Consider the following 57,439-nt stretch of genomic DNA (forward strand, 5'->3'; position numbering starts at 1 on the left):
TACGGCGTTGACATGGACGTCACCGAGCATCCGGTGCTGGGGATACCGCTTGCCTATGTCTGCTGATCGCCTGTCCTCTTTAGAGCATAATCCGACCGGAGTGAAACGAGGACGAATAAGATTATGCTTCAAAAATAAAATGTTAGAGCGCCGATCTGATTCAATCAGATCGAAAAGCGCTCTAGAAGGCGCGCTGACCCGCCGCCGCCTGTTGGCGCTTTCGGCGGCGCTTGCCCTGCCGGTTCCGGCGGCGCGGGCAGCAAGCCCTCAGCGCATTGCCTGCCTGGATTACGGCCTTGCCTCGACACTTTTGCCGCTCGGCCTCGTGCCGGACAGCGTCACCTCGCTGGCGGACTGGAACCGCTGGGTGATCGAGCCCGCCATGCCGAAGGAGGTGATTGACCTCGGCTCCTCCTGGGAAATCAACATGGAGGCGCTGGTCGCCCGCAAGCCGGATCTCATCCTCACCACGGTTTATAATGACGCGCTGCTGCCGCGGCTGGAAAAGCTTGCGCCGGTCTTCCGCGCCACCGTCTACTCCGATGAGGGCGGCGATATCCTGCCCAAGGCCTATGCGACCACCCGGGCGCTGGCCGCCCGGGTGGAGCGGCAGGCCGAGGCGGAGGCATTTCTGACCCGCGCCGATGCGTTTTTCGATGCCTGCCGGGAACGGCTGGCTCGCAGGCGCGCGCCGCCCGTCGCCATGGTCAGCTTCATGGATGCCCGGCATATGCGCATCTATTGCGCGCCGGGGCTCTATCACAATGTGCTCATGCGGCTGGGCCTTGAAAATGCCTGGAAGGCCACCGGCAATTTCTGGGGCTTCGAGACGCTCGGTATCGAAAATCTCGCCAAAATCCGCAATCCGGACACGCGGCTCCTGATCTTCTATCCGCCCGATCCCGATATCATGCCGAAACTTTCGGCAAGCCCGCTCTGGCAGGCGCTGCCCTTCAGCCAGCCTGGGCGTTTCGCCATCCTGCCGGGGGCGCTGATGTTCGGCCTCGTCAACGAGGCGCTGCGCTTTGCCCGGATCATCACCGATTATCTGGAGCAAACGGCATGACCGCTCTTGCCTCCCACCGCCTGCCGGTTCTGGTCACACTGCTCCTGGCCGCGCTCGGTCTTGTTCTCGCAGGCATGCTGATCGGCCCGCAATGGCCGCTTCTCTTTCAATCCGGCGGCTATGATATCGACCGCATGGTGCTGGTCTACTCCACCCTGCCGCGCATGGCGACGGCGCTGATCTCAGGGGCGGCGCTTGCTCTTTCCGGCGCGCTGTTCCAGCAGGTGCTGCGCAATCCGCTGGCCTCGCCCACCACGCTCGGCATTTCCGCAGGCGCCAATCTCGCCATCGTCATCGCCATGCTGTGGTTTCCAGCACTTCTGGGGCTGGGCCGCGATCTGGTGGCGCTGATCGGCAGCGGGCTTGCGGCTGGGCTGGTGTTTTTGCTGGGTGCGCGGCGGTCGTTTTCGCCGTTTTCGCTGGTCATGGCCGGGCTGATCATCAGCCTGTGGTGCGGGGCGCTCTCTGCCGTGCTGATGCTGCTGCATGAGCGCTATCTGGTCAGCCTGTTCATCTGGGGCGCCGGCTCGCTGTCGCAGCAGAGCTTTGCCATTCCGCTGGCGCTATTGCCGAAGGTGGGGCTGGTGGCGCTGCTGGCGGCGCTGATCCTGCGGCCGCTGACGGTGATCGACCTCGGCGAGGCGGGAGCGAAAGGCGTGGGGCTCAACACCACGACGCTGCGGTTTTGCGCCGTCACGCTCGCCGTGGCGCTGGCGGCCTTTGTCACCAGCGCGGTGGGGGTGATCGGCTTCATCGGCCTCGTTTCGCCAACGCTGGCGCGTCTGGCGGGCGCAAGGCGGCCTGCCGCGCTTCTCATCTGGGCAAGCCTGATCGGGGCCTTCCTGCTGTTCTTTGCCGATTGCGCGCTGATGCTGCTGGCCGGTTCCTTCAGCGATCTTCTGCCGACCGGGGCGGTGACGGCGGTGTTCGGCTCGCCGCTGCTGCTGCTTCTCCTGCCGCGCCTGAAGGTGCGCCACCGGGTGATGACGCAGACACCGCGCCACCGCGCCGGGTGGCGCTGGAGCAGGCGCGGGCTGATTTTTGCGCTGATGTTGCTCATGCTTCTCATTGGCGTGGCGCTCTTTGTTGGGCGGCTGGGGCAGGGGGAATGGGCGCTGCTGACGCCGGATCTCTGGCAGGACATCCTGCCGCTGCGCCTTCCGCGCTCGTTGGCGGGTTTTGCGGCTGGCGCCATGCTGGCTGTGGCGGGTGTCATCCTGCAACGGCTCACCGGCAATGAAATGGCAAGCCCGGAAGTGCTGGGCATCAGCGCCGGGGCAACCTTCGGCGTCACGCTTGGCCTGTTCTTCTTCACCGCGCTCAGCCTGCCCTTGCAGATCGGCTTTGCGGCGGCGGGGGCCTTTGCCATCCTGGGGCTGATCTTCCTCTTCGCCATCCGCTCCGGCCTTGCCCCGGAACGGGTGCTGCTGGCGGGTATTGCGCTCAGCGCCATGGTGGATGCCGTGGTGGGTGTGCTGGGCGCCACCGGCGATCCCCGCGCCATATTCCTGATGCGCTGGATGAGTGGTTCCACCTATATGGTGGATCTGCCGCAGGCGCTGACGGTGGCCGCTGCCGCCTGCCTGCTGGTGCTGGCGGCGCTGGCCAGCCGCCGCTGGCTGGATCTTCTGCCGCTCGGCCCGGAAGCCGCCCGCGCCCTTGGCGTTCCGCTCAAACCGGCCCGGTTGCTGCTCCTGATGCTGGCGGGTCTTCTCAGCGCCGTGGCAACGCTGAGCGTCGGGCCCTTGAGCTTCGTGGGGCTGATGGCCCCGCATCTGGCGCGCGAGGCCGGGCTCACCCGTGCCGTTGCGCACATGGCGGGCGCTGCCCTGATCGGCGGCGTGCTGATGATGATGTCTGACTGGGCCGGGCGCATGATCGTCTACCCTTACGAAATCCCCGCCGGCATCGTCTCCGCCCTGATCGGCGCACCCTTCCTGATCCTGCTGATGCGGAGGAGATAAAGCATTTTCAGGAAAAGTGGGCACCGGTTTTCCGTCCGAAAATGCGTGAAAACAAAGCATTTTCAGGAAAAGTGGGCACCGGTTTTCCGTTCGGAAATGCGTAAAAATAAAGAATGAGGGCCTTTTGGGCTACCTCACCCCCGAGGCGAACAACGCCCCTCCGGCACGGGGCAGATCGCGCCGCAGCCGCCGACACCCGGCACGGCATAGCGCAGGCAACAGATGCGGCGATGGCCGAGATAGGCGCCGTCTGCGTCGTGATCGATGCGGATGGCCTTGTGAAAGGGATTTTTCCGCCCGTCCGGGAAATGGCTGGGCGTAATCATCGCCGCCATGCCTTCAGCATCAAGAGTGGACGCACCCTGACGGCCGATCTCATGGATCATCCAGGTGAGATAGGCTGCGGCATTGTTCCACAGCACCTTCGGTGAAAGCCCGCTTTCGCGGGCGATGACGGGAATGAGCAGATCGAGATGATCGCCAAGGGCGGTCTGCATCGCGGCATGCATATCCGCCTGAGGCTCCACATGGCCGGCATGCGGCAGGAGAAAACCGCGCGGGAGGCCGGTTTCGGGATCGATCAGCAGCGAAAGCTCCGTCAGTGCCAGCGGCAGGATGCGCCGCAGTTCCAGCCAGCAAAGGGCCGGTGCAATCACCAGCCCGCTGACATAAAACAATGACCAGTAGGAGATCAGCGCCCGGCGATCTGTGCCGGGCGGAAAGGTGGCGGCAAAGCGCTGCATCAGCCCTTGCAGCACGGCGGGATCGGTCAGTGACGCACAGGGCAGCACGTCCAGATCCTGCGGTCTCTGTAGCAGAAACTGGCTGCCCGCATAGGGGTAGCGGTTTTGCGTCTCGCGGGCGATCAGCGCACCGAGATCGGCAAAGGCGGGCTCATTCAAGCCCGCCTCCTCATGTTTCTGATGCGAGGTTTCCGCCGCCATTCCTCACCAGCTCACTTTCACGGTGCCCAGCACCGTGCGCCGGTCGCCGTAATAGCAGGTGCCGAAATAGCAGGTGGTGGCATATTCCCGGTCGAACAGGTTCTTGGCATTGAGCGCCAGCGTCACATGTTCGGTGGCCTTGTAGGTCACGGCGGCATCGAACACCGTATAACCGCCCACCTTCACCGTGTTGGCGGCATCGCCAAAGCTGCTGCCGATATAGCGCACGCCGCCGCCAATGTTCAGGTCGCCGCGCTGGCCGTTGCCGGGAATGGTATAATCCAGCCAGGCGGAGGCGATATGGTCCGGCACGCGTTCGGGCCGGTTTCCGGCATTGCCGGAGGTGCCGTCTTCCTTGATCTTGCCATCCCAGTAGGAATAGGCGAGCGTCGCGTTCCAGCGATCGTCCAGCGCCATCTTGGCTTCCAGTTCCACGCCGCGCACGCCCACCTTGCCGATCTGCCGTTGCAGCACCGGCGTGACATTGGCCGGAACATTGGTCTGCGTCAGATCGAAGAGCGCCATGGTGAACAGCGCATCGAAGCTGTCCGGCTTGTATTTCATGCCGATTTCATATTGCTCGCCCTGCTGCGACTTCAGGCTGCCGCCGACGCTGTAGCCATTGGCCGTCGGCGTCACCAGCGGCTGGAAGGAGGTGGAGTAATTGGCATAGGCGGCCAGTTCCGGCGTGATCTTGTAGCTCAGGCCGATGCGCTTGGTGAAGGCTTCCGCCGTGTTGTTGTCGCTGGTGCCGGTCAGCAGGTAGTCGGCTTTGGTGTTCACATAATCATAGCGCCCACCGGCGGTGATCATCCAGCGATCGTCAATGGTCCATTGTTCCTGGGCATAGACGCCAAGAGCCGCCTGCTTCACCCGCCAATAGATCCAGGGCGAGGCATTGATGCAGGAGAGACCGCAATAGCTGGGGTTATAGATATCGATGCCCTTGGCCGTGCCGAAATCGATATCTTCGGCCGTATCGTCATAGGCGAAATCGGTGCCGATCAGCGTCTTCGTCTCGTGAATGCCGCTGGAATAATCGTATTCCAGCTGGTTATCGATGGCGAAACGGTCCGCCTTGCCCTTCACGGCAAAGGCCGAGCGGTCGGCGCTGGCATCGGTGGTGGCGCCATAGACCTGCTGGTAATCCAGGTCGACATGGGAATAGCGCGCCGTCTGGCGGAAGGTCAGACCATTGTCGAATTCATGGGAGAAAAGATAGCCAATATCCTTCTGGGTGGTGTTGAACTTGTTGTAATCGGGCTCGCCCAGGAAGGTGCCGATATCGAGGTTCACGCCCTGCGGAATGCCGGTGGCGGGAGAGGTCTTGCGCTTGTTGTAATCGGTCAGCAGCGTGAACGAGGTGGAAGCATCCGGGCTGATGGTCAGCGCCGGGGCCACATAGACGCGGTTGTCATTGGAATAGTCGCGGCCGAGATCCGCATTCTGCCACTTGGCGGTGACGCGGTAGCTGAACACGCCGTCCGGGTCGATCGGCCCGCCGAAATCGGTGCCGGTTTCGACGTGATGATCGCCGAGCGTGGTATAGACCTCCGCATGCGGCGTATCCTGCGGGCGCTTGGTAATGGCGTTGATCAGCCCGCCGGGGCTGTTCAGGCCGAACAGGCTGGAGGTGGAGCCTTTGAGCACCTCCACCCGCTCCAGCCCGTAAGGCTCGACGCGGGCCGCCGTATACCAGGCCGGAATACGGGCATTCAGCCCGTCGCGATAGGTGCCGAGCGTGGTGGAATCGAAGCCGCGGATGCGGAAATAATCATAGCGGTCATCGGAGCCGAACTCATCCGTCAGCACCCCCGCCGTGTAGGAAACCGCTTCCTGCAGATCGGTCACCTTGCGCTTTTCCAACTCCTTCACCGTCACCACCGAAACGGCGGAGGGAATATCGATGATCGGCGTATCGGTCTTGGTGCCGGTCAGCGTCTCCTTGGCGACAATGCTGTCATCGGGGCCGACGGGCCTGCTGGTCTTGCCGGTCACGACAATGGTCGGAAGATCGGTGACCCCATCTTCGGCAAGCGCCGGAAGGGTCAACAGGGGAAGGCCAAAACCTGCAAGACCGGCCAGCAAAGCCGTGTGGCTGACCGATGCCCTAACCTTTAGACTCTTCTTCTGCGGTGCAATTCCTGTGCTCCGCATGTCCCTTCCGTCCGTCATATGCATTCCCCTCATGTCCTGATCGCGGCAATCCCGTCTGCCGCGACGCAATCGAGGGGGACCATATTAACATGTGTAAAAGAGTCAACTTTAAACTTGAGTTTTTCCCTGTAGTTTTAAGGGGTGGTTGTGATCTGCTCCAGATAGCGGTCCTGGCCGGCAATATGGTCGGCAATATACCGCGCATCGTGCCAGACGCCCCAGATGAAGCTGGAGGCCCGGCCGGAAAGCCAGGGCAGGCCGAGGAAATAGAGGCCTCTTTCGCTGGAAACGCCGCGCTGATGCCGGGGCTTTCCCGCCTCGTCGAAGGCGTCGACCCGCAGCCAGCGATGATCGAAGGTAAAGCCTGTGGCCCAGATGATGGTGGTGATCCCCGCCTCCGCGAGGTGGAGGTCGTGCGGGGTGTTGGTCAGGCCGTCGAGGAGAGGGCCGATCTCCCGGGCTTGCGGTTCCTCCGGCAGGTCAAGACCGTTACGGGTGACAAAGGCATCGGCTTCGTCCAGCAAGGCGAGATAGCTTTGATCCCCCCGCTTGAGGTTCTCTTCAAGGTCCGAAGCCAGCAGAATCCTGCCATCCGCATAGCCGCGCACCGTGCCCAGCAGCCTCATGCCGCGTGCCGCCATGCGGCGAAAATCCACGGTCTCACCGCCGCGCGCGCCGCTGACGGCCATCGTCACATGCTGCTTGCCCGGTGTTTCAGCCTGTACGTCCCATTTGCCGAGCACGCCGAGCCACCAGGCGCAATCGAGACCGCGATACCGGCGCGGCGGGCGGCCATGCGGGCTGATGGAGAGATGGACGTCGCGTCCCGCCCGCAGCAGTTCATCGGCAATCTGCGCGCCGGAAGAGCCGGAGCCCACCACGAGCACCGCGCCCTCCGGCAGTTGCTGCGGATTGCGATAGGCGCTGGAATGAAGCTCGGTAATGCCGTTCAAGGGCGGAAGAAGGGCCGGAATGCTGGGTACCCGAAAAGGACCCGTGGCCACCACCACATTGCGCGCCGTCATGATCCCGTCCGAGGTTTCCATGCGAAAACCGGGACGGCCCGGAAGCCGCTCGGCGCCCGTCACCTCCACGCCGCACCGCACCGGCGCCTCATGCCGGCGCGCATAGGCTTCGAAATAATCCGCCACGCCCTCCTTGCCGACAAAGGACTGCGGATCACAAGGAAAGGCGAGGTCCGGAAAGCGATCATGCCAGGCCGGACCATTGGCCACCAGCGAATCCCAGCGCGCCGTGCGCCAGCTTTCCGCAATCCGCCCCTTCTCCAGAACCAGATGCGGAACCCGATGGCGGCTGAGATGCGCGCTCATGGCAATCCCGGCCTGTCCCGCGCCAACAATCAACGTGTGCACATCTTCAGTGGCCATCATCGATCCTTTCCCGGAATCACAAGTTCAGGGGCAAAAGATAGTCGGGAATGCGATGCAAAGGCGAGGGCGCGCGGCGTGGTGCCGATCTGGTAAAAATCCGGGACGGCACATAGCAGTCGTAGGCTGCATGTCGTATTTCAGAAAACTTCCTGGAAAATGGTAGCGGGAGGCGGACTTGAACCGCCGACCTTGGGGTTATGAATCCCACGCTCTAACCACCTGAGCTATCCCGCCACACGGCACATAAAGGCTTGCGGTCGAAAGCCGTCCGATGTGATGGGCGGCTTATAAGGCTTGGCTTGGCGCAAAGTCAAGCGGGCAGTGCCAAAAAAGCCGTAAGACTGGCAAGTCTTTGTGAGGCTTTGGTTTTCAGGCAGCGGCGGGGCTGGCGAGCAGGGCTTTCAACGCCGCTTCCGCATCCGATTGCCGCTCCGAGCGGTCGATGAAGCCGCCGCCATAGACGCGGGCGTCTGCGCCGGGGGCGGAATAGAGCACGCAGGCCTGGCCAGAGGCAATGCCTGCCTCGCCAAGATCGAGATCGACATAAACGCCGTTTTCATCGGCATGCAGGGTCGCCGGGGCAGGCGGTCTGGTGGAGCGCACCTTGGCGAAGCAGGCAAAGCCCTCCCTTGCCTCGTCTTGCAGCGGGCGGTCTCCCAGCCAGTTGATGTCGCGCAGATAGACGCGGTGGGTTTCCAGTGCCTCGCGCGGCCCGACGATGACGCGGCGCGAGCGGGCATCGAGATAGATGACGTAAAGCGGTTCGCCGGTGGCGACGCCAAGCCCCTTGCGCTGGCCGATCGTGTAGTGAAGGATGCCGTCATGCTGGCCGAGCACCCGGCCATCGAGATGCACGATCTCGCCCGCCAGCGCCGAATTCGGCTTCAGCTTGGTGATGATATCGGCATATTTGCCCTGCGGCACGAAACAGATGTCCTGGCTGTCGGCCTTCTGCGCCACGACCAGGCCCATTTCCTCGGCGAGCCTGCGGGTTTCGGCCTTGGACATCTCTCCCAGTGGAAAGCGCAGATAATCGATCTGCTCCTGCGTGGTGGCAAAGAGGAAATAGCTCTGGTCGCGCTCGCTGTCGATCGGACGGAACAGCGCCCGATGGCCGGGATTTCCCGGCAGGGCCATGGATTTCGAGCGGATATAGTGGCCGGTCGCCAGCGCATCGGCCCCCAGTTCGCGGGCGGTCACCAGAAGATCGGCGAATTTGACCGTCTGGTTGCAGGCTACGCAGGGAATGGGCGTTTCGCCTGCAATATAGCTTTCCATGAAAGGATTGATGACCGTATCGCGGAAGCGCTGCTCATAATCCAGCACGTAATGGGGAATGCCAAGCGTTTCGCACACCCGGCGCGCATCGTCGATATCCTGGCCCGCGCAGCAGGAACCTGCCCGGTGTACGGCGGCGCCATGGTCGTAAAGCTGCAGCGTGATGCCGAGAACGTCATAACCTTCCCGCTTCAGAAGGCCCGCCACAACGGAACTGTCGACGCCGCCCGACATGGCAACGACAACGCGCGTATCTTCCGGCTTCTTGTCAAAATCCAGCGTATTCACGAAGACGATCTCTTTATTGATGCATTCCGGCACGCGGCGTCGTGATGTGTCCGGCCATGCCAAGCGTGTCGCCGGGTTGCAGCGGCTTCTTGCTTGAGGATATAGAAAGGAAAGCCCTTGCATGCAAGGCCGCTTGCTGCGCCTTACAGTGTCCGCAGTTCTTCGCGGTGGCGTTGCATCAGCAAAAAGCGGGCGTAATCGCCGTCATAACTTGCCCGGCGCGCCGGATTGGGCGCAATGATGCGGCCTCTTGGCCCCATGGCCTGACCGGCCGCGGCAAGGCTTGCATAAATGTCGCCTGCGGTGGCGGCGTTCATGGCGGTGCCGATCAGGACGGCATCCGTTTCCTCGGCCACCACCAGTTCGCAGCCCGTGGCGTCGGCGTAAAGCTCCACCAGCAAGGGGTTTTTCACATGGCCGCCGGTCAGATGCAGCCGGGGCAGGGGTGTCTTGCCGCCGGTCATCACCTCCAGAATCTGGCGAATACCGAGGGCAATGCCCACACAGGCCCGCCAATAAAGGCGGCACAGGCCGTCAAAGGAGGCATCCAGCGTCAGCCCGCTCACCACGCCGGTCAGCGTCGGATCGGCAAAGGGTGAGCGATTGCCGTGAAAATCCGGCAGCACGTTCAGCTTGGCGGCAAACGCGGGTCCTTCCTCGGCTCTCAGTGCCTGAATGCGGTCAATCACCCGGCGGTGCAGCGCCGTCACCGGCTCACCGCCTTCGGCATGGATGCGCAGGAGATGGTTGAGGAGCGCGCCGGTGGCGGATTGCCCGGCCTCCACCAGCCAGAGATCGGGAAAGATTGCCTCATAATACGGCCCCCAGAGGCTGTGACCGAAAACCGGTTCGCGCCCCAGCGCAATCAGGCAACTGGAGGTTCCGGCAATCAGCGCCACCTGCGCCTCGTCGCGGGCGCCAAGATCCGCCGCGCCCAGCACGCCCAGCGCCCCGGCATAGGCATCCACCATGCCGGCGGCCACCTTGACGGCAGTGGAAAGGCCAAGCTCGGCGGCCACCGCCTCGCTCAACGTGCCGACGGCGGCCCCGACGGCATGGGCCTCTTCCGGCAGGCCGCCCTTTTCCGGCAGGTCGGCAAGCCCGGCAAGGGCCAGAAAATCGCGTTGCCAGCCGGGTTTGGCATGACCGAAAAACGTCCATTTCGAAGTGAGCGTGCAGAGCGAGCGGGCGGTGGAGCCGGTGGCCCGCCAGGTGAGAAAATCCGCCAGATCGAAGAATTGTCCGCCTTCGGCCCACAGGTCCGGCCTGTGCGTCTTCAGCCACATCAGCTTGGGAATTTCCGCCTCCGGCGACATGACCTTGCCGGTATGCCGGAGCACGGGATGGTCAAGTGCTGAACAGCGCTGCGCCTCTGCCTTGGCGCGATGATCGAGCCAGGCGATGGTATCGAAGCGGCGGTTCCCTTCCGTCCGCAGCGCAAGCTGCGATCCGTCCCGGCGACGCAGGACAAGCGAGCAGGTGGCATCGAAGCCGATGGCGCCGATCCTTGCCGCCTCAAGGCGGGACCCTTCAAGCGCTGCCCGGATGGCGGTGACACAGGCGGCCCAGATATCCTCGGAATCATGCTCGCCCAGATCGTCGCGCGGGCGCGCGAGAATAATCGGATGCTCCGCCCGGAAGAGCAGCACACCTTCGGGCGACACCACGCCCGCCCGCGCGCTGCCGGTTCCGACATCCACCGCAATCACATGATCCTGCATGCCGATCTGTTTCCGTCCCTGAAACGATTGATTCTTTGTTTGCCGCATTTCCAGAGGGAAAACCGCAACTGCACTTTTCCTGGAAATGCTCTCAGTTTTGTTTTTTACGCATTTCCGGACGGAAAACCGCGACTACACTTTTCCTGGAAATGCTCTCTCGTCTTCCGCATGATCGAAACCGCTTTATCAGACAAATTGAAGCAAGTCGGTCATGACGTCAAATTTGGCGTCCGGAGAGAGCACGTCAATGGTCTGATGATGGCGCTCGCCAACGGCATGGCTGCCGCCGCAAAAGGCAAGCGCCCGCATGCCCGCCGCCTTTGCCGCCATGATCCCGGCGGGACTATCCTCCACCACCACGCAATGCGCCGGCTCCACCCCCATTTGCGCGGCGGCATGCAGGAAAAGGTCCGGCGCGGGCTTGCCGTTCTTCACCATGGTGGCGCTGAAGATATGCGGCTCGAAGCGGTGGAGAAGCCCGGTGACGGAGAGGGAGAGCTGAATGCGTTCGGGGTTGGAGGAGGAGGCGACGCAACGGGCAATGCCTTCAGCCTCCAGCGCGTCCAGCGCGCTGGAAAGACCTTCGATTGCCTTCAGGTCCTGGCGAAATCGCTGAAACAGATCCTCGCGCATTCCGGTGAGAAAACCCTCATCGATGGAAAGTGAAAACTGCTCTTTCGCCGTTTCCACCACGGTCGCCATGCTGCGGCCGAGGAAGTTTTCATAGACATAGGCATCGTCGATCCCGACACCCGCCTTGCGGAAGGCGGCCACCAGTACCTCGACGGAAATCGGCTCGCTGTCCACCAGCACGCCGTCGCAATCGAAAATCACCAGCTGTGTCGCCGGTCGGTGCATGGCCGCCCCTTTGTTCAGAGCGTTTCCGTGTTTCATGGAAACGCTCAAACTCTCTGTTTTGACGCATTCCCGGACGGAAAACCGCTACACACTTTTCCTGGGAATGCTGTTTTTTGGTTCACGCATTCCCGGACGGAAAACCGCTACGCACTTTTCCTGGGAATGCTTATTTCCCCAACGCCCCATCAAGATAGCGTTGCAATGTTTCCGCCGTGCCATGGGTGCGAAGCGAGGTCAAGGCCTCGGTAAAGCGCTGCCGGAACAGCGGGTTTTGCCCGACCGCCCCGAAAATATCGTCCAGACCGAGGAAGACCAGCGGATCGTTGCGGCTGGCGAGCGCCGTCTTTTGCAGGCGCTCAGCGCTGGCGTCGTTGAAGACGATAGCCTTGCCGCTGTCGGACGTGCCTTCGAAATAGCGGCACCACAGCGCCGAAACCAGCGCCAGCCCCTTGACGTCCAGCCCCTTGGCCAGACGGTCCGCCGTAGACGGCAGGATGAATTTCGGCTGCCGGTTGGACCCGTCCTGGGCGAGACGCGGGATGGTGTCGCCAATCTTCGGGTTGGAAAAACGCGCTTCGATCAGCGTCGCATAGTCCTGCAGGCTGGTATTAGGCACCGGCGGCACCACGGGAATGATTTCCTCATGGGTCAGCTTGGCCAGGAAGGCGCGGATCAGCGGGTTTTCCATGGCCTCATGCACGAAGTGAATGTCCATCAGCGAGGCCGGATAGGCAATCGCCGCATGGCCACCATTGAGGATGCGTAGCTTCATCAGCTCATAGGGCGCGACATCCGGCACGAAGGTCACACCGACCTCTTCGAAGGCCGGACGGCCCAGCGGAAACTTGTCTTCCAGCACCCATTGCTTGAACTCTTCGCAAAAGACCGGCCATTGATCCTCGATGCCATAGGTGTCGCGGGTGATCGCCACCTCGCGCTCGCCGGTGGCGGGGGTGATCCGGTCCACCATGGCATTGGGGAAGGCGACGTTTTCGTGGATCCAGTGGGCAAAATCCGGGTCCGAGAGCTTTGCAAGCCCGGTCACGGTTGCTTCCGTCACCTCGCCATTGCCGGGAATATTGTCGCAGCACATCACGGTAAAGGGCGGATGGCCCGCCGCGCGACGACGCTTCAGCCCGGCGATGATCAGGCCGAACACGGTTTTCGGCTGGTCGGGATGGCTCGCATCCGCCATAATGGCCGGATGTTTGGGATCGAACTTGCCGGTGGCGGGATCGATGAAATAGCCGCCTTCGGTAATGGTGAGCGAGACGATGCGGGTTGCCGGATCGGCAAGTTTGGCGATGATGGCCCCAAACTCGGGGGCAGCGATGAAGTCCACCATCGGACCGGTAACGGTGGCGGCACTTTTTGCCACATCCTGCTCCACCACCGTGGTCAGGTAATCCTGCGCGGCTAGCTTTTCCTTCATCTTCGCGTCAGAGGGCAGCACGCCCGCGCCGATGATCGCGAAATCGAGGTTTTTGCCCTGATTGAACAGCTCATGCAGGTAGATGGCCTGATGGGCGCGATGAAAATTGCCCACGCCGAAATGCAGGATGCCGGGGGTGAGGCTTTCGCGCGTGTAAGCGGGAATGGCCGCCTGGGCGGCAGCGTCTTTCAGGGTGGCAAGCGATAATTTGACGGTCATGGGATTCTGTCCTGAAATGGAATAATGCTGTCAGCTCATCCAGTTGCCGCCATCGACATTGTATGTCTGGGCGACGATGTAATCGGCGTCGGGCGAGGCGAGGAAAATCGCCATGCCGGTGAGATCTTGGGCTGTGCCCATGCGGCCATAGGGCACGGCTTCGCCCACCAGCTTTTTCTTCTCGCCGAGGGGACGGTTTTCATAGCGGGCAAACAGCGCATCGACGCCGTCCCAATGCTCGCCATCCACCACGCCGGGGGCAATGGCGTTGACATTGATGCCGTGCTTGATCAGGTCGAGACCGGCTGATTGGGTGAGCGAAATGATCGCCGCTTTGGTGGCGCAGTAGACCGCCACCAGCGCTTCTCCCCGGCGGCCCGCCTGGCTCGCCATATTGATGATCTTGCCGCCCTTGCCGCGCGCGATCATCGCCTTGGCTGCCGCTTGAAGCATGAAGAGCGAGCCCGCGACATTGATGGAAAACAGTGTATCATAGCTCTGGCGGGTGATCTCGACGATGGGTGCGAGATCGAAAAGTGCTGCATTGTTGATCAGGATATCGATGCCGCCGGTCTTTTCCTCAACGGCGCGGATGGCGGCGTCGATGCTGTCCTGCTTCGTCACGTCGAGATGCACGGCATAGGCCTGCGGGCCGATCTCCCGCGCCGTCTCCTCAGCCCGTTCCAGATTGATGTCGGCGATGGCGACGGTTGCGCCTTCGCGCACATAGGCTTCCGCGAAAGCGCGGCCAATGCCCCGCGCCGATCCGGTGATCAGCGCCGATTTGCCCTGAAGACGACCCGTCATGCTGCCATTCCCTTGTCATTGAAGCGGTGGATGCGGCTTGCATCCGGGGTGATGAAAACAGTTTCGCCATGGCGAACCGGAAAATCGCCCCCGGCGCGCGCCGTGATCGGGCCGATCCCCTCGACATCGGCATGCAGGAAGGTGTCGGAGCCCAGATGTTCGGCAATCGTCACCTTGCCCTTCCAGGCGCCTTCCGTGGTGGAAAGCGTCACATGTTCCGGGCGGATGCCGATGGTGTGCGCCCCATGCTGCTGGGCGACGGAGCCGGAAATCAGGTTCATTTTCGGGGAGCCGATAAAGCCCGCGACGAACAGGTTGGCCGGATTGCGGTATAGCTCCAGCGGCGAGCCGACCTGCTCGATATTGCCGCGATTGAGCACGACGATCTTGTCGGCCATAGTCATGGCTTCCACCTGGTCATGGGTGACATAGATGGAGGTTGCGCCAAGCTTCTGGTGCAGTTCGGAGATTTCCAGCCGCATGTTGACGCGCAGCGCCGCATCGAGGTTGGAGAGCGGCTCATCGAACAGGAAGCAGCGCGGCGAGCGCACGATGGCCCGGCCAATGGCGACACGCTGGCGCTGGCCGCCCGAGAGCTGACGCGGCTTGCGGTCGAGATAATCAGTCAGGTTCAGGATGCGGGCGGCATCCGTCACCTTGCGGTCGATCTCGGCCTTGTCCATGCCCGCCATTTTCAGCGGAAAGCCGATATTGGAGCGCACACTCATATGCGGATAAAGCGCATAGGACTGAAACACCATGGCAAGGCCGCGCTCGGAGGGTTTCTTGTCGGTGGCATCCGCCCCGTCGATCAGGATCTTGCCGCCGGAAATATCCTCCAGCCCGGCGATCAGCCTGAGCAGGGTGGACTTGCCGCAGCCGGACGGACCGACAAAGACGACGAATTCGCCATTGTTGATCTCGAGATTGATATTCGGAATGACCTTGGCTTCGCCGAAAGTCTTCGAAACATTTTGCAGGGTAATGCTGCCCATGGGTTACATTCCTTATATCTACTTCACAGCGCCGAAGGTCAGGCCACGCACCAGTTGCTTCTGGCTGAACCAGCCGAGAATGACGATGGGGGCGATCGCCATGGTCGAGGCAGCGGAGAGCTTGGCGTAGAACAGGCCTTCGGGGCTGGAATAGGAGGCGATGAAGGTGGTGAGCGGTGCCGCATTCGATGTGGTGAGGTTGAGCGTCCAGAAAGCCTCGTTCCACGCCAGGATGATGTTGAGCAGCAGGGTGGAGGCAATGCCGGGCACCGCCATGGGGGTGAGCACATAGATCACCTCCTTCATCAGCGATGCGCCGTCCATGCGTGCGGCTTCCAGGATTTCGCCCGGTATTTCCTTGAAATAGGTGTAGAGCATCCAGACGATGATCGGCAGGTTGATCAGCGTCAGCACGATGACCAGGCCGATGCGGGTATCGAGCAGGCCGCTGTCGCGAAACAGCAGGTAGATCGGGATCAGCGCCCCCACCGGCGGCATCATCTTGGTGGACAGCATCCACATCAGCACATCCTTGGTGCGCTTGGTCGGCGAAAACGCCATGGCCCAGGCGGCGGGAATGGCAATGAGAAGGCCGAGCAGCGTCGAGCCGAAGGAAATCACCACCGAATTGAAGAAGTGGCTGAAATAATCCGAGCGACCCTGCACCTCGACATAGTTTTCCGTCGTCCAGTGGAAGAACAGGAAGACCGGCGGCGAGGCAATGGCATCGCCTTCCGATTTGAAGCTTGTGAGGAAGGTCCACAGGATCGGGAAGAACATCAGGAAGCCGATGGTCCAGGCAATCACCGTGAAGGTCAGCTTTCGTTGGGTGGATACGGCACGGGCCATGATCACGCCTCCAGATTCTTGCCGATCATCCGCACCAGGAAGATCGCGACGATATTGGCCAGAACCACCGCGACGATACCGCCGGCGGATGCGCCGCCCACATCGAATTGCAGCAGGGCCTGGGTGTAGACGAGATAGGTGATGTTGGTGCTGTCCGTGCCCGGACCGCCATTGGTGGTGACGAGGATTTCCGCAAAGACCGACAGCAGGAAGATCGTCTCGATCAGGATCACCACGGTAATCGCCCGCGCCATATGCGGCAGCACGATATAGATGAATTTCGAGATCGCCCCGGCACCGTCCATTTCGGCGGCTTCCTTCTGTTCCTCATCGAGCGACTGAAGCGCGGTGAGCAGAATGAGCGTTGCAAAGGGCAGCCATTGCCAGGCCACGATGACGATGATGGAAAAAAGCGGCATCACCGCCAGCCAATCAACGGGGTCGGCCCCGAACAGGCGGAAAATCCACGCGAAAATCCCGTTCACCGGGTTCATCAGCATGTTTTTCCACACCAGTGCGGCCACCGTCGGCATGATGAAGAAGGGGGCTATCACCAGCACGCGCACAAGGCCCTGGCCGAACATCGGCTGGTCCAGCAGCAGCGCCAGCAAAATGCCGCCGATCACGGAAATGGCCAGCACGCCGCCCACCAGCAGCAGGGTATTGGTGAGTGCTGCGAAAAACGCCGGATCGGTGAGGAAGAACTGGTAATTCATCAGCCCGGCGAATTCTTCCGTGCCGGGCATCAGCAGATTGTAGCGCAGCAGCGAGAAATAGATCGTCATTCCGAGCGGCACGATCATCCAGGCAAAGAGCAGGATGACCGACGGGGCCATCATCAGCCGGGCCGAGGAGTGGGTATGGGTCGTCGCCATGGGGTCCCGCCTCTTGAGTGTCTGTCTTTGAAAATGAGGACGGCAAAGAGGTGAGCCTCGTGTGAGAGGCTCACCGCAAAGCAGATGCTTACTTCTTCGGATAGCCCGCCTTCTTCATCTCACGCTCGGTGAGCTGCTGGGCGCTCTTCAGCGCCTGATCGACGGTCACCTGACCTGCAAGGGCGGCGGAGAACTGCTGGCCCACAGCCGTGCCGATGCCCTGGAATTCCGGGATCGCCACATATTGCACGCCCTCATAGGGCACGGGCTTGACGGTCGGATGCTTCGGGTCGGCAGAGTTGATGCTGTCGATGGTCATCTTGGCGAAGGGGGCAGCCTTCTGGTAATCCGCATTGGCGTAAAGCGAGGTGCGGGTGCCCGGAGGCACGTTGGCCCAGCCATCCTTCTCGGCCACCAGCTTCAGATAGTCCTTGGAGGTTGCCCAGGCGATGAACTTCTCGGCGGCTTCCACCTTCTTGGAACCGGCGGGAATGGCGAGGTTCCAGGACCACAGCCAGTTGCCGCGCTTGCCAAGGCCGTTATCGGGGGCGAGCGCAAAGCCCACCTTGTCGGCCACCTTGGATTCCTTCGGATTGGTCACGAAGGAAGCCGCAACGGTCGCATCGATCCACATGCCGCACTTGCCGGTCTGGAACAGAGCGAGGTTTTCGTTGAAGCCGTTGGAGGAAGCGCCGGGCGGGCCTGCGTCCTTCATGAGCTTGACGTAGAAGTCCAGCGCCTTCTTCCATTCCGGCTGGTCGAATTGCGGCTTCCAGTTTTCATCGAACCAGCGCGCGCCGAAGGAATTGGCGGTGGCCGTCAGGAAGGCCATGTTCTCGCCCCAGCCTGCCTTGCCGCGCAGGCAGATGCCGTAGGTCTCGGAAGACTTGTCGGTGATCTTGCGGGCCGCATCGGCAATGAAGTCCCAGGTCGGCGCGTCGGGCATTTTCAGCCCGGCCTTGTCGAACAGGTCCTTGCGATACATCACCATCGAGCTTTCGCCGTAGAAGGGCGCGGCATAAAGCTTGCCATCCACGGAGAGGCCGGAGCGGATCGGCGGCAGAAGGTCGGCAGCGTCGTAATCCTTGTCCGCGGTCAGCTTGTCGAGCGGCGCGAGCCAGCCCTGCTTGCCCCAGATCGGCGCTTCGTAAATGCCGATGGTCATCACGTCATACTGGCCGCCCTTGGTGGCAACGTCGGTCGTGACCTTCTGGCGCAGGACGTTTTCTTCCAGCGTCACCCATTTCACGTCGATGCCGGGGTTTTTCTTGGTGAAGTCATCCGTCAGCTTTTGCATGCGGATCATGTCACCATTGTTCACCGTGGCAATGGTGAGGGTTTCTGCGGACGCCACGCCGGAAAGCGCCAGCACCGAGGCGGCGCCGAGCAAAAGGGTCTTCAATGTCATCATCTTCCTCCCAGAAGATTGTCATCCCGGAGAAGGCCATGTCCCCCAGCCCGGAATGCGGTTCGTGATAACCGTTGATGGCAACATCTTGCGCCATCAATGAGCATTCGCTTTGCTCATGGGCAATTACTCACCATGTGCCGCAACTTGTCAACGCAGATTCGTCGCTGCACTGCGCAAAACCCTGAAATTCGAGTGGGAAAAGAGCATTTTCAGGAAAAGTGGAATCCGATTTTCCGTCCGGAAATGCGTTAAAACAAAGAGTTGGAGCATTTCAGTGTTTTCAGAAAACCCTGAAATGCTCCCAAAAAGGCCGCGGCGGGATGGCGGCGGCCCGTGCGGGAAAACAGCGGTGCAGGAGAGTTAGAGCGCTTTTCGATCTGATAGAATCAGATCGGCGCTCTAACATTTTATGTGTGAAGCAAAATTTTATCGATCCTCGTTTCACTCCGGTCGAATTATGCTCTAGGCGGGTAAAATGTCTGTTGTTGCTTCTGTTTGTTCGAAATAGCGGCGCAGGGTTCTCATATCGCGCCTGGTGATGCGGATAAGACCCAGTGCTTCCAGTGCGGTCAGCTCCCGCAACACCAGCGCATGTTCCACACCGAGCAGGCGGGAAAAACTGCGGCTGTCATGGGCAATGCCCAGCGCCGAGGCGGCCAGAATGCCCGCCTGCAGGCCGGAGAGCCGGGCATCGCGTGTCGCGATCTGCCCGGCCAGATCCATGAAATCGTCTGCTTCGACGGCAATGGCGCTCACGCCGCCTGCCGCCTGTTGCGGAAGGAGACCATGATGGATTTCGAGGTGGGGGTATCGCTTTCCGTCCCGGCGCTGCCCAGGGGCACCAGCACGTTCAGCTCCGGATAATATCCGGCAATCGAGCCGCGCGGAATATCATAGGGCACGAAGCGGAAGCTTTTCGCCACGCGCTCCACGCCGTCATCATATTCGCTCACCACATCGACGCGGTCGCCGGCGCTCGCATTCAGCGCCTTCAGGTCTTCCGGGTGAATGAAGATCACCTGCCGCTCGCCATAAACGCCGCGATAGCGGTCATCGAGACCGTAAACCGTGGTGTTATACTGATCGTGCGAGCGGAAGGTTTGCAGGGCAAAGCGGTTTTCGCCCCTGGCGGCGCGCTGATGCACGGTCTCGCTGGGAAGCGTGCCGGTGTAGAAGCTCGCCTTGCCCTTCGGCGTGTTCCATTCGCGATGCGCTGCACTGTTGCGCAGATGAAAACCGCGCGGCTTGCGCAGGCGGGTGTTGAAATCCTCAAAACCCGGAATGGTCGCTTCGATATGGCGGCGGATCAGGTCGTAATCCTCCGCCAGTTCCTGCCAATTGACGTTTGCGTTGCCGACGGTTGCTTCGGCAATGCCCGCAAGAATCGCCACTTCCGACTTCAGATGCGGCGAGGCAGGCCGGTTGATGCCTGCCGAGCCATGCACCATGCTCATGGAATCCTCGACGCTGATCAGTTGCGACTGGCCCTTGGAGTTCAGGTCCATTTCCGTGCGGCCAAGGCAGGGCAGGATATAGGACACTTCGCCCGGCATCAGATGCGAATGGTTGGGCTTGGTGGCGATGTTCACCGTCAGCTTCATCCGGCCCATGGCCTCAGCGACCAGCCTGCTGTCAGGCGTGGCGCGGGCGAAATTGCCGCCAAGCGCAATGAAGGCTTCCGCCGTGCCATCCAGCATGGCGCCGATGGCGGCCAGAACATTGTGGCCTTCTTCACGCGGCATTGCTACGCCGAAATGCTGCTCCAGCGCATCGAGAAAAGCGGCGGGCGGCTTTTCGTTGATGCCCACCGTGCGGTCGCCCTGCACGTTGGAGTGGCCGCGCACCGGGCAAAGCCCGGCCCCTGGCCTGCCGATATTGCCGCGCAGGAACATGAAGCTGGCGATTTCGCGAATGGTCGGCACGGAATGGATATGCTGGGTTACGCCCATGGCCCAGGTGCAGATCACCCGCTCGGCCTTCAGGTAAACCTGCGCCGCCTCTTCAATCTCAGCCCGCGTCAAGCCGGACTGGTCCTCGATCGCTTCCCAGCTCGTGGCATCGACAGCGGCGCGGTAGGCGTCGAAATCGGCGCAATGCTCGGCGAGGAAGGCGCGGTCCAGAAGGGAGGGAAGGCCAGCGGCAAGGGCGGCATCGTCAGCGGCGAAGACGGCCTTGCTCATGCCGCGCACGGCGGCCATATCGCCGCCCAGACGCGGCTGGAAATAGCGGCTGGCAATGGAGGTGGAGCCGCCATGCAGCATTTCCAGCTTGTCCTGCGGATCGGAAAATCGTTCCAGACCCTTTTCCCGCACCGGATTGAACACTACGATTTCGGCGCCGCGCAGCGAAGCCCGGCGCAGATCGCCCAGCATGCGCGGGTGGTTGGTGCCCGGGTTCTGGCCGATCACGAAAATCGCATCCGCCTTTTCGAAATCCTCCAAGAGCACCGTGCCCTTGCCGACGCCAATGGCCTGACGCAGGGCAACGCCGCTTGCCTCATGGCACATGTTGGAGCAGTCCGGGAAATTATTGGTGCCGTAAAGCCGCACGAACAATTGGTAGAGATAGGCCGCCTCATTGCTGGCGCGGCCGGAAGTGTAGAATTCGGCGCGGTTGGGACTGTCGAGGCTTTTCAGGATGGCGCCGATCTCGGCAAAGGCCTCCTCCCAGCGCACTGGCAGGTATCGGTCGCTTGCCCGGTCATAGCGCATGGGGTGGGTGAGACGCCCGTTCAATTCCAATTCGTAATCGGAAAGCTGTTTCAACGCCGAAACGGTGTGCGCTGCAAAAAATGCAGGTGTCGCGCGTTTTTCCGTCGCTTCCCAGGACACGGCCTTGACGCCGTTTTCACAGAATTCGAAGGAAGAACCGTGTTCAGGATCGCCCCAGGCGCAGCCAGGGCAGTCAAAACCGTCCGGCTGGTTGGCTTTCAACAATGTGCGGGCGCCCGAAAGAGGCGCGCCACTTTCCAGAAGCCGCTTGCCGCAGCTTTTCAACGCACCCCAGCCACCGGCCGCAGCGGATTTTTTTCCAATGAAATTCGTCGTCATGGGGCGTGTATTGGCGCAAAACTGACGAAGATCAATCCGGTTGGCGGAATGGTCCGATAGGAAATTTCTATCATTTCGCCGCATGGGCAGGCAAACTATTGCGGATCTGAAATTTTTTCTTTTCGTTTCAGCATCTTGCCCCGCATAATGCGCTGCAACACTTCATTCATCCTGAAGCAGGAATTGTGCGGCGTCTTCATCGGTGATCAGGGCGTTGATCCGCCCGCCCCGGACGGCGGCAAGGATGGCGGCATGCTTGCGCCGTCCGCGTGCCATACCGATCACGCTTGAGGTTTCGCGGGAGGGAATTTCGATACTGGCGACCCGCTGGTTGACCGGATGGTCGAGCAATTGCCCTTGCGCATCGAAGACCCAGCCACAGATTTCGCCGGTGGCGCCGACGGCCAGAAGCTCGCGCATCTCGGGCTCCTTCAGGAAGCCATCCTGCAGCAGCGGCGCGCTCATGGTCATTTCGCCGATACCGACGAAGGTCACATCGGATTTGCGGCCGATCTCGATGGTGGGCGCCACCAGCGGCTGGCGGTGCAGGAGGTCGCGCTCCTCGCGCGAGGAGACGATGACCGGCAGCGGCATGGGAAAATGCGGCGCCTTCACCGCATCGGCCATGGAGAAGATGACGTTGAAATAGGCCGCCGAGCCATCCGGACTGATATTGCCGGTGAGCGAGACGATGCGGTGCTGCGGGCATTCCATCGGGGAAAGCTGGTCCACCACGGCGCGCAGCGTGCGCCCGGTGCCCATGGCCACGGTCAGCGGCTCGGGCCGTTTCAGCCAGCGCTCCAGTTCCGCCGCGCCCGCCTCGGCAATGCCGGTGGTGGCCGCTTCCGCGCCGGGGTCGCTGGGCACGATCTCCACATGTTTCAGATTGAATTTCTGTTTGACCGCTTCCGCCAGTTCCAGGCACACGGCAATGGGGTGGTCGATGCGCACCTTCACCAGTTTTTCCGCCACCGCCAGCGAAACAAGACGCTGGGCGCTCTGGCGGGAAATGTTCATGGCGCTGGCAATCTCGTCCTGGGTGCGCCCTGCCACATAATAGAGCCAGCCCGCCCGGGCAGCATCATCCAGCCTGGAATTGGAAACCGTCTTGCGCGCCATGTCGAACCTCCACCACCTTCGACCTAAACAGGATTTTCAAAGGATGACCACCGCTTTTTGACTAAAATCCAAGCAAAATAAAGGGCAACCTGCTTTCAGCCCCGCAAGATGCGCAATGCCTGACCGTTCGTGTCTTTTTAAGATTTAAGCCTTTGCGCAATCCGTCGGGAGGGCTATCAACAGCCCTGCCGTTCGTCTTCGATGGAGTAGCCCATGCCCGTTCCCGTCAATGCCTTCAAGCAGGCGCTCTCGCAACCCGGCCCCATATTGCAGGGCTTATGGGTGGCGCTGGCCAGTCCGCATGTGGCCGAACTCTGCGCGGGGGCGGGATTTGACTGGATCCTGATCGATGCCGAACATGGGCCGAACGATATTCCGCTGGTGGCGCAGCAATTGGCTGTGACCCAGCATCTGCCCGCGCAGCGGATCGTGCGTCTGCCAGCGGGTGAAAGCTGGCTGATCAAGCAGGCACTGGATATCGGCGCTCAAACCCTGCTCATTCCCATGGTCGATACGCCGGAACAGGCGCTTGCCGCGGCACGGGCCTGCCGCTACCCGCCGGACGGCACGCGCGGCATGGGGGCGGGGCTTGGGCGGGCTTCGAATTTCGGGCGCGTCGGCGATTATGTGGCGACCGCCAATGATCAGGTCTGCCTGATCGTGCAGATCGAAAGCCGCCTTGCCATGGAAAACCTTGAGGCCATTGCCGAAACGCCGGGTGTCGATGCGCTGCTGATCGGCCCCGCCGACCTTGCCGGTGATCTCGGCTTTCCCGGCCGCGCCAATGTGCCGGAGGTCTATGCGGCGGTGGAGGAGATTTTCGCCCGCCTCAAAGCCCTCGGCAAGCCTGCCGGCATCATGTCCACCGATCCGGCGATGATCGCGCTGTCCAGCCGTGCCGGTGCCCGTTTCATCGCCACGGAAAGCGATACGGGTCTTCTCGCAAGGGCCGCCGCTGCCCATCTTTCCCGCGTAAAGGGTGAGACGGATGATGCCGAGACCATGACTTATTGAGGAGTGATGCCATGCCTGCGACAGAACCGCGTCTGGAGGAAAGCTGGAAGGCCGTTGTCGGCCAGGAATTCGGCCAGCCTTACATGCAGCATCTCAAGCAGTTTCTGCTGGCGGAGAAGGAGGAGGGCAAGCACATCTTTCCCAAGGGCTCGGAATATTTCCGGGCGCTGGACCTCACGCCCATCGATCAGGTGCGCGTCGTCATTCTGGGTCAGGATCCCTATCACGGTGCGGGGCAGGCCCATGGCCTGTGCTTTTCCGTGCGGCCCGGCGTGCGCATTCCGCCCTCGCTCGTCAATATCTACAAGGAGTTGAAGGAGGATCTCGGCATTCCGCCAGCGCCCCATGGCTTTCTGGAACATTGGGCACGACAGGGGGTTCTGCTCCTCAACAGCGTCTTGACGGTCGAGGAGGGCCGGGCCGGGTCGCATCAGGGCCAGGGTTGGGAGACCTTTACCGACCGCGTCATCCATGCGGTGGCTGAAACACGCGAGCATGTGGTGTTCATGCTCTGGGGGGCCTATGCCCAGAAAAAGGCGAGCTTCGTCGATCCGAAGCGGCATCTGGTGTTGAAAGCCCCGCATCCTTCGCCGCTCTCCGCCCATAACGGTTTCTTCGGCTGCCGGCATTTTTCCAAGGCAAACGCCTATCTTGAGTCTCAAGGACTTGACCCTATCGACTGGAGGTTGCCAGTTTTGGAAGGTTAACCTTTCCTCTCGTAGACCTCCCAAATTTAGTAGATTTTCATTTCCACGGAACTTGTCATTATGGCGCGCGCGTGGGGGCTGCGAGAGTAAGGGGGGTGCATATCAGAGTGTTTCCAGGAAAAGTGGAATCCGGTTTTCCGTCCGGAAACACGTCAAAACACTCTAACGGCGAAGACTGGCCGGTCTGGAAGGCGCTCGCCGAGCCAGATCCGGGTCTCACGGTTGCGCCTGAGCGCCTCTTTGCCGACCTGCTGGTGATTGGCGAGTCTCTTGCCGGGCTTTCGGCTGCCCTGCATGCTGCTCGTCTGGGGCTGGATGTCGTGCTGCTGGAGACTGCTGCGCCCGGTGCTCCGGCTCTTGCCATTCCCGATGCCTTCGTGCACTCGCCCCACTGGCCTGAGCGCGGTCATGGAGAACTGAACCTTGTGCAACCGGATGCGCCGGGCGAATTGTTTGCCTTTCTTGCCCGTGAAGATATTGAGGCCGCGCCCCGTCGCGGTGGGGTGATCCACGCCGTTTCCGGCCAGGAACAACTGGCCGTGACCGGAGAACAGGTGCGCCGCTGGCGCGCAGCCGGGGCCAATATACGGCTGCTGAACGATGCCGATATCGTCTTTCTCACCGGGGCCTGGGGCTGGACGGGCGGCTGGCTGGAAGAGGATGGCGGCACGCTCGATCCGGTCAGTCTACAGGCCGGGCTCAGGCATCTTTGCCATCAGGCAGGCGTTCGTTTTCATCTCCTGCCGGTTCTCTCGGCGCTCGAAAGCCGGGAAGGAGGGCTACAGGCTTCCCATGCCGCAGGCCGGATCGATGCCGCTTTCATGCTGCTTGCCGATAGTCGTTTGTCTCCGGCACTGGTGCCGGAACTGGCAAAAAGCCTGGTTCCTGCCCGGCTGGATGAACTGGCCAGCCTGCCGCTTTCCAGGGAGTTGCAGGGAGAAATCCTGCCCTTTGGCCATGCGGCGGTGGATGAAATTGGCGCCTTTCACTTTCTCAAAGGTCCGGGCGGTCATCTCATGGCCTCGGCGCTCTATCGCGGACGGCGCGCCCGGCAGCAGAAAACCAGCCTGGAACAGCGGCTCTATGCAGCGTCGCCGCTGCTGAAGACAGGCGATATTCTCTATCGCCGCGTCAGCCGTTTGCTCGCCACCGCCGACGGCGTTCCGCGGCTCTATCAGCCTCGGGAGCGCTTCTTCGCCCTGGCTGGCTGGGAAGAAGCCGGAGCAGCCTTGAGCTTCAGACTCGGCAGGCGGCTGGCCGAAGCCTTTGCCGGAACCGGCAATCTGGATCTGCCCGTCGATTTGCTGCGGCCTGTGAGCCTGTGGCGTCGCTGGCGGCTGCCTTGGTTTGGATGAGCGGAAGCGGGATATGCATGTCAAAAAAAGCCCGCCCGATGAGATCATCGGGCGGGCTTCGATGTATCACGGCTGGGTTTGATCAGCCGCCGTTCTGTGTGCCGCCAAGGGCGACCCATTCCTTGATGACGTTTTCGAAGATCGGCTTGCCGGTTGCGCCCTTGTCCAGCGTGATCAGCGCCCGGCGGCCATTGCGGTAGGTCACCGGAATATCGATCCAGTCGCGGCTGCGCAGCAGGTCGACATTGCGGGCCACGACTTCGGCGAAATCGTTGAAGGCGATCATGAAGGTATCGTCGGTGATCTTGGCCGGGACGGCGACGATCGGATCGCCGCGATCCTGCTCGTTGCGCTTCATGGTCACGCGCTGGACGCTGTCGATGCTGCCGCCGTCGAACTTGTCGCCGGTGGAAAACACCACTTCCAGCAGGTGGCTGGCCGGCAGCGAACTGTCGGTATTGCGCTTGAAGGTGATCAGTGCTGTCAGGCTGCGGTCCGGAATGGTCAGCTTGCCCTGGATCACCGGTTCGGCGCGGCCATTGTCACCGGTTTCCTTCACCTCGGACCAAAGGATATAGCCCTGAATGGTCGTAGGCGTGGTCTGGCCGAGGCGCTCTTCATAAAGATAGGCTTTCTGCCCGTTTTCCGGCACCACGAAGGGCGTGCCCGCCGCCGCGCCTTGCGCCGGGGCCTGGGCAGGCGTACCGGCGGGGGCCGCCACATTCTGCTGCGAGACGGAGCGGCCTTCACCCGTGGCCGGGGTGGCGGTGGAGGCGCCTTCATCCACCTCCTTGCCGTCCGGCGTCAGCCGCTGGGTGAATTTGCGCGGATTGCCGTCACCGGCAGCCGCATTTGCAGGCTGCTGCTGCCCCGTGCTGGCCGGGGTCGATGCCGGTGTCGTGGTGCTGTTGCCGGAAGAACTGCGGTTGGTGAAACTCGCCAGCATCGCATCCAGGCTGGCGCGGTTCATCCAGGCGGCATAACCGCCACCGGCGGCCAGCAGCACCAGCACCAGAATGATGACATAGGGCATGATCCCGCGGCTCTTGCTGCGGGAGGTCTTCTTGCCGCTCTTGGCAAGAACCGCCGCCATTTCCTCCGGGCTATGGGTCGGCTTGCGGGTTGTCTTGGTTTTCTTGGGCGCGGGCGCCGGTGCTTCGGCAACCGGCGGCGGCGTGAAATCCGAAATCCAGGCCGGATCGTCTGCCTTGCGCGCGTCTTCGCCGGAGACTTCGCCGAAGCTCACCTGCTGATCGGCCTTCTCCCAATGCAGGAGATCATCCGGCGTATGCTGCGGCGGCTCCCGGCGATTGCCGGCATTTTCGCGCACGAAGGCGTCAAAATCGTTGAGCGCGGAGGCTTCATCGAAGGCGGGCGGCGTGGCCTGCGGAATGGAGACGGGGCGGCTGGCGGCCTCATGCGAAACCGCCTGGGCCGGGCGGGGCGCATGCGCTGCCACCTCGTCCAGATGTTCGTCCAGCCAGGCATCGGTGCTGTTGCGGCGCGCCGTCTCGGCGGCGGCTGCAGGCGGTGTCAACGGTGCACCCCAGCCCGGGGGTTCGTCGTGTACCGGCGTGAAGGCCGGGTGCGGCTCGGGCTCTACCGGCTGCTGCGGCGCATCGTGATGCGCCACCGGCTCCGGCGTTGCCTCTTCCCAGCGCACCGGTTCCTCGTGGTGATGCGGTTCCTCGTGATAGACGGGTTCCGCCACCGGTGCAGGCGGTTCGTGATAGGGTTCCGGCTCGTGGTCATAGGCCGGGGGCTCGGGCTGATGCGGCTCGGGCTCGTGATAGGCCTCCGGCTCTTGATGGGGCTCGGGCCGGTAAGGTTCCGGGTCGTGGACCTCGGCATGATCAGGCTGCGGCGGCTGGTAGGGCTCTGCCTCCCGCTCCGGCGCATAGGCCGGCTCGTCCAGGGGCGGCAGGGCCTCGGCATATTCCGATTCCACGTCGACGATGGCGGCTTCGAGCTTTTCGAGCTGGCGGCGCAGCATTTCCTCTGGGGGCCGCGGCGTCATGTTCTCGAGCTGCCGGCGAACCGCGCCGCGAGCCTTTTCATAGACCTTTACGCGCATTTCCGGGGTATTGTTCGACAGGCCGTCCACGGCGCGCCGAATAACTGCTACGAAATCTGCCATCCGAAACTACTCTTGGTCCCTCGCCGAAAGACACTTTGGGTTGAAGCATCGAACCGGAAAATCCTCGGGATTTTCATCGCAATCCGATGCAGATACAAGAAATGGAGCGGCGTCATCCCCGTAATCGAACGTCCGTCATTCCACCAGGCTCAGCAAAGCCGCAAGGGCCACTCGAAAAACAACATGATGTCATTTTTCGACATGGCCCTGTTTTTAATGAAAATCAACCTTAATCCTCAAACGGGTCCGTCACAAGTATGGTGTCGTCCCGCTCGGGGCTGGTTGACAGCAGCGCCACCGGCGCGCCGATCAGTTCCTCCACCTGCCGCACATATTTGATCGCCTGGGCGGGAAGATCGGCCCATTTGCGCGCGCCGACGGTGGATTCCTTCCAGCCTTCGAGCGTGATGTAGATCGGCTCTACCCGGGCCTGGGCGGCCTGGGCAGCGGGCAGATAGTCAATCTCCTGGCCATCGAGCTTGTAGCCGACGCAGATCTTCAGCTCGTCCAGCCCGTCCAGAACGTCGAGCTTGGTCAGCGCAATACCGGTAATGCCGTTGGTGGCGACCGACTGGCGCACCAGCGCGGCATCGAACCAGCCGCAGCGGCGCTTGCGGCCCGTGACCGTGCCGAATTCATGGCCGCGCTCGCCAAGGAACTGGCCGATCTCGTCAGTCAGTTCGGTCGGGAAGGGGCCTTCGCCGACGCGGGTGGTATAGGCCTTGGTGATGCCGAGAATATATCCCAGCGAACCCGGACCCATGCCCGACCCTGCCGCCGCCTGACCGGCCACCGTGTTGGACGAGGTGACGAAGGGATAGGTGCCGTGGTCGATATCAAGCAGCGAGCCCTGTGCGCCTTCGAACAGAATGCGCGAGCCCTTGCGGCGCTCCTTGTCCAGCAGGCTCCAGACACTGTCCATGAAGGGCAGGACCTGATCGGCGATGGAGGTCAGTTCCTCCATTATCGTGCTGTGCTCCACTTCGGCCACGCCAAAGCCGCGACGCAGCGCGTTGTGATGGGTGAGAATGCGATCGACCTTGCCTTCCAGCGCGTCGAGATCGGCCAGATCCATGACGCGGATGGCGCGGCGGCCCACCTTGTCCTCATAGGCCGGGCCGATGCCGCGCCGTGTGGTGCCGATCTTGGTGCCGCTGTTGGAGGCGGCGTCTTCGCGCATGCCGTCCAGTTCGCGGTGCAGCGAAAGAATGAGCGTGGCGTTTTCGGCGATGCGCAGGTTTTCCGGCGTCACCTTCACACCCTGGGCGGCGAGCTTGCCGATTTCGGCGATCAGCGCATGCGGATCCACCACCACGCCATTGCCGATCACCGCCATCTTGCCTTCGCGCACCACGCCGGAGGGCAGAAGCGACAGCTTGTAGGAAACGCCATCGATGACGAGCGTATGGCCGGCATTATGGCCGCCCTGGAAGCGCACCACGATATCCGCGCGCTCGGAGAGCCAATCGACAATCTTGCCCTTGCCTTCGTCGCCCCATTGGGAGCCAACCACCACGACATTCGTCATTTCAAAATCCTGTCCTTCACGCGGCCTGCTTCTCCCGCGCCATCTTCACGCATGGCCGTGAAGCCATGCCAAACCCGCGCATCTATACTGCGTTGTTTTTCCAAAAGCGACCCGTTTGTGAGGAAACTCCGCATTTTCAAAAGGTAATCGCCGCATTGACGGGCAGGGGGCCGGTTTTTGCCCGCCTTGGTGGTGCAGGCTGCCAAAAGCGCTTCACAGCATCCTTCACAGCGGCTAAGACCGATTAACCCTAACTCCGCGTGATGTCCGGTCGCGCTGCTTTTTCGCAGGAAAAACATACCCATGCCGGCCAGAGCCTATGCCTATCTCATCCTGACCACTCTGCTTTGGGGCGGCAATGCCGTGGCCGGCAAGCTGGCGGTGGGGCATGTCAGCCCGATGTTTCTCAATCTCGTGCGCTGGATGCTGGCCTTCCTGGCCGTTCTTGCCGTATCACTGCCGCAAATCCGCGCCGATTGGCCGCTGCTGAGGCGGCACTGGCTGCTGCTTCTGGCGCTCGGGGCGATTGGCTTCACGGCCTTCAACGGCTTTCTCTATAGTGCTGTGCAATATACCAGCGTCGTCAATGCCGTGATCGAGCAGGGCGGCGTGCCGGTGGTGATCTTCCTGTTGAATTTCCTGCTGTTTCGCGTGCCGGTCTCTGCCCTGCAGATCATCGGCTTTTCCATCAGCTTCGTCGGGGTGGCGATCACCGCCGGTCACGGAGACCTGAAGAGCCTTCTGTCGCTGACGCTGAATTTTGGCGATCTGCTGATGCTGCTGGGCGTGCTGTGCTATAGCGTTTACACGGTCGCTCTTCGTTTCAAGCCGCCGGTGCACTGGAAAAGCCTGATGGCGGCCACCGCCCTCGGCGCCATTCTGGCGGGCATTCCGCTTCTGGTCTTCGAGGCTGCCGCCGGGCGCATGGTCACGCCGGACGGGTTCGGCCTGCTGCTGATCCTCTATACTGGCCTGCTGCCGGCGCTGGTGTCGCAAATTCTCTATATCCGCGGGGTGGACATTATCGGGCCGAACCGGGCCGGGCTGTTCGTCAATCTGGTGCCGGTCTTCGGCACCATTCTCTCGGTCCTGCTGGTGGGGGAAGACCTTCATCTTTTCCACGTCGTGGCGCTGACCCTGGTGCTAGGCGGCATTGCCATTGCAGAACTGGGCAAGGGGCGGCGAACGTAAACGTCAGATCAGGCTCGGCACGCCGTCCACGATCCTCAGCACGCTGAGACGGCCCGTGGCATAGGCGGCTGTGTCGATGCCGATGCGGTTCTTGCCGAAGGTGACGCTGTCGCTCGGCGTGTGGCCATGCACGACGGTAAAAGGCAGTTCCGGGCCGCGATTGAGGAAGGGTTCGCGGATCCACATCAGGTCTTCATCCGTCTGGCTCTCCAGCGCCTGACCGGGCTTGAGGCCCGCATGCACGAAGACGAACTGCCCGATGGTGAGCAGCGACGGCAGCGACTTGAACCAGTCATAATGCTCAACCGGCACGGCCTTGCCGATCTGGTGGGTGAGGGCGGCCAGTCCACCTTCCTGCAAGGCCTGATCGAGATCGATCCCGTAGGAATAGAGCGTTGCAGCAGCGCCGAAATCCAGCCAGCGCCGGGCGCCGGACGGGTCTTCCAGAAAATGGCAGAAGACGTCGTCATGATTGCCGCACAGCGTCACGCGGTCGAAATCCGGCCCCAGCGGCTTCATCAGATGGTCCACCACCCGGCGCGAAGACGGGCCGCGGTCTATATAATCCCCCAGCATGACGATCAGCTTGCGGCCATCGCGGCCTGCGGCATCACGCAGGATGCGGCATTCGGCATCCAGCAATTCGGCAAAACACCCATGCACATCGCCCACGGCATACATCGCCGAGAAGCGACCGGGCTCGATGACAACACGGTTTCGCATGCCGACCAAGGTGGATTCAGATCCTGTGTCGAGGAATTTACGCAATAACTTTATCATATCGGTTCCAGCATCCCTCAACCTTTGTAGTCCTCCCCGGGGGCGGACACAATCTTCGGCAGCCGTCACATCTTATTTACAATGTAGTAAGGTTAATTTCGCAGGCGGAAGCGGCGATCACGAGGGGCAGGGGCGATGTTGGCTGGGAGATGAAACCTCAAACACCCCGGCAGCGAGAGGCTACCGGGGTGTTTGACGATGCCGCGAAAGCATCTTTCACAGGCGATTATTCCACCACGTCAACCACGACATAGGACTGCGGATCAACAATGACCCGCTGGTCGTTGACAATGGCATAGGCATAGTGCGGATCTTCCGGCACCGGGGTCACCACCACCTGGCGCGGCAGCGGCTTGCCGACCACGACCTTCTGCTCCACCACATAGGGCTGAGCCGGGGCGGGCTGCTGTTCCACATAGGTGACGACGCGCTGCGGCGGCGGATCGATCGCCGTACCGGCAATGGCGCCGGCCACGCCACCCACGGCGGCACCCACCGGACCACCGACAATCGCGCCGGTCACGGCCCCGCCGGCGGCACCCGTTACGGTGCTGTCCTGGGCAAGGGCTGCCGTGGAAAAGGAAGCGGCAAGTGCCGCAGCAAGAACAAGGCTGGTTGTCGTCTTCATGGGTCTTTCCTTCCTCTCGTTTCGATGGCGGAAAAACTGCCGAGCTGAAGATTTGTTCCTTATCGAGGTAAGCAAGTTTTGGATATTTTTTCGTTCATTTTCGGTTCATATTCCGGATGTGTCAGTACACACTCCGTTTCAAGGCGTATTTTGATGTTATTTTCTTGATGTTGTTTTTTATACACTGGATATTTTGCCTTTGTTCCGGGATAATTGTAAAAAATGCCGGTTGTGGCGCAAAATATGCAGGAGGCCTCACGGGGGAGGCGCTCCTTCACGTCCCCGCTTGTCTCACGCCGCCGCCTTGGTCTGTGGCCTGTGAGGTGTCATCTGATGGCGCGTCATGAGAAAGACGGCCACGGCCAGCGCCGAAACGCCGCCATGCACGGCATAGGCCAGGGCATAGCCGCCCTTTTCTGTCAGCCAGCCGGCCACCACATTGCTGGAGGCGGCGCCAATGCCCTGAAGGGTCATGACGGCGGCCAGCCCTGCATTGAAGCGCCCGGTACCGGAAAGAATGCGCTCGGCGGCGATGGGCGTGACAATGCCGATCAGCCCTGCGCCGACACCATCGAGGATCTGCACGGGATAGATGGAGCCGAAGCTGTGAAAGGTGGCGGCGATGGCGCCGCGCACCGGCAGCGCAATGAGGGCCGCCAGCAGTACATTGCCAAGGCCTATCCTGCGGATGAGCCAGGGCGCAACCAGCGCCACGAAGATCATCGACACCTGTGAAACCCCGGTGGTAATGGCGGTGGTGCGGAAGGGGCTGCCCAGTTGCACGGAGAAATCCTGCGCAATCAACCGGCTGATCGGCGCATTGCCGAAATGGAAGATCATCAGGATCACCGCCAGAAACAGCAGTCCGCGCCGCTCCAGCAGAACGTCGAAGCCGGAGGGCTGCTTTTGCCCGTCATCCTCGTTCAAACCGCGTGCGGCGTCGTGGTCGATTTCGCTGGCATCGATGGCCAGAACGGCGGCAATGGTGGCAAGCGCCGTGGCGACCATCAGCCAGACCACGCCAGTCTGACCGAAAGCGCCGCTGATGAAGAAAATGCAGGCCAGTGAAAACACATTGCCGGTATGGTTCCAGGTCTCGTTGCGCGCCACCTGATCGGAAAACGCCCGTTCACCGACAAGCCCAAGCGTCAGCCCCATCAGCGCCGGACCAATCACCGCGCCGACAATGGCGGTTGCCGATTGACCGCCGAAGACGGCGAGATTGTCGGGAGAGGCAAGCGTCCACAACGCCGCCGCTGTAATCAGGATGACGGGGAGAATGATCAGCGTGCGCTTGCGGTGCGAGGCATCGACCACGGCACCAAACAGCGGCGTTGCCACCAGCCCCAGTACGCCGCCGAGCGTCGCCAGCACGCCGAGCGACATCGGTTTCCAGCCATGCGTGGCCAGAAATCCGTCGAGAAAGGGACCGAGTCCATCCCGCGCATCCGCGAGAAAGAAATTCAAACCTGCAAGGGCAAGAAGCGACCGCCGGCTGACGGAATGGGAACGGTGATGATGATCCAAGTGCAGCCTCTAGAGCATTTCCAGGAAAAGTGGGAACCGGTTTCGCGCAGGAAATTATTCGAAAACAAAGGGTTGTAGCCAGGTACCAGACCGTGTGAAACAAGAGTTGGCCAGGTTGCAGCACGTGGAGCCTTTGTCGTTGCGATCGGTCTGGCCGGACGGGCAGAACTATCGGCGGCCAGCCGCATAACTGCGGCATCGGGAATTTGTTCCCAAAATGCGAAGGTTATGGGACGCGGAATGGACTTTTCGCTCAAGACCGCTATCTGTCGCCCAGACTTTATTCTGCCCAGCCTTCACTCTGCATTGGATCCTGCATGACCAGCCATTCTATCGTTTGGGGAATTTCCGCCCTCTCCGTCGCGGGCGTCATTGGCCGGCCTTTCGGCTGGCCTGAAGCCGTCTGGGCCGTTCTGGGCGCTGCCCTTCTTCTGGCTCTTGGCCTGATTGCGCCAGCCGATGTGCTGACCGGCGTGGCAAAGGGCTATGACGTTTATTTCTTCCTGATCGGCATGATGCTGTTATCGGAACTGGCGCGGCGCGAGGGCTTGTTCGACTGGCTTGCGGCGCTGGCCACCGCGCGCGCCAGAGGCTCGGCCTTCCGGCTCTTCGCGCTCATTTACGGTGTGGGCGTGCTGGTGACGGCCTTTTTGTCGAACGACGCCACCGCCGTGGTGTTGACGCCTGCGGTCTACGCGGCAACCCGGGCAGCAAGGCTCAAGGATCCCATGCCCTATCTGCTGATCTGCGCCTTCATCGCCAATGCGGCAAGCTTCGTGCTGCCCATTTCCAATCCGGCCAATCTGGTGATCTTCGGCGGCGGCACCATGCCGCCGCTTGGCAAGTGGCTCACAACCTTCACCCTGCCGTCGCTGGTGGCGATCATCGTCACCTTTGCCATGCTCTACTGGACGGTGCGCAAGCGGCTGAGCGCCGAACAGCCGGAACGGGAGATCGAAACACCGCATCTCAGCCACGGAGCCCGGCTTGCCGGTGGCGGCCTCGCGCTGACCGCTGTCATTCTCATCCTGGCCTCGGCGCTCGGTCTCGATCTCGGCCTGCCCACCTTCGTGGCCGGAACGATCACCACACTTCTGGTTCTGGCGCTCAACCGCCAAAACCCCTGGCCCACCGTCAAGGGCATTTCCTGGAGCGTGCTGCCGCTGGTAGCCGGACTTTTCGTGCTGGTGGAGGCGCTGGACAAGACGGGGCTGACCGGTCTGCTGGCCGATCTTCTGTCGCAGGCCTCCGCTGCGCATCCTTCGCTGTCGATCATGGGCACGGGGCTCATCACCGGCTTCATGACCAATCTGGTCAATAACCTCCCCGCAGGTCTGGTGGCGGGCGCAACCGTGCAGGCGGCGCATGCCTCCGATACGCTGTCTGCTGCGGTGCTGATCGGCATCGATCTTGGCCCCAACCTTTCCGTGACCGGCTCTCTCGCCACCATTCTCTGGCTTTCGGCACTGCGCCGCGAGGGCCTTTCCATGGGCACCTGGGACTTCCTGAAAATCGGCGCCGTGGTGATGATCCCGGCGCTGGTCCTGTCTCTGCTGGCGCTGATGGCGGCGGGCTAAGCATTTCCAGAAAAAGTGGGAACCGGTTTTTCGTCCGGAAATGCGGCGAGAGAGATCATTTCCAGAAAAAGTGGGGAGAGCTTAATGATTAAGCCCCGATCCAGCATAGGCCGGACCGGGGCTTTGTTTAACGTTCATGCGGTTGCCGAGCAAAGGCTCTACGCCTCAAAACTCTTCCCAGCTTTCAGCGGCTGCACCGCCGCCGCCGCCCATGGCCTTGGCAACCTTGTTCATCATCCGGCGGGCCGGAGAAGCCTGCGGCTTGGCGGATGCCGTGGCCGCAGCCGGTCCACGCGCAGGGGAGGCGCTGGAAGAGGGCGCCGCGTGCGCTGCGGCTGGGCGACCACCGGCTTCGAAGCGGAACTGGCTGATCAGGTGTCTCAGCTTGTCCGATTCAGAGGCCAGACCGGCGCTTGCGGCTGTGGCTTCTTCCACCATGGCGGCGTTCTGTTGCGTCACCTGATCCATCTGGTTGACGGCAGTGTTCACTTCCGAGAGACCGACAGATTGTTCGCGGGCGGAGGTGGCAATGGCATCAAGCTGTGCGTTGATGGAGACGACATGGCCTTCGATGACTTTCAAGGCATCGCCGGTGGCCGTGACGAGCCTGACGCCACCTTCCACTTCCTGGGCGGAATTGCGAATGAGATCCTTGATTTCTTTCGCAGCCTGGGCAGAGCGCTGGGCAAGCTCGCGCACTTCCTGGGCAACAACGGCAAAACCCTTGCCTGCTTCACCGGCGCGAGCGGCTTCGACACCTGCATTGAGCGCCAGCAGGTTGGTCTGGAAAGCAATCTCGTCGATCACGCCGATGATGTTGGAGATCTGGCTGGAAGATTGCTCGATCCGCTGCATCGCGGTGACGGCCTGGGATACCACCTCACCCGACTGACGGGCGGAGCGATTGGCTTCCAGCGCCACGCTGCGGGCTTCTTCCGTACGCTTCGACGAATTGGCGACGTTGGTGGTGATCTGGTCCAGGGCTGCGGCGGTTTCTTCCAGCGAGGCCGCTTGCTGCTCGGTGCGCTTGGAAAGATCGTTGGCGCTGCTGCTCAGTTCCCGCGCGCCGGAGTCGATTGTGCCGGTGGCATTGAAGACATGCAGCAGTGTTTCGCGAAGATGGCCGACAGCAGTGTTGAAATCGTTGCGCAGACCTTCGAAATCGGGAGCGAAGGGCTGCTGGAGCTGGAAGGTCAGATCGCCCTGCGACAGTTGCTTCAAGCCTTCTGCCAGGCCGGAGGTTGCCACGCTCATTTCCTCGGCGCGCTTGCGGTCCATTTCCGCCACACGGGCGCGCTCGGCTTCGGTGGTCTGGCGGGTTTCATTGGCCACGCGATCGCTTTCGACCTTCTGGATCGCCGTCTGGCGGAAGACCTCGACAGAGGCCGCCATTTCGCCGATCTCATCCTTGCGGCCACGGCCAGGGATGTCGATATCGTTGCGGCCCTTTGCCAATTCCAGCATGGAGTCGTTAATGCCGCGCAGCGGTCGCACAAGCCCGCCGTTCAGGAAGATCAGGCCAAGGCCAGCCGTGGCGATCATGGCGATGCCGCCGACGATGGAGGTGGTGGTCGAGAGCGAAGCAGCGTTTTCAGCTGAGGTCTTACGGACGCCAAGCAGCGAGGCTTCCGCATCGACCATTTCCTTGACGAGGCCACGAATACCATCCATCGAGGTCTTGCCCGCGCCGGAAATCTCGATCTGGCGCGCTTGCTCCCAGGTGGCCGGATTTTCCATCAGCTTCATTTCGGCAAGCACGACCTTTTCATTCCAGGTCTGCGCCAGGGCGGCAATGCTGTCGAGACGCTTCTGCTGGACGGGATTATCGGAGGTCAGCTGCTTGAGAGCATCCCAATTTTCCTTGAAGGCCTTGGCACCGGCGATTTGCGGCTCCAGGAACTTCTTGTCACCGGCCAGAAGATAGGCGCGCATGCCCGTTTCCTGGTCCACCATCGCCGCCATCATCATGTTGATCTTGTTGATGACCACATAGGTATGGTCCGTCCAGCGCGCGCTATCGCTTTGCGTGCTGCTGGACGTGTAGCTGACGGTTGCAACGGCCAGGCTGACCACGATCAACAGGCCGAGAATAAGCGAGATTTTTGTCAGGATTCGGATATTTTTCAGCATCTATTCTGGCCTTTCAAACCTTTCTGGAGCAGTTCTGTCGTTGCAGATGTTGTCATGCCTTGAGAAGCGCGCTCCAACCGAAGGATCTTCCAGCTGTCGCCATGTTCACCTTGAAAGACAGGCTAGATTTTCCGGCCTTCTTTTCATTGCGATCTCGATTTTTCTCCTATCATGCAGTTCTCGGGCATAAGCCTAGGAACTTTGCTGACACGAATGTATCCGGTTTTTTCCTGAAGACTGACTGGGCATTGTCCCATCCGGAGACGATGCCCTTGTTTCAAATCAGGAAAACTCCATGCGCCTTCTCTAAAGTATGTAGGTTGCAAACCTGTTAACATCCTCTCCCATAGGTTATATTAGCGAAGAACATCTAAAAGATTATTTACATCCCTTCAATTTTATGGGTTTTTCTGCTTTCGCGGATTTGTTCCGCGAAATCTCTCTGAAGTGACTTTATCGTTAATCAAGCGTTTAAGTCGTGCACGCACTCATTTCATGCATCCGATGCGTGTATATCTACACATACTTCGTTTATTCGCTATTCATCCTAAGTGAATCTATTTTTAGATGATATTTCATTAATATGATTGTAATGTTTGATTTCAGGCAGTTTTATCTCCTTAGAGGCTCTCTTCTCTCGATTTTTAGAAGATATATATTCTAAATGCGTTGAATATTCTGAACGCGACAGCGCGCTTAAGGTGTGTCAGGTTGTATTCTAAAGAACACTTGCGGATGAAAAAATGTCACGGCATGTTGCTGCGCTTTTTCGCGCAGCAAAAGCAAAAGAGGGAAGCGTTCTTCGTGATCATAAAAAAAAGCGCACCGCTCTTTGCGATGCACTTTTGAAAAAAAAGGGATAGAGATATTACAGCGCCGTGCGCCATACATGGCGCACAAAGGTTCGCTGTAACGCTTTAAATATGCAGTAGGTCCGGTTCCTCAAGCTGAAAAGCCGGAGATGCCCGGTTCAGGCCTCCACCATTCTCAGGGCCTTGGCGCGCTCCAGGGCATCCTTCTGCACGGCGTCCTGAACCTTTTCAAAAGCCCGGACCTCGATCTGCCGCACACGCTCGCGGCTGATGTCGAATTCGGCAGAGAGTTCTTCCAGCGTCACCGGGTCTTCCGCCAGACGGCGGGCCTCGAAGATGCGTCGTTCGCGCTCGTTCAGCACGCCCATGGCGCGGGAGAGCATGTTGCGGCGGGTCTCAAGCTCATCCTGTTCGATCAGAATGTCTTCCTGGCTGTCATGATCGTCCACCAGCCAGTCCTGCCATTGGCCGGATTCGCCTTCGCTGGCGCGCAGCGGCGCATTCAGCGACGCGTCGCCGGACAGGCGGCGGTTCATGGAAACCACTTCTTCTTCCGAAACATTCAGCTTGGTGGCGATTTCCTTCACCTGTTCCGGCTTCAGGTCGCCTTCGTCGATGGCCTGGATACGGCCCTTGAGACGCCGCAGGTTGAAGAACAGCCGCTTCTGATTGGCGGTGGTGCCCATTTTCACCAGCGACCAGGAGCGCAGGATATATTCCTGGATCGAGGCCTTGATCCACCACATGGCATAGGTGGCCAGACGAAAACCGCGCTCGGGATCGAATTTCTTGACGGCCTGCATCAGGCCCACATTGCCTTCGGAGACCACTTCGCCGATCGGCAGGCCATAGCCGCGATAGCCCATGGCGATCTTGGCCACGAGACGCAGATGGCTCGTCACCAGCCTGTGCGCGGCATCACGGTCGCCGTGCTCGGCATAGCGCTTGGCCAGCATGTATTCTTCCTGCGGTTCCAGCATCGGGAACTTGCGGATTTCGTCGAGATAGCGGTTCAGACCGGCTTCGCCGGCAGTAATCGTAGGCAAGGTATTCCGGGCCATAGAGCACCCCTTTCTTCACGAACTTCCCAAAACCGGGCAAGTCCCCTCCTGTGGATCTCATGATCCCACACGAGTCCGGGTCAAAGATAAGAATGATGAAGACGCGATTCAAGCCTCACAGGCTTTGTGAAAGCCGTGGTTTTTGGCTGTCGGCGCGCGACCGCTGGCGTCTTATGGGCTATAACCCTTAAACCCCTCTCCGGTTCCTCAGATCGCCCTTAGCGCTTCCAGCATCTCTTCCAGATCCTCCGGCAGGGGGGCCTCGAAATGCATCACCTCTTCGGTGGCCGGATGTTCGAAGGCCAGAAGATAGGCGTGCAGCGCCTGCCGGTGAAAGCCGTTGACGAGGCCGCGGGCCGGTTCCGGCAGCAGATTGGCCTTGGTCTTGAAGGAACCGCCATATTCCGGATCGCCGATCAGCGGATGGCCGATATGGGCCATGTGGACGCGGATCTGGTGGGTGCGGCCCGTCTCCAGCCGGCATTCCACCAGCGAGGCAAGGCAGGTGGCGTCCGGCTTTTCGCCATAGCGCTCCAGCACTTCGTAATGGGTGATCGCCTCGCGGGCATCGGCGCTGTCGTCACGCTTCACGGCACGGCGGGTACGGTCGGCAGCGCGGCCCAAGGCGGCATCGATGGTGCCCGCCAGACTGCGCGGGCGCCCCCACACCACGGCCTGATAGGCGCGCTCCAACGGGCCGCTGCGGCCATGATCGGCAAATTGCGCCGCCAGATGCCGATGGGCATTGTCGTTTTTCGCCACCACCATCACGCCGGAAGTGTCCTTGTCCAGCCGGTGGACGATGCCGGGACGGCGCACGCCGCCAATGCCGGAAAGGCTCATGCCGCAATGATGGATCAGCGCGTTGACCAGCGTGCCGGTCCAGTTTCCGGCGCCTGGATGCACGACGAGACCGGCAGGCTTGGCAATGACAATGAGATCGTCATCCTCATAAAGCACGTCGAGGGGAATATCCTCGCCCTGCGGCTCGGCATCCTCGGGCTCCGGCAGGGCAATCACCACGCTGTCGCCGGGCCTGATCTTGCGCTTCGGCTCACTTACCGCTTTGCCGTTCACCTCGACCGCGCCCTGTTCGATCAGCGCCTTGATGCGATTGCGGGAAAATTCACCCTGCAGCGCCTCCGCAAGCCAGGCATCCAGCCGGCCTTCGGCATCGTCACCGGCAATCAGCTCTTTCCTTGCATCCTCGGCTTGGTTAAAGGGATCGGTCATTGTGTCAAAGTCCTGCCTGTCAGTCACGCCGGGGAAAGGTTGAGGTTTCGATGAGTCAGATTGAAACGGAAGAACAGGAAGAGAAGCCCCTCGATCCGGCTTTCGAGCATGTGCGCCGGAAAATGGTGATCCTGCAGCTCGTTTCGGTCGGCCTGATCTTGTTTTGCCTTATGCTTGTCCTGGGCGCGGTTGTCTACAAGGTTATGCAGACGAAAGCCGCAAGCCCCGCCGCACAACCGGCGGCAGCACTTTCCGTGCCATCCGACCAGCCGCTGGCCCGCACCGCCACGCTTCCCGAGGGCTTTACGGTGACCTCCACGGCGCTGTCCGGCAGTCAGGTGCTGTTCTATGGCAAGACGGCGGATGGCAAGGCAAAGGCCTTCATCTTCGATGCCGCGTCGGGCCGCTTCGTTTCGGACATCGCGGTCGAGGGGGCGCGGTGACGCACAGCCTGCGGATCACCGATCCGGACGATCCCCGTATCGCCGCCTTCCGCCAGATCCGCGAGCGCGATCTGGTGGGGCGGGAGGGCCGCTTCATTGCTGAAGGCACGGTGGTGCTCAGGCTTTTGCTGGCCGCCCACCGGGCAGGGCAGGGGATTCGGGCCGAAAAACTGCTGCTGCTGGAAAATCGTCTTGCCGGGCTGGAAAGCCTGCTGGCGGATCTGCCGGAGGAGATCGAGGTCTATACCGCCAGCCAGCCGGTTCTGGATGCTGTGGCGGGTTTTCACCTGCATCGCGGCGTGCTGGGCCTCGGGCGGCGCGAGGCGGTGCCTTCCTTTGAAGATATGCTGGCGGAGCTTCCGGCGCGTGCCCTGATCCTCGTGGGCTGCGGCATTTCCAATCATGACAATGTCGGCGCCATGTTCCGCAATGCCGCAGCCTTCGAAGCCGATGCCGTGCTGCTGGACGAGACCTCCTGCGATCCGTTTTACCGCAAGGCGCTGCGGGTCTCTGTCGGCTCCGTGCTGGCGGTGCCGCATCTGCGGCAGGGAGAGAGTGGGCAATTGCTGCGGCGGCTTGATGAAGAAGGCTTCCAGATCCTGCCGCTCAGCCCTTCCGGCACGGTTGAAATCGGTGATATCCAGCCGGCGTGGCGGGTGGCGCTGGTGGTGGGCACCGAAGGCGAGGGCTTGCCAGCGGATATCCTCTCACGCTTCCAGCCGGTGCGCATCGCGCAATCCTCCCGGCTGGACAGTCTCAATCTCGGCACCGCCAGCGGCATTGCGCTCCACGCCATCGCCCGGGGCATGGGCAAGGTTTAGAGCATTTACAGGAAAAGTGGGAACCGGTTTTCCGTCTGGAAATGCGTAAAAACAAGAGCATTGTCCCGAGAAAAGTGGGAGCCGGTTTTCCCTCCGGAAATGCGTGGGGTAAAGACTATAAACTCACATTTCAGGCTGCGGCTTGAAAAGATCGGGCGCAAGGCGCTTCAGCCGTTTCATCACTTCACTGTCACCCTGATCGGCGGCCTTCGCGACCAGCGGCTGGAGCGGACCTTCCTCGCCTTCCTGCCGGGCGGTGATTACCACCATCTTGGCGGCGATATCGGCGATTTCCGCGCGTAGCGCCTCATCGCCATCGGCGGTTTTCGCCTTTTGCAGCCGTTCGATCAGCGCCAGATTCTGTAGCCGTACTTCCTCGGTTAGCGCGGCAATCTCCTTCTCGGGAGAGGTCTTTGCAGGGGGCATGCCGGCCATCACCGTCTCCTTTTTTGTGCCGCCGGGGGTGGCGTTCAGCTTTTCCAGCCGCTCTTCCAGCCGCAACCGCCGGTCTTCTTCCTGCAAGAGCCGCTGCTCTGCCTTTTGCGCGCGGGAAACCGCAGCCTGGGTCTCGTCACGCTGTTTGTCGCGCTCGTCCCGCATGGCGGTGACGCGCAAACGAAAATCTTCGATCTGGGTGTCGCGGGAGGCAAGGCTGCGCTTCAGCTGCTGCTTTTCTTCCTCCGCTGCCGAAAGCCGCTGGGTCAGCGCCTCTATTTCCAGATCGCGCGCCGCAATGCTGGATTCGCTGCGCTCCAGCACGGCCTTCATCTGCTCGGCATGGCGGGCCGCCTCGCGCAGTTCTGCGCGCAATTGCCCGGCTTCCTTGCTCATGGCGCCGATCTGTTCCTTCAGTACATTTTCATTGGCTAGCGCCCGGCGCATCTCGGCATCTGCCTGGTCTGCCGTCACCTTCAAGGCGACCTGGTAATCGCGCTCGCGCTTCAGCTCATGGGCCAGCCGGGCATTTTCAGCGGCATAGACGGCGCGCACCATATCCTTTTGCGCGCGCACCTCATCCGCGCCCAAGGGTGCGGTCGCCCTCAGGCGGTTTTCCGTGTAGAGCACGACGCGACGGTGAATGGCCGGACTGATCAGCGCAACCAGCAGCACCGCAGCGAAAAAACCCAGAGCAAACAACAGGGCATATTCAATCACAGCAGGCTACTTTCTTGCCTTTGGAGCCGTCTCATACCAAGGCATCGAAGATGCTAACGCATCCTCGCCTCGAAAGGGGAATACGAACTCATTTTCAATGACTCTTCGTATCAGAAGGGGTTCCAGGTCGAATTCTGTGTCAGCTTCAGATAGCCGACATTGACACCAAGACGGGCACCGACGCCGGTGCGGATCGGCACGATCAGCTGGTTATTGTTTTTCAGCACGGTCATGCCGACACCGGCCACCACATAGGCCGAACCGCTAACGCCGCCGAAGCGGGTGTAGAGCCGATCGACGCTGGGCAGATTATAGACCAGCATCATGGTGCGGGACCCGTTGCCGCCGTAATCGAGGCCCAGCGACGGACCCTGCCAGAAGACCGGATGCTGACCGGCATTCTTGGTGTAAAGCGTGCCTTCGCCATAGGTCAGCCCGGCAATCAAGGCGCCGGAACCGTCCTGGCCGAGAATATAGCCATTGGGAAGGCCATATTGCGAAAAGGCCCGCTCGATCACCTTGGCCAATGCGCCGCTGGTGGAACCGAAGAAGGAATGGCCGGCATCCACGACTTCCTGCATGGTATATTGGTCGCCCTGGGCGTGTGCCTCGGTGGATGCAACGCCAAGCGCAAACGGAACCAGCGCAAGTGCTGCGGCCACAAGCCAGGTGTGCATGACGTGCCGAATCTTGAAAAAGCCCATGGCTTCCTCCCCGGTATAGGAACTGTCTGAACCGCTATTTTCGGTCCTGAAGCATCTTGATGCTATCGTCTTAACAATCGGTTTACCAAATATGGTGTCTTTATGGCGATAACCTTTGGGATTTTGCCGGTTTTGCCGCAACGGTAAGATCGACAGAGCATGAACAGCGCAGTTCCGGAAACGGGATATCCGTTGAACTGTGAGAAAGAAAAACGGTGTTTTATCTGGCTTGAGCCAGGGCAACGCCTGCCGTCGAGGAGAATTCGATGCTGAAGAACCCGAATCTGACGCTGGCCGGGCCGGATCTGGCCGCACTCCTGTGCAGCCGCGTGTGCCATGACGTCATCTCCCCGGTGGGGGCCATCACCAATGGTCTGGAACTGCTCGACGAGGGCGGGGCGGACGAAGATGCGATGGAACTGATCCGCGCCAGCGCCTTGAACGCTTCCGTGCGGCTGAAATTTGCCCGGCTGGCCTTCGGGGCCTCGGGCTCCGTCGGGGCATCCATCGACACCGGTGAGGCGGAAAAGGCCGCGCGGGATTTCGCTGCCGCCGAAAAGAAAACCGAAATCACCTGGACAGGCCCACGCGCCATCATTGCCAAGAACCGGGTGAAGATGCTGCTCAACCTGTTTCTGGTAGCCTATGGCGCCATTCCGCGCGGCGGTTCGCTGGATGTCACGCTGGAAAATCCTGAAACGGATGCGCGCTTCACCATCACGGTCAAGGGCCGCCTCCTGCGGGTGCCGCCGAAATTCGCGGAAATCTGCGAAGGCCGTCTGGAGGAAGCCGTCGATGCCCACTCGATCCAGCCCTATTACACCGTGCTTCTGGCCGATGAAGCGGGTATGGAGCTGAAATACACGGTCGGCGAGGGCGAAATCACCTTCACGGCCGAGACTGTGGCCTGAATTAATGAGCCGATTCGGGAAAATAAACCGGATCGGCTACTTTCCTGGGCGGGCGTAACCTTTCATTAGCCTCCCGCCTTTACTCTTTTTCCTGGAACTTTTTATTGGACGCAGTGGCTGGCACCGGACCTCGCCACACTCTTGTTTAAGCCATGTTCGAAACGAAGGGGATGCATGCTCCCCTTGGCCGTTGCAAAGGGGAGATCGATATGAAGCAGTTGATGATCGCTGACTCCTCCGATGTCATTCGCAAGGTGGGCCGCAAGATTCTTTCCGAACTGGGCTATGAGGTGATTGAAGCCGCCTCCGCCCGCGATGCACTGTTGCTCTGCGACAAGAAACTGCCCGATTTCATGATTGTCGATGCCGCACTGGACGGCGCCCTCGATCTCATCACCAATGTCCGCTCCATCCCGGAAGGCAAGGCGGTGAAGATTTATTACTGCGTGATCGAGGCCGATCTGAAAACCATGATGCAGGGCAAGCGCGCCGGCGCCAATGATTTCCTGCTGAAGCCTTTTGACCGCAAGATTCTCACCCAGACTTTCGCGGATCGCGCTGCGGCCTAAAAATCCTCCGCTTTTCTGGGGGCAACATTTCCGAATGCATGGATTTTTTCCGGATCATTGCCGTCATTCCGGGTGACTTGCACGGCTTGGCCGTGGATTGCCGAGGACTGTTCAATCCCACACGGCGTTTCCCGAAATTTTGGTCAAAATAAAAGCCCCCGAAGGGGCTTTAAAAATGCGGGTGGAAGGCAACCGCTCAGGCTGTTTCCATATATTCGCTGCCGTCCGGCTCGCGTAGCACATAGCCACGGCCCCATACGGTTTCGATATAGTTGGCGCCACCGGCTGCGTTTGCAAGCTTCTTGCGCAGCTTGCAGATGAAGACGTCGATGATCTTCAATTCCGGCTCGTCCATGCCACCATAAAGGTGGTTCAGGAACATTTCCTTGGTGAGCGTGGTGCCCTTGCGCAGCGAGAGCAGTTCCAGCATCTGATATTCCTTGCCGGTCAGGTGCACGCGCTGGCCGCCGACTTCCACCGTCTTGGCGTCCAGGTTGACCACCAGTTCACCGGTCACGATGATAGACTGCGCGTGACCCTTGGAGCGGCGGACGATGGCATGAATGCGGGCAACCAGCTCGTCCTTGTGGAACGGCTTTGTCATGTAATCGTCTGCGCCGAAGCCGAGGCCCCGGACCTTGTCCTCGATACCTGCCATGCCGGAGAGGATGAGGATCGGCGTTTTCACCTTGGACAGGCGCAAAGTCCGCAGCACTTCATAGCCCGACATGTCCGGCAGGTTCAGGTCGAGAAGGATGATGTCATAATCGTAAAGCTTGCCGAGATCGACGCCTTCCTCACCGAGATCGGTGGTGTAGACGTTGAAACTTTCGGACTTGAGCATCAGCTCGATGCTCTGCGCTGTGGCGCTGTCGTCTTCGATGAGTAGAACCCGCATAATTATCCCCTTTACCGCCGCCGAAAGGTCAAGATTGGCCCCCTACGCGATACGGATCCAGTCGTTGCCTGATTTGAAGGCTGCCACCAAATGGTTAACAAATTCTGATTCACTCTGGCAAGGCGTATCGAATTTATTAAGCAAGAAGGCCAGCCTCCTGATTCCTCTGTTATTTCCCCATCGCCACAGATGAATCGATCTGGGAGAAATCCCCCCTAAGCGATTCAATTGACTCATCATTGTCACAGTCCTGAATTTTGGACCTTGGCATTTACCGACCCTTAAAAGATCTTCCTTATCATTAACGATGCCCGTAAACGAAAGGTTACCAAAGGTAGTTTTTTGTTAACGCCGCGAGATTTTTCGGGGCTGATTCGTTGGAATGCCGCGGGCGATGTCGAAATCTGAGTGAAAGCGGGGCTGCTCGCCTCTCGGGAGTATTGCGTATGAAGTCGCGTGAGAGCCTAGTTCGCCTGAAGGCATTTCAGGTCACGGAAAAGCGTCGCCAGTTGCAGCAGCTGCAACTGATGATGAGTGAATTCGAACGAATGGCCAAGGAACTGGAGACGCAGATCTCCGTGGAAGAAAAAAAGTCGGGTATTACGGACCCTTCGCATTTTGCGTATCCGACTTTTGCCAAAGCCGCCCGCCAGCGGGCTGACAATCTTCAGATCTCCATTCGGGAACTGAAGGTTCAGCAGGACGCTGCCGAACTGGCGTTGGAAGAAGCTGAAGCCGATTATGCCAAGGCCTCAGCCCTTGAAGAGCGGGATGGCGGCCAGCGCGCCCGCGCCTGATCCGAAAACCGGATCATCCTGAATTTCGCGTCGCAGCCTGCGGTGCGGAACCCTTTTTCATTGCTATCAAGCGCCTCGACCCCTAAAGTGTGTCCGCTTTTCTCAGGGCAACACTGTAGAGGGTCAGGGCGTTTTGGCCTGTTTTGATGCAGCGGCGCTGGCGTCACCACAGTTTTCAACAGTCCACACGTTAAGATTTATGACAGTCTCAGGGGATGTGCCCTTGGGATGGGCTGGTCATCCTTCATGCTTTGAGAAAAAGAGCGATGCCAGGCTGTCGGCCGGGGAGGGGCCTGATCAGGCATATCTGCTGTTCCGGCATCGGCGTTGTTTCAACGCCGAGCGGTGGAGGATTGATCGCGGTTTTGCGTCAGCCTGAAACAGGAAAAGGCGCGCAAAATCCTGAAAAGGTGAGCGCGCCTGTTTTTTTAATCCACCCGCTCCGTCATCAGTTCGGGCAGGGAGTGCAGCAGATTTAAAGCGTTACAGCGTCCTTTGCGCGTTTGAGAAAACGCACGGCGCTGTAAGGCAAATCTTTTAATGGCGATATTGCTGAATGCGCGTGGTCCGCAGGCCCGGCAGGCCATGATCGTTGATGGAGGATTGCCAGGACAAGAATTCCTCGACGGTCAGCGTATACCGTTCGCAAGCCTCTTCCAGGCTCAACAGGCCGCCACGAACGGCAGCGACAACTTCCGCCTTGCGGCGGATGACCCAGCGGCGGGTATTGGCAGGCGGCAGATCGGCAATCGTCAACGGGCTGCCATCCGGGCCGATAACGTATTTTACTCGCGGGCGTATCGTTTCGGTCATTGGACTCTCTAATACAAACTCAAGACCACAGACCGAGACTTTAACGTCGCACCTTTAAAAATTGACTAAGCCAACGGTAACAATTTGATAATAATTTTAGGGAGTTGCCTGTGGCAGCTGATGTGGCGCTGCAGCATGTGCCGTAAAGTTGAGCGGAGTTCCTGGCGTCAGCGATGTCCGCGTCACTAGCTATTTCTTTCAGGCTTCAGGCGTATTTTGAGTAAAAATCGGACTTACCGGGCGAAATGCCCATCAAAATTGTTGAATGTGAATGATTTTTTATCCTCACATGACAGGATTTCTCGAATTTTTTTGAATTCTGCGCAACTATACACACACGCATCCCTTGCGTTGCTTTTGGTGCAGGGATGCACTTATCGCGCGTTGTTCGTCTCTAAAGGGCGATGGTGTGGAGGGCCAGGATCGCCATCTGTGACATTTTGGAACAATTTTGGCGCCTAAAAGCCGCCACCGTTAAAAAGCTCCGCCTTGAGCGTGCCCAGGATGATCTTCAGATCGAGCCAGAAGGAAAAGTTTTCCACATAATAGAGGTCGGAGGCGATCCGGGCACGAGCCCGTGCGGCACGATCCGTCGGTCCCCGCAGGCCGCGCATCTGGGCAAGGCCGGTGATGCCGGGGCGCATGGCGTGGCGGCGGTGGTAGTCCGGCACCAGCGTCTCATAGGGCACGCCTGCCGCAAGCATGCCGATGGCATGGCACCGGGGGCCCACAAGCGACATATCGCCCAGCAGAACATTCAACAATTGCGGCAGTTCATCGATATTGGTGCGCCGCAAAAGCGCGCCAAGCCGGGTGACGCGCGGATCCTGCGCCACCGTCTGCCGCACGCCGGAGGGATCGCAGCAATCCACATACATGGTGCGGAATTTGTAGATGCGGATTTTCGTCTGGTCCTTGCCCCAGCGTACCTGCCGGAAGAGCGCAGGGCCCGGGCTGTCCAGCCGGATGAGCAGGGCAATGAGCAGAAGAAGCGGCAAAAGCGCCAGGAGCGCCAGAAAAGCCACGAGAATATCCAGTGCCCGCTTGGCCCAGAGATCACCGGGCCTGCGGTTGCCGATTGTCGGCCCATCCTGAGAGGAGGGCACAGAATAGCCGTCCCGGACCATTCGGCGGGCGCGCAGGCCGTGTGGTGCATGCAGGCTTTCCATCCAAGCCTCCCAAGGCCGCAGCAGAGGGATTTGCCGCCATCCCGTTTCCGAAAGTGGAAATTTCCGCTCCGCTGCCACGTCGTGAATTCCTGCCTGCTGATTTATACCCCCATCGTCTTACCGTCATTCTTAATCTTAACCAATGGTTAACCTCTCTGAATGAGACGCCTTTCTTGGGACTATTTGTCTCAAAGCCAGACAGATCTTGTTCAATCGGTACAACCCACCCAAAATGGGCAGGTCTTACTGCTCGGTTGTATTTTATGGAAATAAATTACTTAAAGTAGATGCAGGTCGATGAGGGCTGCCCGGCCCAGTACGCCCAGAACGGCGCTGCCGGTGTGGCTGATCGAAAGCTCGACGCCCGCGCTCAGCTTCAAGACACTGTAGCGAGTTGTTTCAAAGGTCGAGGCGGTGCCGGGGTAGAGCTTAAGGAACTCGTTATTAACAGTGTCGATAACGGTCACGGCATAATCGACGGCGGTGCTGCCGCTTATATAAACAGAGACGGCATAAAGCCCTTCCACCGGCACCTTCAAGGTCTGGCGCCCGTCACTGAGTGTCTGCCCCAGTGCTATACCGCCCTGACCCATGACCAGCGTGTCGAATCCCGTGATGGTGCCGCTGCTGATGGCCAGCGACCGTGAGCTGAGGCGCACGCGCCCTGCCGGCTTGTTCGGTTGCAGCACCTGGCCTGCGCTGGTGATCGAAAGTCCTGTGGTCCAGTTGCTGCCATCCCCACTGACCTTGAGGGAAAAGGTGTCGGAACCGGAGGTCCCCATTTCTGCCCGGCCGGACCAGCCGGTCTGGAACAGCAGGCTCGCGGTATTGTCTGCCGCCGCCTTGTTGATTTTCAGGCGGTGGTCGCTGCCGGCATTGTTGAACAGGCTGGCATCGGCGGCGACGGAGAGCCGGTTGGTGCTGTCCGGTGTGCTGTTGACGCCCAGTTGCTCCGCAATGATTTGCGGGGGCAGGGCCTGTTCCTCCCAGCCGCTGCCGGAATAAACCAGTATCCTGCCCAGCGTGCGGAAGAAGCCGCGCCAGCCTGCCTGCGGTGTCAGAAATGCCCAGGCACTATCCTGCCACACCGCAATCTTGCCACCATAGCCGTCCCAGGCGCCGCTCGCGCCCGTGCCGATGCTGTAGCAATTGCCTTCGCCGGGACTGTCCGGCGGGCTCGACAGCGTGTCCTCGATCACGAGCTGCGTGACGGCATCGAGCACCTGCAAGGCCTCGTTATGGGTGACATGTTTCTGCGCCTGGGAGGGCAGAATGAAGGGGAGGTTCAATCGGGCACTGTTGTCGCTCATCCGGACGTCCTTGCGTGGTGATCATGCAGGGACATTGTCCACCACGTCTTCAGGAGGTGGAGATAGCGAGGATGGAAGGCTTGATTCACTTGGGAAAATGCCGGTCGCGATCCCCGCGCTGCACCGGACGCCCCTAATGCATTGATCCAAACAAAAGATTCATCTTTGTTTGGAAAAATCAATGCATAAACAAAGGCCTAGCGCACTTGAGCATGAGCAACGTGAATGCGTCAGTGCACTAGGTTTCGCTGCGCCAGCCCGCTCCCCAGGCAATGAAGAAGGGATTGGCAAAATCACTGTCCTCTGCTTGCTTGCGCTTGCCATAGAGCAGCGGCGTTCCGCCAAGCGTCAGGGTCATGCCACCGGCTGCCCGCAGCACGGCATCGCCTGCGGCCGTGTCCCATTCCATGGTGCGGCCATAGCGGGGATAAACATCGGCGTCGCCCTCGGCCACCAGGCAGAATTTGAGGGATGAGCCGACAGAGCGCGTGTCACGAATGGCGCGGGCAGCCAGAAAGGCTTCCGTTTCCGGCCCGGCATGCGAGCGGCTGGCCACCGCCACCGGCGGCGAAAGGGTCTGCCGCGCCTTGATCGGCTGGCGGTGCAGGATCTCGAAATCCGCGCTGACAGCCACCTTTTCCGCACCGTCGGAACCACCGCTGTACAGCACCCCGCTGGCCGGTGCGTAGACCACGCCGAGTGTGGGCACGCCGTCCTCCACCAGGGCGATATTCACCGTAAAATCATTGCTTTTGCGAATGAACTCCTTGGTGCCATCGAGAGGGTCCACCAGAATGAAGCGCCCGCTTTCCGTCGCCGGAATGTGCCCGGCCGCCACGGCCTCTTCTGCCACGACGGGAATGTCGCCGAAGGCCGCAGCCAGATGCGACAGAATCACGGCCTCGGCCCGCTCGTCGGCTTCTGTCACCGGTGATGCGTCTTCCTTGCTGCGCACGGTGGCGCCATGGTGAAAAACCGCCATGATTTCGCGACCGGCAAGCAGTGCTGCCCGTTCAAACACATCCAGCACAGAGCGTCCTTTCCAGGAACTAGGGTCAAAACTCAATCAGGATGGGTGTTCTGCAAGGCGTATTTTGTGTCTGAGTAGGAGGAAAGGTGCAGGAAATGCCGATCATTTTCAAACCTTTCCGACGCCCGCAGACGCAAAATACGCCTTGCCCGAAGGGTTGAGCGGGATGGGCCGCCTGATTGCGAACAATGCTCGACAAGGCCTTAGGGCCTTGCCTTGCGCTTGTTCGCGGCCATTCAATCCCATCCCGTTCAACAGAACACCCATCCTGATTGAGTTTTGACCCTAGAGCATTTCAGTGTTTCACGGAAACACTGAAATGCTCTAACTTGTTGTTTTTAAGCATTTCCGGACGGAAAACCGGTTCCCACTTTTCTCGGAACAATGCTCTACTGCATAATTCCTTAAATCGGAATCGATTTAGTGAAAATTATGCAGCAGATTTAAAATTTTACAGCGTCCTTTGTGCGTTTGATAAAACGCACGCCGCTGTAGAAGGGGTGTTGGCCCCTCAAGCCTTCAGATTGAGAAAATCGATCACCTGACGCGCCAGCGCCTGCGGACCTGCACTGCGCGTCACCAACCGTATATCCGGATTGGCCGGTGGCTCATAGGGAGAACTGATGCCGGTAAATTCCTTGATTTCGCCGGCTAGCGCCTTGCGATAGAGACCCTTGGGATCTCTTTTCACGCATTCTTCCAGGGGGGTGTCGATGAAGACTTCGACGAATTCGCCCTCGCGCATCAGGCTCCTGGCCATCTGCCGGTCGGCTTCGAAAGGCGAAATGAAGGAGACCACCACGACCAGACCGGCATCGGCCATGAGCTTGGCAACCTCCGCGACCCGGCGAATGTTTTCCACCCGGTCGGCATCGGAAAAGCCGAGATCGCTGTTCAGTCCGGTGCGGATATTGTCGCCATCGAGCATATAGGTGTGAACGCCCGCCTCGTTCAGGCTCTTTTCCAGCGCATTGGCGATGGTGGATTTGCCCGAGCCCGACAGGCCGGTAAACCACAGAATCTTTGGCTTATGCCCCTTCAGGAGAATGCGGGCGTCCCGGCTCACCTGCAGCGGCTGCGAGACGACATGGCGGTTTTCAGCCTCAGCTGGCATGGCAATTTCTTGCGCCGGTGCGACATAGTGCATCCATGTTCCCTCTCTTTTTAATAATAAATCTTATTCCTAATTCGTGCCAACGTTGTCAAATGATGTGACATGCCTCGAAAGTTATAATCAACACCTTTTCGCCATGATTGACGGAGAGGCCAGTCTGCGATGATCCAGAGTCCGCGCGTGTGATCCGGTTGCCGTCCCGTCTTTCTCACTCTGCCATCTTGTGTCCATCTCCCACCGATTTCCATGGGATCCCGCATGCATTATTCAGCTTTTTAGCTTCTGAAGGAAGCCTTGTCGGGCCAATCGCCGCTGGCCACGCCTTTGGCGCGCGTCTGAGCCCGCCCCTTATGACGACGTGATTATCGCCGGTGGCGGCGTCACTGCCTCTGGTCAAGACCCATGATCTTGCGGAGGAATGAAGTTTCTGCAATATCGCCGTGTTCGAAAATCCGCATCGGCGAATGCTGCAGAGCATGAAAAAATCCCGGTTGTAATCGCTCGGGATTTTCGCAGTTTCGAAGATTGGAAAGGGCGAGGCAAATGCGCATTTTTCCACCTTTCGGTGACTGTTTTCGGGCGTAATTCGGTGAAAATGTTCAAATCGTGAGCAGTTTACAGAAAAGTGCACTGGCCCAGCCATTTCAGGCTTCACATTTTTGCCAAAAACGCTATCAAATCGGCCCCAAGATCAAAAACCCCAAAACGGGAATACCCGAGGGGAACATAAAGAAGGACACCACATGATTGTGGCTGTCCGGGGGATTGGCATATGGAGTATTTCATCCAGCAGCTCATAAACGGGCTGACTCTTGGATCCATCTATGGCCTTGTGGCGATCGGCTATACGATGGTGTACGGTATTATCGGCATGATCAATTTCGCCCATGGCGACATCTTCATGCTGGGTGGTTTCGCCGCTCTCATCGTTTTCCTGGTGCTCACCACGTTCTTTGCCGGCATTCCCGTTGCGCTGGCGCTTCTGATCATGCTCGTCATCTCCATGTTGATGACCGGCTTGTGGAACTGGACCATCGAGCGTGTGGCCTATCGCCCGCTGCGCGGTTCCTTCCGTCTTGCACCGCTGATCACCGCCATCGGCATGTCGATTGCGCTCTCCAACTTCATCCAGGTCAGCCAGGGCCCGCGCAACAAGCCCATCCCCGCGCTGGTCAGCGATGTCTACCACTTCGGTGCCATCACCATCTCGCTGAAGCAGATCATCATCGTGCTGGTGACGGCTGTGCTGCTCGCGGCCTTCTGGTACATCGTCAACAAGACCCCGCTTGGCCGCGCCCAGCGCGCCACCGAACAGGACCGCAAGATGGCGGCGCTGCTCGGGGTCGATGTCGATCGCACCATTTCCGTCACCTTCATCATGGGTGCCGCCCTCGCAGCCGTCGCCGGTACCATGTATCTGATGTATTACGGCGTCGCCTCTTTCACCGATGGCTTCATTCCCGGCGTCAAGGCCTTTACCGCGGCTGTTCTGGGCGGCATCGGTTCGCTGCCGGGGGCTGTTCTCGGCGGGCTGCTGATCGGCCTGATCGAATCGCTCTGGTCGGCCTATTTCACCATTGCCTACAAGGATGTGGCGACCTTCGCGATCCTCGCCTTCGTGCTGATCTTCAAGCCGACGGGTATCCTCGGCCGTCCGGAAGTCGAAAAGGTCTGACCCGATGTCCAGCAACGCACCGACCACTGCACAGCCCGGCGTTTTCGCCCGGGCTATCAAGGAAGCCGTGTTTGCCGGCATCCTCTCGCTCGGCCTTTTCATCCTCTATATCGGGATCAAGACCGATCAGGACATCAACAATACCCTGATCTGGTATCCGCGCTGGGGCCTGCTGGCGATCTTCGTCGCCATCGCCGCCATTGGCCGCTTCGCCATCGTCGCTTTCTTCCAGCCCTGGTCGAAGGCGCGCAAGGCGCGTGCGGCGAATATGCCGGCCCATGAGATCGAGGCAAAGCCGTCCTTCTTCAAGAAGCATTTCCTGAAGGTGGCGCTGGTGGCCCTCATCCTCTATCCGCCGGTCATCGTCTCGATCACCGGGGCGCAGGGCTCGCTGAAATTCGTCGATAATTTCGGCATCCAGATCCTGATCTACGTCATGCTGGCCTGGGGCCTGAACATCGTCGTCGGCCTTGCCGGTCTGCTCGACCTCGGCTACGTCGCCTTCTACGCTGTCGGCGCCTATTCCTACGCGCTGCTGTCGCAGCATTTCGGCCTGTCCTTCTGGCTGCTCCTGCCGATCTCCGGCATTCTCGCCGCCCTGTGGGGCATCATGCTGGGCTTCCCGGTTCTGCGCCTGCGCGGTGACTATCTGGCCATCGTCACGCTCGCCTTCGGGGAAATCATCCGGCTGGTGCTGATCAACTGGACTGATGTCACCCAGGGCACCTTCGGTGTCTCCGGCATTCCCAAGGCCACGCTGTTCGGCATTCCCTTCGATGCCTCGGCACATGGTTTCGCCAAGACCTTCGGCCTGCCGATGTCCTCGGCCTATTACAAGATCTTCCTCTTCTACCTCATCCTGGCGCTGTGCATGCTGACGGCCTATGTCACCATTCGCCTGCGCCGCATGCCCATCGGCCGTGCCTGGGAAGCGCTCCGCGAGGATGAAATCGCCTGCCGCTCGCTCGGGATCAATACGGTGACGACGAAGCTCACGGCTTTCGCCACGGGCGCGATGTTCGGCGGCTTTGCCGGCTCCTTCTTCGCCGCCCGCCAGGGCTTCGTCTCGCCGGAAAGCTTCGTCTTCCTGGAATCGGCGGTCATCCTCGCCATTGTGGTTCTGGGCGGCATGGGCTCGCTCACCGGCATCGCCATTGCGGCCATCGCCATGGTTGGCGGAACGGAATTGCTGCGTGAAATGGAATTCCTGAAACAGGTCTTCGGCCCTGATTTCACCCCGGAACTCTACCGCATGCTGCTCTTCGGTCTCGCCATGATCATCGTCATGCTGTTCAAGCCGCGCGGCTTTGTGGGCAGCAGAGAGCCGACGGCCTTCCTGAAGGAAAGAAAATCCGTCTCGGGCAGCTTTACCAAGGAAGGTCACGGCTGATGACTTCCGGAACCGATACCATGACCAAAGACGCAATTCTCAAGGTCGAACACCTGTCGATGAAGTTTGGCGGCCTGATGGCGATCAACGATTGCTCCTTCGAGGCCCGGCGCGGTGAAATCACCGCCCTGATCGGCCCGAACGGTGCAGGCAAGACCACGGTGTTCAACTGCATCACCGGCTTCTATAAGCCGACCATGGGCATGATCACGCTCAAGCAGCGCTCCGGCAAGGAATTCCTGCTGGAAAGGCTGGCGGATTTCGAGATCACCAAGAAAGCCAAGGTGGCCCGAACCTTCCAGAATATCCGGTTGTTTTCCGGCCTGACCGTTCTGGAAAACCTGCTTGTGGCTCAGCATAACGACCTGATGCGCGCCTCAGGCTATACGGTGCTTGGCCTGCTTGGCCTGCCCGGCTACCGCAAGGCTGCTGCCGAAGCGATTGAAAAGGCGCGTTACTGGCTGGAAAAAGCCGATCTGATCGAGCGCGCCGACGATCCGGCGGGCGATCTTTCCTATGGTGCGCAGCGGCGTCTGGAAATTGCCCGCGCCATGTGCACCGGGCCGGAACTTCTGTGCCTGGACGAGCCCGCCGCGGGCCTCAATCCGAAGGAAAGCCTGGCGCTGAACACGCTGCTCAACGGCATTCGCGATGACAACGGCACCTCAATCATGCTGATCGAGCACGATATGTCGGTGGTCATGGAAATTTCCGACCATGTTGTCGTGCTGGAATATGGCAAGAAGATTTCCGACGGCACGCCGGAGCATGTGAAGAACGACCCGAAGGTCATCGCGGCCTATCTGGGTGTCGAGGATGAAGAATTGGAAGAGGCAATTTCCGACGTGGAAGCCGTTGCCGGAGGCGAACACTAATGTCTGGCGAACCGCTTCTCAAAGTCCAGGGTGTTGAAACCTATTACGGCAATATCCGCGCCCTCGGCGGCGTCAATGTGGAGGTGCATCAGGGTGAGATCGTCTCGCTGATCGGCGCCAACGGTGCCGGCAAGTCGACGCTGATGATGACCATCTGCGGCAGCCCGCAGGCCCGCTCCGGCAAGATCATGTTCGACGGCACCGACATCACCAAGATGCCGACGCATCTGATTGCGCGCCGCCGCATCGCCCAATCGCCGGAAGGCCGTCGCATCTTCCCGCGCATGACCGTCATGGAAAACCTCCAGATGGGGGCAGGGCTCGATAACCTGAAATATTTCGCGGAAGACGTGGAAAAGATCTTCAGCCTTTTCCCGCGCCTTAAGGAACGCCAGCAGCAGCGCGGCGGCACGCTTTCGGGCGGCGAACAGCAGATGCTCTCTATTGGCCGCGCGCTGATGGCAAGGCCGAAGCTGCTTCTGCTGGATGAGCCGTCGCTGGGTCTGGCGCCGCTGATCGTCAAGGGCATTTTCGAGGCGATCAAGAAGCTCAATCAGGAAGAGGGGCTGACCGTCTTCCTGGTGGAGCAGAACGCCTTTGCCGCGCTGAAACTGTCGGACCGCGCCTATGTCATGGTCAATGGACAGGTGACGATGAGCGGCTCCGGCAAGGAATTGCTGGCTGATCCGCAGGTGCGCGCCGCCTATCTCGAAGGCGGACGGCATTGATGTGACGGTATGATCCTGCTGCTTTGGCAGGATCATACCAAAGCATTTTCTGGAAAAGTGCGTAGCGGTTTTCCGTCCGGAAATGCGTAGACATAAAGACTTGGAGCGGTTCCGCGTTTCCGTGAAACAGTGAACCGCTCTAGGGTGTGTGGAGATTCGGCTTTGGGCGTGGCGAAAACGGTGATTTTCGAGAACCGGAGCGGAGTGTACTTGAGTACATGAGCACCGGAAGCGCAGGAAATTGCCGTTTGCAGCCCGCTCAGGGGCGAATGTCCACACACCGTAGCCAGTGCCTTGTGAAATGCCAGGGACGGGCGAGGTGGAAACGGATACAGTATCCACGCTCTCCCGGTCATTGGTGGGCCAGGAAAGGCACGGCAAACGATCCGGTTTTGGTTTTATGCATGTCCGCAGGGAAAGCCGATCTCTGTTTTCCTTAAGGTCAATGCGCAGGCGCCGTCGGGGCGGCGGGAGAAAAAGATGCAGGGTTTGTTGTTCGAAAGCGATACCGGCGTTCGCGTCGTTCTTCGTCTTATGGTCGTACTGCTTGGCTTCTGGACGGCCTGGCGCACCGGCAAGGCCGTGGCCGATGGCTGGGGTGTTTATGCTCAGGTGGTGGTCTATACGCTGCTGCTCGGCTTTGTGCTGCGTTTCCTCCACTATTCGCTCTTCCAGGGGCCGATGCTGGATGGCCTCTACTACGCCATCGACGTGGTGACGCTGCTGGTGTTTTCCACGGCGGGTTTCCGCTTTCGCCGCACCAATCAAATGGTCAATAACTATTACTGGCTCTTTGAGAAAACCTCGCCGCTTTCCTGGAAGAAGAAAGATTGACAGCTTGGCTTTTCTTGTCTCAGATGAGAAAAAAGAAAAGCTAAAATGCGCCGCCGGAAAAAGAGAGAATAATCCTTTCGGCTTCGCAAAAACAAAGGG

The 57,439-nt window shown here is 60.2% G+C and carries 50 protein-coding genes and 1 tRNA gene (1 of these 51 cut by a window edge); 18 read left to right on the top strand and 33 right to left on the bottom strand.

What is annotated here, in order from left to right:
- The 3 genes from QO005_RS17020 to fhuB all read left to right on the top strand — a co-directional run.
- Nucleotides 1-66: the end of an ATP-binding cassette domain-containing protein gene (locus tag QO005_RS17020; RefSeq protein ID WP_307159263.1), read on the top strand. Its footprint begins 741 nt before the window's first position; only the last 66 of its 807 coding nucleotides appear in the window; its start codon lies beyond the left edge, outside the window; its stop codon occupies nucleotides 64-66.
- Between the two features lie 73 nt (nucleotides 67-139).
- Nucleotides 140-1,066, top strand: a complete 927-nt coding sequence (locus QO005_RS17025; protein ID WP_307159264.1) for an ABC transporter substrate-binding protein — start codon at nucleotides 140-142, stop codon at nucleotides 1,064-1,066.
- Nucleotides 1,063-3,030 (top strand): Fe(3+)-hydroxamate ABC transporter permease FhuB, encoded by a 1,968-nt coding sequence (fhuB, locus tag QO005_RS17030; RefSeq protein ID WP_307159265.1) that lies wholly within the window; start codon nucleotides 1,063-1,065, stop codon nucleotides 3,028-3,030. The genes QO005_RS17025 and fhuB overlap by 4 nt, the downstream gene beginning before the upstream one ends.
- 134 nt (nucleotides 3,031-3,164) lie before the next feature.
- Here fhuB and fhuF read toward each other — a convergent pair whose 3' ends face one another.
- The 16 genes from fhuF to QO005_RS17110 all read right to left on the bottom strand — a co-directional run bounded on the left by fhuF (nucleotide 3,165) and on the right by QO005_RS17110 (nucleotide 22,424).
- Complete coding sequence (gene fhuF / locus QO005_RS17035; protein WP_307159266.1) at nucleotides 3,165-3,932, bottom strand: siderophore-iron reductase FhuF; 768 nt, start codon at nucleotides 3,930-3,932, stop codon at nucleotides 3,165-3,167.
- 45 nt (nucleotides 3,933-3,977) lie between these two features.
- Complete coding sequence (locus tag QO005_RS17040) at nucleotides 3,978-6,131, bottom strand: TonB-dependent siderophore receptor (protein WP_307159267.1); 2,154 nt, start codon at nucleotides 6,129-6,131, stop codon at nucleotides 3,978-3,980.
- A 134-nt stretch (nucleotides 6,132-6,265) separates the two neighbouring features.
- Nucleotides 6,266-7,519: a flavin-containing monooxygenase gene (locus QO005_RS17045; RefSeq protein WP_307159347.1), complete on the bottom strand. Its 1,254-nt coding sequence runs from the start codon at nucleotides 7,517-7,519 to the stop codon at nucleotides 6,266-6,268.
- A 160-nt stretch (nucleotides 7,520-7,679) separates the two neighbouring features.
- A tRNA-Met gene (locus tag QO005_RS17050) sits at nucleotides 7,680-7,756 on the bottom strand.
- Nucleotides 7,757-7,891: 135 nt separating this feature from the next.
- Nucleotides 7,892-9,088, bottom strand: a complete 1,197-nt coding sequence (mnmA, locus tag QO005_RS17055) for a tRNA 2-thiouridine(34) synthase MnmA (RefSeq protein ID WP_307159268.1) — start codon at nucleotides 9,086-9,088, stop codon at nucleotides 7,892-7,894.
- Nucleotides 9,089-9,231: 143 nt separating this feature from the next.
- Entirely contained in the window at nucleotides 9,232-10,809 is a 1,578-nt protein-coding gene (locus QO005_RS17060) for an FGGY-family carbohydrate kinase (protein WP_307159269.1), read from the bottom strand.
- A gap of 186 nt (nucleotides 10,810-10,995) precedes the next feature.
- On the bottom strand, nucleotides 10,996-11,667 hold the full coding sequence (locus tag QO005_RS17065) for an HAD family hydrolase (RefSeq protein WP_307159270.1): 672 nt from the start codon (nucleotides 11,665-11,667) through the stop codon (nucleotides 10,996-10,998).
- 166 nt (nucleotides 11,668-11,833) lie between these two features.
- Nucleotides 11,834-13,318, bottom strand: a complete 1,485-nt coding sequence (locus tag QO005_RS17070; RefSeq protein ID WP_307159271.1) for a mannitol dehydrogenase family protein — start codon at nucleotides 13,316-13,318, stop codon at nucleotides 11,834-11,836.
- Between the two features lie 30 nt (nucleotides 13,319-13,348).
- A complete protein-coding gene (locus QO005_RS17075) occupies nucleotides 13,349-14,125 on the bottom strand; it encodes an L-iditol 2-dehydrogenase (protein ID WP_307159272.1) in 777 nt (258 codons plus the stop codon).
- Complete coding sequence (locus QO005_RS17080) at nucleotides 14,122-15,120, bottom strand: ABC transporter ATP-binding protein (RefSeq protein ID WP_307159273.1); 999 nt, start codon at nucleotides 15,118-15,120, stop codon at nucleotides 14,122-14,124. Before QO005_RS17080 ends, QO005_RS17075 begins: the two co-directional genes overlap by 4 nt.
- 18 nt (nucleotides 15,121-15,138) lie before the next feature.
- Nucleotides 15,139-15,969: a carbohydrate ABC transporter permease gene (locus QO005_RS17085; protein ID WP_307159274.1), complete on the bottom strand. Its 831-nt coding sequence runs from the start codon at nucleotides 15,967-15,969 to the stop codon at nucleotides 15,139-15,141.
- Between the two features lie 2 nt (nucleotides 15,970-15,971).
- Nucleotides 15,972-16,844, bottom strand: a complete 873-nt coding sequence (locus QO005_RS17090; RefSeq protein WP_307159275.1) for a carbohydrate ABC transporter permease — start codon at nucleotides 16,842-16,844, stop codon at nucleotides 15,972-15,974.
- Between the two features lie 88 nt (nucleotides 16,845-16,932).
- Nucleotides 16,933-18,252 (bottom strand): ABC transporter substrate-binding protein, encoded by a 1,320-nt coding sequence (locus QO005_RS17095; RefSeq protein WP_307159276.1) that lies wholly within the window; start codon nucleotides 18,250-18,252, stop codon nucleotides 16,933-16,935.
- A gap of 465 nt (nucleotides 18,253-18,717) precedes the next feature.
- Entirely contained in the window at nucleotides 18,718-19,011 is a 294-nt protein-coding gene (locus tag QO005_RS17100; protein WP_307159277.1) for a hypothetical protein, read from the bottom strand.
- A complete protein-coding gene (locus tag QO005_RS17105; RefSeq protein WP_307159278.1) occupies nucleotides 19,008-21,305 on the bottom strand; it encodes an FdhF/YdeP family oxidoreductase in 2,298 nt (765 codons plus the stop codon). The genes QO005_RS17100 and QO005_RS17105 overlap by 4 nt, the downstream gene beginning before the upstream one ends.
- A gap of 162 nt (nucleotides 21,306-21,467) precedes the next feature.
- Nucleotides 21,468-22,424 (bottom strand): sugar-binding transcriptional regulator, encoded by a 957-nt coding sequence (locus QO005_RS17110; protein WP_307159279.1) that lies wholly within the window; start codon nucleotides 22,422-22,424, stop codon nucleotides 21,468-21,470.
- A 213-nt stretch (nucleotides 22,425-22,637) separates the two neighbouring features.
- Here QO005_RS17110 and QO005_RS17115 point away from each other — a divergent pair, with 213 nt between their 5' ends.
- The 3 genes from QO005_RS17115 (at nucleotide 22,638) to QO005_RS17125 (ending at nucleotide 25,500) form a co-directional block, all read left to right on the top strand.
- On the top strand, nucleotides 22,638-23,438 hold the full coding sequence (locus QO005_RS17115) for an HpcH/HpaI aldolase family protein (protein WP_307159280.1): 801 nt from the start codon (nucleotides 22,638-22,640) through the stop codon (nucleotides 23,436-23,438).
- 11 nt (nucleotides 23,439-23,449) lie between these two features.
- A complete protein-coding gene (gene ung, locus QO005_RS17120; protein ID WP_307159281.1) occupies nucleotides 23,450-24,145 on the top strand; it encodes a uracil-DNA glycosylase in 696 nt (231 codons plus the stop codon).
- A 122-nt stretch (nucleotides 24,146-24,267) separates the two neighbouring features.
- Nucleotides 24,268-25,500 carry an NAD(P)/FAD-dependent oxidoreductase gene (locus QO005_RS17125; protein WP_307159282.1) on the top strand — a complete coding sequence of 411 codons (1,233 nt, stop codon included), beginning with the start codon at nucleotides 24,268-24,270 and terminating at the stop codon, nucleotides 25,498-25,500.
- Nucleotides 25,501-25,582: 82 nt separating this feature from the next.
- Here QO005_RS17125 and QO005_RS17130 read toward each other — a convergent pair whose 3' ends face one another.
- From QO005_RS17130 to QO005_RS17140, 3 genes are all read right to left on the bottom strand, one after another.
- Nucleotides 25,583-27,637, bottom strand: a complete 2,055-nt coding sequence (locus QO005_RS17130) for a hypothetical protein (protein ID WP_307159283.1) — start codon at nucleotides 27,635-27,637, stop codon at nucleotides 25,583-25,585.
- A 229-nt stretch (nucleotides 27,638-27,866) separates the two neighbouring features.
- On the bottom strand, nucleotides 27,867-29,165 hold the full coding sequence (locus tag QO005_RS17135) for an adenylosuccinate synthase (RefSeq protein WP_307159284.1): 1,299 nt from the start codon (nucleotides 29,163-29,165) through the stop codon (nucleotides 27,867-27,869).
- On the bottom strand, nucleotides 29,162-29,470 hold the full coding sequence (locus tag QO005_RS17140; protein ID WP_307159285.1) for a hypothetical protein: 309 nt from the start codon (nucleotides 29,468-29,470) through the stop codon (nucleotides 29,162-29,164). Before QO005_RS17140 ends, QO005_RS17135 begins: the two co-directional genes overlap by 4 nt.
- Here QO005_RS17140 and QO005_RS17145 point away from each other — a divergent pair.
- A complete protein-coding gene (locus tag QO005_RS17145; RefSeq protein WP_307159286.1) occupies nucleotides 29,469-30,356 on the top strand; it encodes a DMT family transporter in 888 nt (295 codons plus the stop codon). The genes QO005_RS17140 and QO005_RS17145 overlap by 2 nt on opposite strands.
- A 3-nt stretch (nucleotides 30,357-30,359) precedes the next feature.
- Here QO005_RS17145 and QO005_RS17150 read toward each other — a convergent pair whose 3' ends face one another.
- The 3 genes from QO005_RS17150 to QO005_RS17160 all read right to left on the bottom strand — a co-directional run bounded on the left by QO005_RS17150 (nucleotide 30,360) and on the right by QO005_RS17160 (nucleotide 33,291).
- A complete protein-coding gene (locus tag QO005_RS17150) occupies nucleotides 30,360-31,136 on the bottom strand; it encodes a metallophosphoesterase family protein (RefSeq protein ID WP_307159287.1) in 777 nt (258 codons plus the stop codon).
- A 226-nt stretch (nucleotides 31,137-31,362) separates the two neighbouring features.
- Nucleotides 31,363-31,764 (bottom strand): DUF1236 domain-containing protein, encoded by a 402-nt coding sequence (locus QO005_RS17155; protein WP_307159288.1) that lies wholly within the window; start codon nucleotides 31,762-31,764, stop codon nucleotides 31,363-31,365.
- Nucleotides 31,765-32,055: 291 nt separating this feature from the next.
- Nucleotides 32,056-33,291: an MFS transporter gene (locus tag QO005_RS17160; protein ID WP_307159289.1), complete on the bottom strand. Its 1,236-nt coding sequence runs from the start codon at nucleotides 33,289-33,291 to the stop codon at nucleotides 32,056-32,058.
- 317 nt (nucleotides 33,292-33,608) lie between these two features.
- Here QO005_RS17160 and QO005_RS17165 point away from each other — a divergent pair, with 317 nt between their 5' ends.
- Nucleotides 33,609-34,868 (top strand): arsenic transporter, encoded by a 1,260-nt coding sequence (locus tag QO005_RS17165; protein WP_307159290.1) that lies wholly within the window; start codon nucleotides 33,609-33,611, stop codon nucleotides 34,866-34,868.
- Nucleotides 34,869-35,033: 165 nt separating this feature from the next.
- Here the strand turns inward: QO005_RS17165 and QO005_RS17170 are convergent, their stop codons facing one another.
- From QO005_RS17170 to QO005_RS17180, 3 genes are all read right to left on the bottom strand, one after another.
- Nucleotides 35,034-36,998, bottom strand: coding sequence for a methyl-accepting chemotaxis protein (locus tag QO005_RS17170; protein ID WP_307159291.1), 1,965 nt, complete (start codon nucleotides 36,996-36,998; stop codon nucleotides 35,034-35,036).
- A 970-nt stretch (nucleotides 36,999-37,968) separates the two neighbouring features.
- Nucleotides 37,969-38,871, bottom strand: coding sequence for an RNA polymerase sigma factor RpoH (gene rpoH / locus QO005_RS17175; RefSeq protein WP_307159292.1), 903 nt, complete (start codon nucleotides 38,869-38,871; stop codon nucleotides 37,969-37,971).
- 207 nt (nucleotides 38,872-39,078) lie between these two features.
- Nucleotides 39,079-40,104, bottom strand: a complete 1,026-nt coding sequence (locus QO005_RS17180) for an RluA family pseudouridine synthase (protein WP_307159293.1) — start codon at nucleotides 40,102-40,104, stop codon at nucleotides 39,079-39,081.
- A 50-nt stretch (nucleotides 40,105-40,154) separates the two neighbouring features.
- Between QO005_RS17180 and QO005_RS17185 the strand changes: the two genes are divergently transcribed.
- Nucleotides 40,155-40,547, top strand: coding sequence for a hypothetical protein (locus QO005_RS17185; RefSeq protein ID WP_307159294.1), 393 nt, complete (start codon nucleotides 40,155-40,157; stop codon nucleotides 40,545-40,547).
- Nucleotides 40,544-41,368 (top strand): TrmH family RNA methyltransferase, encoded by an 825-nt coding sequence (locus QO005_RS17190; protein ID WP_307159295.1) that lies wholly within the window; start codon nucleotides 40,544-40,546, stop codon nucleotides 41,366-41,368. The genes QO005_RS17185 and QO005_RS17190 overlap by 4 nt, the downstream gene beginning before the upstream one ends.
- Nucleotides 41,369-41,491: 123 nt before the next feature.
- Here the strand turns inward: QO005_RS17190 and QO005_RS17195 are convergent, their stop codons facing one another.
- Both QO005_RS17195 and QO005_RS17200 read right to left on the bottom strand, forming a co-directional pair.
- Nucleotides 41,492-42,523, bottom strand: coding sequence for a coiled-coil domain-containing protein (locus tag QO005_RS17195; protein WP_307159296.1), 1,032 nt, complete (start codon nucleotides 42,521-42,523; stop codon nucleotides 41,492-41,494).
- Nucleotides 42,524-42,633: 110 nt separating this feature from the next.
- Nucleotides 42,634-43,227, bottom strand: a complete 594-nt coding sequence (locus QO005_RS17200; protein ID WP_307159297.1) for a DUF1134 domain-containing protein — start codon at nucleotides 43,225-43,227, stop codon at nucleotides 42,634-42,636.
- A 266-nt stretch (nucleotides 43,228-43,493) separates the two neighbouring features.
- Between QO005_RS17200 and chpT the strand changes: the two genes are divergently transcribed.
- Nucleotides 43,494-44,138, top strand: a complete 645-nt coding sequence (gene chpT / locus QO005_RS17205) for a histidine phosphotransferase ChpT (RefSeq protein WP_307159298.1) — start codon at nucleotides 43,494-43,496, stop codon at nucleotides 44,136-44,138.
- A gap of 209 nt (nucleotides 44,139-44,347) precedes the next feature.
- On the top strand, nucleotides 44,348-44,707 hold the full coding sequence (locus QO005_RS17210; protein WP_307159299.1) for a response regulator: 360 nt from the start codon (nucleotides 44,348-44,350) through the stop codon (nucleotides 44,705-44,707).
- 196 nt (nucleotides 44,708-44,903) lie between these two features.
- On the opposite strand, the gene ctrA is transcribed toward QO005_RS17210, so the two are convergent.
- A complete protein-coding gene (gene ctrA / locus QO005_RS17215) occupies nucleotides 44,904-45,605 on the bottom strand; it encodes a response regulator transcription factor CtrA (RefSeq protein WP_307159300.1) in 702 nt (233 codons plus the stop codon).
- Between the two features lie 446 nt (nucleotides 45,606-46,051).
- On the opposite strand from ctrA, the gene QO005_RS17220 reads away from it, so the two are divergent.
- Complete coding sequence (locus QO005_RS17220) at nucleotides 46,052-46,402, top strand: flagellar export protein FliJ (RefSeq protein WP_307159301.1); 351 nt, start codon at nucleotides 46,052-46,054, stop codon at nucleotides 46,400-46,402.
- Between the two features lie 537 nt (nucleotides 46,403-46,939).
- On the opposite strand, the gene sciP is transcribed toward QO005_RS17220, so the two are convergent.
- The 5 genes from sciP to cysC all read right to left on the bottom strand — a co-directional run bounded on the left by sciP (nucleotide 46,940) and on the right by cysC (nucleotide 51,838).
- Complete coding sequence (sciP, locus tag QO005_RS17225) at nucleotides 46,940-47,215, bottom strand: CtrA inhibitor SciP (RefSeq protein ID WP_250937111.1); 276 nt, start codon at nucleotides 47,213-47,215, stop codon at nucleotides 46,940-46,942.
- Between the two features lie 458 nt (nucleotides 47,216-47,673).
- Entirely contained in the window at nucleotides 47,674-48,342 is a 669-nt protein-coding gene (locus QO005_RS17230) for a sugar transferase (RefSeq protein WP_370878095.1), read from the bottom strand.
- Nucleotides 48,343-48,662: 320 nt separating this feature from the next.
- Nucleotides 48,663-49,694 (bottom strand): DUF2793 domain-containing protein, encoded by a 1,032-nt coding sequence (locus QO005_RS17235; protein ID WP_307159303.1) that lies wholly within the window; start codon nucleotides 49,692-49,694, stop codon nucleotides 48,663-48,665.
- A 238-nt stretch (nucleotides 49,695-49,932) separates the two neighbouring features.
- Entirely contained in the window at nucleotides 49,933-50,724 is a 792-nt protein-coding gene (gene cysQ, locus QO005_RS17240; protein WP_307159304.1) for a 3'(2'),5'-bisphosphate nucleotidase CysQ, read from the bottom strand.
- 511 nt (nucleotides 50,725-51,235) lie between these two features.
- Nucleotides 51,236-51,838 (bottom strand): adenylyl-sulfate kinase, encoded by a 603-nt coding sequence (gene cysC, locus QO005_RS17245; RefSeq protein WP_307159305.1) that lies wholly within the window; start codon nucleotides 51,836-51,838, stop codon nucleotides 51,236-51,238.
- A gap of 772 nt (nucleotides 51,839-52,610) precedes the next feature.
- Here cysC and QO005_RS17250 point away from each other — a divergent pair.
- The 5 genes from QO005_RS17250 to QO005_RS17270 all read left to right on the top strand — a co-directional run bounded on the left by QO005_RS17250 (nucleotide 52,611) and on the right by QO005_RS17270 (nucleotide 57,340).
- Complete coding sequence (locus QO005_RS17250) at nucleotides 52,611-53,513, top strand: branched-chain amino acid ABC transporter permease (RefSeq protein WP_307159306.1); 903 nt, start codon at nucleotides 52,611-52,613, stop codon at nucleotides 53,511-53,513.
- Between the two features lie 4 nt (nucleotides 53,514-53,517).
- A complete protein-coding gene (gene livM / locus QO005_RS17255; RefSeq protein ID WP_307159307.1) occupies nucleotides 53,518-54,903 on the top strand; it encodes a high-affinity branched-chain amino acid ABC transporter permease LivM in 1,386 nt (461 codons plus the stop codon).
- Complete coding sequence (locus QO005_RS17260; RefSeq protein WP_307159308.1) at nucleotides 54,903-55,778, top strand: ABC transporter ATP-binding protein; 876 nt, start codon at nucleotides 54,903-54,905, stop codon at nucleotides 55,776-55,778. The genes livM and QO005_RS17260 overlap by 1 nt, the downstream gene beginning before the upstream one ends.
- Nucleotides 55,778-56,506, top strand: a complete 729-nt coding sequence (locus QO005_RS17265) for an ABC transporter ATP-binding protein (RefSeq protein WP_307159309.1) — start codon at nucleotides 55,778-55,780, stop codon at nucleotides 56,504-56,506. The genes QO005_RS17260 and QO005_RS17265 overlap by 1 nt, the downstream gene beginning before the upstream one ends.
- A 480-nt stretch (nucleotides 56,507-56,986) precedes the next feature.
- Entirely contained in the window at nucleotides 56,987-57,340 is a 354-nt protein-coding gene (locus QO005_RS17270; protein ID WP_307159310.1) for a DUF6867 family protein, read from the top strand.
- The last annotated feature ends 99 nt before the right edge of the window (nucleotides 57,341-57,439 follow it).

It is taken from the genome of Allorhizobium paknamense (assembly GCF_030815125.1).
Classification (GTDB): domain Bacteria; phylum Pseudomonadota; class Alphaproteobacteria; order Rhizobiales; family Rhizobiaceae; genus Allorhizobium; species Allorhizobium paknamense.

Bases quoted from the DNA above. Each gene is read 5' to 3' on its own strand.
- chpT (WP_307159298.1), top strand. From the start codon at position 43,494: ATGCTGAAGAACCCGAATCTGACGCTGGCCGGGCCGGATCTGGCCGCA.
- QO005_RS17085 (WP_307159274.1), bottom strand. From the start codon at position 15,969: ATGGCCCGTGCCGTATCCACCCAACGAAAGCTGACCTTCACGGTGATT.
- sciP (WP_250937111.1), bottom strand. From the start codon at position 47,215: ATGACCGAAACGATACGCCCGCGAGTAAAATACGTTATCGGCCCGGAT.
- QO005_RS17170 (WP_307159291.1), bottom strand. From the start codon at position 36,998: ATGCTGAAAAATATCCGAATCCTGACAAAAATCTCGCTTATTCTCGGC.
- QO005_RS17115 (WP_307159280.1), top strand. From the start codon at position 22,638: ATGCCCGTTCCCGTCAATGCCTTCAAGCAGGCGCTCTCGCAACCCGGC.
- QO005_RS17075 (WP_307159272.1), bottom strand. From the start codon at position 14,125: ATGACGGGTCGTCTTCAGGGCAAATCGGCGCTGATCACCGGATCGGCG.
- QO005_RS17235 (WP_307159303.1), bottom strand. From the start codon at position 49,694: ATGAGCGACAACAGTGCCCGATTGAACCTCCCCTTCATTCTGCCCTCC.
- QO005_RS17155 (WP_307159288.1), bottom strand. From the start codon at position 31,764: ATGAAGACGACAACCAGCCTTGTTCTTGCTGCGGCACTTGCCGCTTCC.
- QO005_RS17065 (WP_307159270.1), bottom strand. From the start codon at position 11,667: ATGCACCGACCGGCGACACAGCTGGTGATTTTCGATTGCGACGGCGTG.
- QO005_RS17185 (WP_307159294.1), top strand. From the start codon at position 40,155: ATGAGTCAGATTGAAACGGAAGAACAGGAAGAGAAGCCCCTCGATCCG.
- QO005_RS17080 (WP_307159273.1), bottom strand. From the start codon at position 15,120: ATGGGCAGCATTACCCTGCAAAATGTTTCGAAGACTTTCGGCGAAGCC.
- QO005_RS17250 (WP_307159306.1), top strand. From the start codon at position 52,611: ATGGAGTATTTCATCCAGCAGCTCATAAACGGGCTGACTCTTGGATCC.
- ung (WP_307159281.1), top strand. From the start codon at position 23,450: ATGCCTGCGACAGAACCGCGTCTGGAGGAAAGCTGGAAGGCCGTTGTC.
- QO005_RS17095 (WP_307159276.1), bottom strand. From the start codon at position 18,252: ATGACATTGAAGACCCTTTTGCTCGGCGCCGCCTCGGTGCTGGCGCTT.
- QO005_RS17180 (WP_307159293.1), bottom strand. From the start codon at position 40,104: ATGACCGATCCCTTTAACCAAGCCGAGGATGCAAGGAAAGAGCTGATT.
- QO005_RS17150 (WP_307159287.1), bottom strand. From the start codon at position 31,136: ATGATAAAGTTATTGCGTAAATTCCTCGACACAGGATCTGAATCCACC.
- QO005_RS17105 (WP_307159278.1), bottom strand. From the start codon at position 21,305: ATGACGACGAATTTCATTGGAAAAAAATCCGCTGCGGCCGGTGGCTGG.
- QO005_RS17025 (WP_307159264.1), top strand. From the start codon at position 140: ATGTTAGAGCGCCGATCTGATTCAATCAGATCGAAAAGCGCTCTAGAA.
- QO005_RS17265 (WP_307159309.1), top strand. From the start codon at position 55,778: ATGTCTGGCGAACCGCTTCTCAAAGTCCAGGGTGTTGAAACCTATTAC.
- QO005_RS17270 (WP_307159310.1), top strand. From the start codon at position 56,987: ATGCAGGGTTTGTTGTTCGAAAGCGATACCGGCGTTCGCGTCGTTCTT.
- QO005_RS17260 (WP_307159308.1), top strand. From the start codon at position 54,903: ATGACTTCCGGAACCGATACCATGACCAAAGACGCAATTCTCAAGGTC.
- QO005_RS17145 (WP_307159286.1), top strand. From the start codon at position 29,469: ATGCCGGCCAGAGCCTATGCCTATCTCATCCTGACCACTCTGCTTTGG.
- QO005_RS17210 (WP_307159299.1), top strand. From the start codon at position 44,348: ATGAAGCAGTTGATGATCGCTGACTCCTCCGATGTCATTCGCAAGGTG.
- QO005_RS17220 (WP_307159301.1), top strand. From the start codon at position 46,052: ATGAAGTCGCGTGAGAGCCTAGTTCGCCTGAAGGCATTTCAGGTCACG.
- QO005_RS17230 (WP_370878095.1), bottom strand. From the start codon at position 48,342: ATGGTCCGGGACGGCTATTCTGTGCCCTCCTCTCAGGATGGGCCGACA.
- QO005_RS17040 (WP_307159267.1), bottom strand. From the start codon at position 6,131: ATGCGGAGCACAGGAATTGCACCGCAGAAGAAGAGTCTAAAGGTTAGG.
- QO005_RS17130 (WP_307159283.1), bottom strand. From the start codon at position 27,637: ATGGCAGATTTCGTAGCAGTTATTCGGCGCGCCGTGGACGGCCTGTCG.
- QO005_RS17110 (WP_307159279.1), bottom strand. From the start codon at position 22,424: ATGGCGCGCAAGACGGTTTCCAATTCCAGGCTGGATGATGCTGCCCGG.
- livM (WP_307159307.1), top strand. From the start codon at position 53,518: ATGTCCAGCAACGCACCGACCACTGCACAGCCCGGCGTTTTCGCCCGG.
- QO005_RS17140 (WP_307159285.1), bottom strand. From the start codon at position 29,470: ATGGGTATGTTTTTCCTGCGAAAAAGCAGCGCGACCGGACATCACGCG.
- cysC (WP_307159305.1), bottom strand. From the start codon at position 51,838: ATGCCAGCTGAGGCTGAAAACCGCCATGTCGTCTCGCAGCCGCTGCAG.
- QO005_RS17200 (WP_307159297.1), bottom strand. From the start codon at position 43,227: ATGGGCTTTTTCAAGATTCGGCACGTCATGCACACCTGGCTTGTGGCC.
- QO005_RS17045 (WP_307159347.1), bottom strand. From the start codon at position 7,519: ATGGCCACTGAAGATGTGCACACGTTGATTGTTGGCGCGGGACAGGCC.
- QO005_RS17090 (WP_307159275.1), bottom strand. From the start codon at position 16,844: ATGGCGACGACCCATACCCACTCCTCGGCCCGGCTGATGATGGCCCCG.
- QO005_RS17060 (WP_307159269.1), bottom strand. From the start codon at position 10,809: ATGCAGGATCATGTGATTGCGGTGGATGTCGGAACCGGCAGCGCGCGG.
- fhuB (WP_307159265.1), top strand. From the start codon at position 1,063: ATGACCGCTCTTGCCTCCCACCGCCTGCCGGTTCTGGTCACACTGCTC.
- QO005_RS17135 (WP_307159284.1), bottom strand. From the start codon at position 29,165: ATGACGAATGTCGTGGTGGTTGGCTCCCAATGGGGCGACGAAGGCAAG.
- ctrA (WP_307159300.1), bottom strand. From the start codon at position 45,605: ATGCGGGTTCTACTCATCGAAGACGACAGCGCCACAGCGCAGAGCATC.
- QO005_RS17165 (WP_307159290.1), top strand. From the start codon at position 33,609: ATGACCAGCCATTCTATCGTTTGGGGAATTTCCGCCCTCTCCGTCGCG.
- QO005_RS17070 (WP_307159271.1), bottom strand. From the start codon at position 13,318: ATGACCGTCAAATTATCGCTTGCCACCCTGAAAGACGCTGCCGCCCAG.
- rpoH (WP_307159292.1), bottom strand. From the start codon at position 38,871: ATGGCCCGGAATACCTTGCCTACGATTACTGCCGGCGAAGCCGGTCTG.